This window comes from Mycetohabitans sp. B8 (genome assembly GCF_021991875.1).
Taxonomy (GTDB): domain Bacteria; phylum Pseudomonadota; class Gammaproteobacteria; order Burkholderiales; family Burkholderiaceae; genus Mycetohabitans.
The window spans coordinates 345,315-401,902 of sequence record NZ_JAHLKR010000019.1; the positions used below are offsets into that span (position 1 = coordinate 345,315).

The following is a 56,588-nucleotide window of genomic DNA, read 5'->3' on the forward strand; positions in this document are numbered from 1 at the left end:
CGCCAAAACTACCTGCGTTACCCAATGCAGTCCCCGTTATCGATGGAGTTACGCGTGTCTTCTAGACGCCTCTTGCGCCCGCTGCTGGCTGCACTTCTGGCTGCCAGCGCAGGCTTCGCCAACGCTGCCAAAGAGCAAGCGAACCTGCCACCTCTGAACTCAATGGAAGCCCGCGTCGCCGCGTGCGCCGCGTGCCACGGCGACCATGGTCAGGGCACCAACAACGATTATTTCCCGCGTCTTGCAGGCAAGCCCGCTGAATACCTGTACAACCAGTTGGTCAATTTTCGCGACGGACACCGCAAATACCCGCCGATGAACTATCTGGTCACGTACCTTTCCGACGATTATCTGCGCAAGATCGCCGAATACTACTCGAAACAACGGCCGCCGTACCCGGCGCCGTCGCAACCGACCGTATCGGCATCGACACTGGCGCGCGGCAAGCAGATCGCGCTAAACGGCGATCAGGCGAAGAATGTGCCGGCGTGCGTCGCATGCCACGGCCAGGCCCTGACCGGCATGGAGCCGGCGATCCCGGGCCTGGTCGGACTACATGCCGACTACATCAGCGCGCAGCTCGGCGCATGGCGCTCGGGCGTGCGCCGCGCGAAGGCACCGGACTGCATGCACACGGTCGCAACACGGCTCAGCGACGACGACATCGCCGCAGTCGCCAACTGGCTCTCCACGCAACCCGCGCCGGCCAATCCGGTGCCGGCGCCGGCCCGCTCGTTGAAAATGCCGCTGCAATGCGGCAGCGAGCCGCAGTCAGCGACAGGAGACACATCGAGATGAAACGCAAGACTCTTTTCGCGCTGTCGGCCGTCATCGTGGTAGCGGCCGCGGCACTGGTGCCAGTGCTGTGGTCCGGTAGCGACAATATCCATGGCGGCAGCGCGATGGCCGCGAGCCCGGCCGACCAGGCCGCGCTGATCAAAAAGGGCGAATACTTGGCACGCGCCGGCGACTGTGTCGCATGCCACACGGTACGTGGCGGCAAGCCCTTCGCTGGTGGCCTGCCGATGGCCACGCCATTCGGCACGATGTACACGCCGAACATCACACCGGACGAGCAGTACGGCATCGGTAAGTGGAGTTCGGACGACTTCTACCGCGCGATGCACACTGGTCGTGGCAAGAACGGCGAATTGCTGTATCCGGGCTTTCCGTTCACAAGCTATACGAAGGTCACGCGCGCGGACTCGGACGCAATCTACGCCTATTTGCGTTCAGTGACGCCGGTTGCGCAACCGAGTCGAGCGCACGAGCTACGCTTCCCATTCAATCAGCGCAACATGCTGATCGGTTGGCGTACGCTGTTCTTCCGCGAAGGCGAATACAAGCCGGACCCGACCAAGTCGGTCGAGTGGAACCGTGGCGCCTACTTAGTGGAAGGCCTTGGCCACTGCGGCATGTGCCACACGTCAATCAACGCGCTGGGTGGCTCAAATCAGTCGGCGGCATTTGCCGGTGGCTTGATCCCGCTGCAGAACTGGTATGCACCATCGCTCACATCGAGCAAGGAAGCGGGACTGGGTGACTGGGATCTGAAGGACATCTCGGATCTGTTGAAGACTGGCGTGTCGCAACGCGGTGCGGTGTTCGGGCCCATGTCCGAAGTTGTCCACAACAGCCTGCAATACATGACTGACGAAGATATCCGGGCAATCTCGACGTACCTGAAGACGATTCCGCAGAAGAAGGAAGCACCGGAGACGATACAGTTGGAAACATCTGTCGCGTTCGGCAAGGAACTGTTCGAGCAAGGCAAGAAGATCTACAACGATCAATGCGCGAAGTGCCACGCGGAAAATGGTCTTGGCTATCCGCCACACTTCCCGCCGCTTGCGAATAACCAGTCGGTGCAGATGCAGTCGGCCGTGAATCCGATCCGCATGGTGCTGAATGGCGGCTATCCGCCGAGCACGCACGCCAATCCTGAGCCGTACGGCATGCCGCCGTTCGCGCACTCGATGTCGGACCAGGAAGTCGCCGCAGTGGTCACGTACCTGCGCATGGCATGGGGCAACAAGGGCACGCCCGTGTCGCCGCAGCAGGTCAACGAATTGCGCTCTGCGCCGCTCGACTGACCCCACGCGGATCTCCAATCTCAGGGCGCGGCCGGAACCACGGGCCGCGCCCTTTGTCTTTATTATCACGCTGTTGTACTTACGCGGGGCACGCGACAGTCGGCCTGCCCTCGTGTCTTCAAGCTTTCACTGCACCGGTTCGCGACTGATGCGCGTTGCGCACCGGACCGGTGACGACACCATCCAACATGTCATTTGATTCTCTCGGCTTGTCCGAACCTCTGGTTCGCGCCGTCAACGAACTCGGCTACACGACGCCTACACCGATTCAGCGGCAAGCCATTCCGGCCGTGCTCGGCGGCGGCGACCTGCTGGCCGGCGCACAAACTGGCACCGGCAAGACCGCCGGTTTCACGCTGCCGATCCTGGAAAGACTATCCCGCACGCGCGTGGCATCGGGCAAAGTGCCGGTTCGCGCACTGATCCTGACGCCAACACGCGAACTGGCGGCGCAAGTCGAGCAAAGCGTGCGCGAATACGGCAAGTACCTAAAGCTGCGTTCGACGGTCATGTTTGGCGGCGTCGGCATCAACCCGCAAATCGACGCACTGCGGCGCGGCGTCGACATCGTCGTGGCCACGCCTGGACGATTGCTAGACCACATTCAGCAGCGCACGATCGACCTCAGCAGCCTGCAGATCCTGGTGCTCGACGAGGCCGACCGGATGCTAGACATGGGCTTCATCCACGACATCAAGCGAGTGCTCAAGCATCTGCCTTCGCAGCGCCAGAATCTGCTGTTCTCGGCGACGTTCTCCGACGAGATCAAGGCGCTCGCAGACAACCTGCTCGATTCGCCAGCGCTAATTGAGGTGGCCCGTCGCAATACCACTGCCGAGACGGTCACCCAGAGGATCTATCCGGTCGATCGCGACCGCAAGCGCGAGCTACTCACGCACTTGATCAACGAGCACAACTGGTTCCAGGTGCTCGTATTCACGCGCACCAAGCACGGTGCGAACCGGCTCGCCGAACAGTTGACGAAGGACGGTATCAGCGCCCTGGCTATCCACGGCAACAAAAGCCAAGCGGCCCGAACCCGGGCATTGTCGGAATTCAAGGACGGCACGCTGCAAGTGTTGGTCGCCACCGACATCGCAGCGCGCGGCATCGACATCGACCAATTGCCACACGTGGTGAATTTTGAACTGCCCAATGTTCCGGAAGACTACGTGCACCGAATCGGCCGCACCGGCCGCGCGGGCGCGACGGGCGAGGCCGTATCGCTGGTCTGCGTCGACGAACATCAATTGCTGACGGACATCGAACGCCTGATCAAGCGCACGCTGCCGCGCGAGGTCATTGCCGGTTTCGAACCCGATCCCAATGCGAAGCCGGAGCCGATCCAGCGGCGCAGCCAGCCGGCGCGCGGCGCGGGGCCACGCGAGCCCCGCCGCGCCGGCGCCAAGCCACAAGCGGGTCAAGCGGCGAAATCACCGGCGGCGCCAGCGGCCAAGCCCCGCACAGGGGCAGCGACCCAGTCAAGGGCAGCCGCCACTCAGTCACAACCGGGGGCGCCAGCCAGATCACCGGCGAGGGCAGTCGCCAACGCACGGCCCACACAGGCAGGCAAATCTCCATCGCCACACGCTGCGAAGCCGGGCGCCGCACCGGCGGGCAAGCACGGCGGCGCGGCGCCGCAGACCGCGCCGGAGCGGCATCGCGAAGCGGCCACGCCCCCGTCGCACGGTGGCCGTGACAAACGACTGGCGCAAGCACAGGCGCGCGACGCACGGCAGCCGCGCGCATCCCAATCCTCGCCACGATCGGCGCGACAGCGCAACGGCGGCCCGGGTGCGCTGCTCGGCGGTGGCACCAAGGGCTCGTCGCGCTAGTCGTGCGCGAGCATCGCCCGGATTTGCGCGTCCCAACGCGCAAGCACGGCGGCGCGCGCGGGCTCGAGCAACTCGAACGTCACGCCGGCCACGAGCTGCGCATAGTCGACGCGCTGCCATTGTGCCGCCTTCAGCACGGCGTCGAACACGGTCAGCGTCGTCGCGTCCCGCCGGCGCGGCGCGCTCACGCCCAGGCGCACCTGATACCACGCGTGCTCGAAAACAAACTCGAGCAGTGCGTTGCCGCCGGCGGCAAGCGCCCGCGCGGTGCGGGAATGCGGCCACAGCGCGAACCGCGCGCCGTGGGCATCAAGCACGACGATTTCGCCCACGCTGAGCAGTGACGTGCAAGGCCAGCCGAGCGGATCGACGGCGATCAATGAGGCCGCAAACGACGCTTTGTCATGCAGATGCGTGCCATTGAACCAAGCACGCAGCACATCGGGCCATTCATCGAATGCGCCCCGTATCAGCGCGGTCCGCCGATCGGTCATCGTCCTCTCCGAGTCATGAATGACGGCCCGCGCGCAGCGGCGCCGACCGTAATCGTCGACCGAGCGCTGCCGTACGCCGTACTAGCTAGCGAAAGAATACGTGCTGCGTGATCTTGGCCAGCGGATAATGCACGCCGGGTTGAATCTTCGCAGGCAGGTCAAGCGGCTTGAGCAGCATCTTCACGCACATGTCGGCCGACAGGTGTCTGCGCACCAGTGCGTTCACGCGCGCCGCCTTTTCTCGCATGTAGGCGCTGTTGCGAACCTGCGCAGGATATCTGACCGCGAACACATGTCGCAGCGCGATCTCCGAATCCTCGTTCTTGATTTCCATCACGCGGCGCATCAGCGCACCGAGCACCGCAAGGCGGCCATTGCCCTCGATCTGGTTGTACTTCTTGAAAAACTTGAAGAAGTACTTGTAATGCCGCACCTCGTCGCTGCGAATGTTGTCGGTGATCTCTTTGAGCACCGGCTCGTCCGAACACTCGTTGATCGCGCGGTACAATGTGGCCGTACCGGTCTCCACCACGCAGCGTGCGACCATTTCCAGCGCTCGGGTCTTTTCGAACGCTTCCAGCGAGCACGTTTTCGAATACTCGTCAAAAAAATGCCCGAATGCCAGGTCCCAATCGAACTCTGGCCAAACATAATTGATATAGGCTTTCAGCGCGCGGCCGTGCTGCAACTCCTCGTGTTCCCAATGCTGGTTCAACCATCCGGACACTTCCGGATCGCCATCAAAGAATGCACTAAGGTTACTCGTATACAAATCCGAGCCGCTTTCAATAAACGACGCCGCGCATAACAGCAGCAGCAAATCCTCGTTTACGGCGGCGCGCGAACGATCGATCCGCGACAAATCGATATCCTCGATACGCCACGGCAACACAGTTTGAGTGTCGGTTTGCATTTTTTCCTCCGAAGCCTGCGCGCCGGCACGCCCGTGCTCCTGTCCGCAGTACTTGATCCGGGTATCGGTTCGCGACTTCTGCATGACCTACGTAATATCGGGTGCAGTTTAACGTGCCGCGCCCGACTCTGCTGGTCTGGAACAGACCAGGCAGTCGCCTGGCCAGTTCCGATATCCTGTATAAAAAGGACATTCGCTGTACATCGTGGGCGGGCCTTTACAATAGACGGACCCAGACCGCTTCGCGACCATGCTAACAAGAACATGACCCGAGACCCGCGCATCACGTTGAATGCACGCCAGCAGGAATTGCTCGATTGCGTTCAGCACGAAGGCTTCGTCACTGTCGAGAATCTTGCTGCACGCTTTCATGTCACGCCGCAGACGATCCGGCGCGACGTGAACTGGCTCGCCGAGATGAATTTGCTGCGCCGCCACCATGGCGGCGTCACGTTGCCCACCAGCTCGGAAAACCTGGCGTATACCGCGCGTCAACGCATGTTCCAGGAAGAGAAGCGGCGCATCGCCGCGCTCGCCGCCAGCCATATTCCAGACCAGGCATCGCTGTTCATCAATCTGGGCACGACGACCGAGGCAGTGGCGCGTGCGCTCAATCGCCATCGCGGCCTGCACGTGATCACCAACAACCTGAACGTCGCGACGGTCATGAGCGACTATGCCGAATGTGAGGTACTCGTCACCGGTGGCATCGTCCGTCCATGGGACCAGGGTGTGGTCGGCGAGATGGCGGTCGATTTCATTCGCCAGTTCAAGGTCGATTATGCGCTGATTGGCATCTCGAGCATCGAACTGGACGGCACGCTGCGCGATTTCGATACGCGTGAGGTGAGGGTGGCAGAAGCCATTATCGAGCACGCACGCAGCGTGTTCCTGGTGGCGGACCATTCGAAGTTCGGACGCCCCGCGCTGGTGCGCCTGGGCCATTTGAACCAAGTCGACGCGCTGTTCACCGACGCGCCAGCACCTAATGAGATGGCAGAGGTGATTTTGGCGGCGGGCACCGACGTCCACGTCGCCAGTTGAATCCGGCGACGCACGCCACGAGCATTTCACGAGTGCATGAGCGCCGTCGCCCAGTCTGCTTGTCCATCACCTTCAATGTTGCACCGCAAGTTGCAACGCTGCGATGCTCGGCTAAAATGCAAGTTCCCGGAGCTCATAGTGCGCGTGGCCGCTACGTACACAGCGAGCGCCAGGAAGCCTGCCCGCTCGTGCCCATCAGCCGATTCGTCGCCTGCTGCCGAAGGGTTCGCAATGACCGCTGAGCCGGTCCTCTGGAGAACGACGATGCTGAGTCCGCATGAATTCGCCACACTTTTGCTAGTGAAGGACGCGCCGAAACAGGTGGACATGAACCGAGAAGAGTTGGGCGCCCTTCTCGACCGCCAAATGGTTGAGCTCGAGAAACTGGCGACCGGCCAGCAACGGCTCCGCGTGACCGAGACGGGCGATACCGCGCTGCGCGCGGTCAAGCACTACCCGTAAGTCCATTTGCCGCTGCAACACCGGTCAACCGATGGACGCCGCGCCCGCGGCGTCCGGCGCGCGCGCCGCCGGCATACCCTCCAATCCCCTGTCGCCGTTCGGCGCGCGATGATGGCGCTCGTGCGGCATTTTTGACCGTTGCGCTTTCCCACTCTCCCGTTTACTTCATACAGTGACCGGCGTCGTGATCGGGTACCGCAAGCGCCGCGCGCGCATGCTCCAGCACGGCACGCGCCTCACCACCATCGCTGCCGCGGGCGCGCTCGAGCGCTGAAGACCGTCATCGCCGCCCCCGGGCATCATCTCGGCGATGCCCACCTCTCCACCCTAGCGGCTCGCATCACGCGGCGGCCAATTACCGTCCCAGCGTCGGGCATCATCCGGCGGCCGGCCATCGCCCCAGGCGGGACACCACTCGGCGGCCAGGCACCGCCCCAACCCAGAACACCACCCAGCGCCCGGGCATGTGCGCTAAACGTCCCTTCCGTTGCCTGGACGCCCGTCGTTCCAGCACTTATTTGAATCCCTTGATATTTTCAAGTTTATTAGCTAAATTTTCGTTTACGAACATTTAATGTTGCTAAACGCGCATAGACAAGGGCGCAGCGCGCGAACCGCGCAGCGGCGCCGTGACATTCGGAGGGGTAAGGTGAACAAATCGGATCACTACGATCTACTGGTCGTCGGCGGTGGCATCAATGGCGCGGGCATTGCGCGAGACGCGACAGGCCGCGGATTGAAGGTGCTGCTATGCGAGCAAGACGACCTCGCGGCGCATACCTCGTCAGCTAGCACGAAGCTGATCCATGGCGGGCTGCGCTATCTCGAATATTACGAGTTTGGACTTGTCAGGAAAGCGCTGCAGGAGCGCGAAGTCCTGCTGCGCGCCGCGCCGCACATCATCCGCCCGTTGCGTTTCGTGATGCCACACATGCCACACCTGCGCCCAGCATGGCTAATTCGCGCCGGACTGTTCTTGTACGACCACCTCGCCCCGCGCGAGATGCTGCCCGGCTCAGAAGGCATCGACTTGCGCACCCATCCGAGCGGCGCGCCGTTGGTGGACTCGATCACGCGCGGCTTCGTCTATTCGGACGGCTGGGTCGACGATGCGCGACTGGTCGTGCTCAACGCGCTCGACGCGCGACTTCGCGGCGCAACGATCCTGACGCGCACGCGGCTGGTGAGCGCGCAGCGCAGCGGCTCATTATGGGACGCGCAACTACGCTCACGCGACGGACGGATGCAACAGGTCCGCGCGCGCGCCATCGCCAATGCCGCTGGCCCGTGGGTCGGCGAGTTGCTGACCGACACGTTGAAGCTGGGCGCGCAGCATCGCATCCGACTCGTTAAGGGCAGTCACATCGTCACGCACAAGTTGTTCGATCATGATTTCGCGTATATTTTCCAGAATCCCGACAAGCGCATCATATTCGCGATTCCCTATCAAAAAGACTTCACGCTGATCGGCACGACCGACGTCGAATACCATGACGACGCCTCGCGCGTACAGATCGAGGAGAGCGAAGTCGCATACCTGTGCGAATCGGTGAACCGCTATTTCAAGCGCTCGATTGCGCGTACCGATGTGGTATGGACGTACGCTGGTGTACGCCCGCTACTGGAGAACGACGAGAACGCCGCCGCATCGGCGGTCACGCGTGACTACCGCTTGGATCTAGACATGCCCCCAGGGCAGGCGCCGATCTTGTCGGTGTTCGGTGGCAAGATCACGACGTTCCGCAAACTCGCCGAAGAAGCGCTGGACCGCCTCAGCGGGCCGTTGAAGATCACGCAACCGAGCTGGACCCACGATGCGCCACTGCCCGGCGGCGATATCGCCGGCTCGAACTTTGCGGCGTTCGCCAAGCAATTTGCGGCGCGTCATCGGTGGCTGCCCGACACGCTTGCACTACGCTACGCGCATGCGTATGGCACGCGCGTCGAGCAGTTACTGGATGGCGCGAAAACGCTGTCCGACCTGGGCGCGGAGATTGCGCCGGGGTTGTACGAAGCCGAATTGCGCTACTTGCGCGATCAGGAATGGTCATGTAGCGCGGACGACGTGCTGTGGCGCCGCTCCAAGATTGGCCTGCACCTGGACGCCCAGGCGGCGGGTAATGTGCAGGCCTGGTTCGAGCGGGCCAGCGGTGATACGCATGCCACTGCCCAACCCAATTTACACCTCGCCCACGCGATTCACGTGTAACCTGGCTGGCGACCCGGCACCGCGGGTAACATAGAGAAAAGAAAGGAGACACTCATGACCGACCGCTATATTCTTGCACTCGACCAGGGCACCACAAGCTCGCGCGCGATCGTGTTCGACCATGGCGGACGGGTCGTGTCGGTGTCGCAGAAGGAATTCCGCCAAATCTATCCGCAGCCAGGCTGGGTCGAGCACGATCCGCGCGAAATTTGGTCGACCCAGGCTGGCGTCGCCGCCGAAGCCGTAGTCCGCGCTGGGATCAATACTGCGTTGATCGCCGCGATCGGCATCACGAATCAACGCGAAACCACGATCGTCTGGGACCGCGATACCGGCGAGCCGATCTACAACGCGATCGTGTGGCAGGACCGCCGCACCGCTGGCTTGTGCAACGAGTTGAAGGCGCGCGGCCTGGAAACGACAGTGCGCGAGAAGACCGGCTTGCCGATCGATGCTTATTTTTCCGCCACCAAGATCAGTTGGCTCCTGGACCACGTCGATGGCGCGCGCGCCAAGGCGGCACAAGGCAAGCTCGCCTTTGGCACTGTCGACAGCTGGCTGATGTGGAACCTAAGCGCACGCCAGTTGCACGTGACGGACGTGACCAACGCGTCACGCACGATGCTGTTCAATATCCATACGCTGCAGTGGGACGATGCGCTGCTCGCGCTATTTGACATTCCGCGCTCGATGCTGCCCGAGGTGTGCCAGTCCTCGCAAATCTACACCGACACACAGACGAGCCTGTTTAACGCAACCATTCCGCTCGCCGGTGTGGCCGGCGATCAACACGCCGCGCTGTTCGGCCAGATGTGCACGAGCGCCGGCATGGTCAAGAACACCTACGGCACCGGCTGCTTCCTGGTGATGAACACAGGCGAGCAGCCGATCGAATCGCGCAACAACCTCGTGACCACGATCGCGTGGCAGATCGGCAACCAGGTAACGTACGCGCTGGAAGGGAGCATTTTCATCGCTGGCGCGCTCGTGCAATGGCTGCGCGATGAACTGGGCATCATCCGACACGCACGCGACATTGAAGCGCTGGCGCGCTCGGTCGCGCATACAGACGGCGTGACCATCGTGCCCGCTTTCGCCGGACTGGGCCCACCGCATTGGAATGCCAACGCGCGGGGCACTGTGTTCGGCATCACGCGCGGCACACACGCCGGCCATCTTGCCCGAGCAGCCCTTGAGGCGATCGCGTACCAGTCGATCGACGTGGTTCGTGCGATGGAAGCAGACGCCGGACTGCGCATCGGCGAGCTTCGCGTGGACGGGGGCGCGGTGGAAAACGACTTACTCATGCAGATTCAAGCAGACCTGCTCGGCGTGGACGTGGTCCGGTCTCAAATCCAAGAAACGACCGCATTAGGCGCCGCCTATCTGGCCGGTCTTGCGGTCGGCTACTGGAACGATATTGCCGAGCTGCGGCAGCAATGGCAAATGGACCGGCGTTTTGTGCGCCACGCACGCACCGAGGACGTCGAACGCGGGCTGGCGGCATGGCATCGCGCGATTCGTGCCGCGAAGGCGTGGGCCGATGCCGCGCCATGAACTGCGCTGTGTCGGCAGCAATACGCCATTTTTCGCGGCCGTGACGTCCACGACGAGCGCCGAGATCGCGATTTCCGGCGGCATGCGGCACAACGCCGCGTGTTGTTGTATGCTCCCGGATGCCGTTCGTGCGTCATCGAACCGACGCGCGGCGGCATGTCAATGCGTCTTCAGGGCGGGGTGAAAGTCCCCACCGGCGGTATGCCGTGCACCGGTCCTTCGGCCGGCGCGCGATGAGCCCGCGAGCGCCGATGCGTCGTGCAAATGCCGCATCGGGTCAGCAGATCTGGTGCGATGCCAGAGCCGACGGTTATAGTCCGGATGAGAGAAGATGTGAGGACACGACGCCGACAGCGCGCCCCTAGCCGGTTTGCCGTGCGGGCAGCTGCCGGTATCTGTCTTCGGTTGTCTCTTACCAGTCGTTGCCCTGAAACGTTTTTCGCCAAACCTTGCGAGGAGCGTTTCATGTCGAAATCCACACCGTTGTTCGAGCCGCCGACAGACTCAGTTCTGTATCCCCGTTATCACGCCGATCCGCATGCGATCCCGTCGCGCATCGCCGCCGCGTTACAGGCGATGCACGACGGGCGCCCTGTCGTCCTGCAGGACGACTTCAATCGCGAGAACGAGGCCGACCTGATCGTTGCGGCCGAAAAGCTCACGATCGAGACGATGGCGCTGTTGATTCGCGAATGCAGCGGCATTGTGTGCTTGTGCCTACCGGATGCGAAGATTCGCCAGCTTGCGCTGCCGCAGATGGTGCCGGCCAACCAAAGCCGCCACGGCACCGCGTTCACCGTATCAATCGAAGCACGTGACGGTGTCAGCACCGGCGTCTCGGCGGCCGACCGGCTGACCACGATTCGCGCGGCCATCGCGGACCAAGCCAAGCCGACCGACATCGTTCGCCCGGGGCACGTGTTTCCATTGCGCGCACAACCCGGCGGCGTGCTCACACGCCGCGGCCACACCGAAGGAACGGTCGACCTATGCTGGCTCGCCGGGCTGAAGCCGGCCGGCGTGCTGTGCGAACTGATGAATCCAGACGGCACGATGACGCGCGGTGACGATGTCGGGCGTTTCGCGACACAGCATCGGCTGCCGATGCTGACAATCGAGGAGTTGGTCGATTTCCGGCGCGCACTGGCGCGGCCGGGCACCGACGCGTCGATCCCAGCGCCCGTGGCGCTCGACTTGAGCCCCTGCTAGCCGGCGCGACCGGGCGCCACGCCGGCACACGTGTCCGCGCGGCCGGTACGCGTGGCGCGGCGTTCGACTCCAGCGGCGAGCAGCGTCACCGCGAGCGCCGCCAGCGCAACGGCTGCGGCGGCCCACGGCAGCGCGGTCACCCGCCGCCGTGGGTGATCACAGCACCGTCAAGCCATGCCGCACCCGCATTGCCGATGTTGAACGCCCCGATATTGAGCGTGGAGGCAAGATTCGGCGCCACGTGCACCTTCTCGAGCACGCGCATTTGCAGCAGCGGCGCAGTGGCAAAAGCGAGGATGCCCATCAGCGACGGCATCAGTGCACGGTCCGCGAGCCGGCCGCCGAGCGTATTGCCCAGCGTCAGGCCAACGCCAAACAGCACCAGTACAAGCGTAACGCCATGCAGCGAGATGCCGGTCATTTGTTCGAACAGCGGCGCGATAGGTACACACGACGAATACGCTGCCAAAACCCAGTACGGTCATCAGCAACGCAAGCCAGACTTGCACGTCTACGAGCACACGCACCTCCCGGCCAAGGTGGGTCACGCCACAAGCGTGGCCGTTAGGCACCAGCACGCTCACCGCCGCGAATGCCAGCATGCCCAGCGCGGTAACGACCCAGAACGCGCTGCGCCCTTCTCGAGTTGCCCCATAAAAGTGCTCAGTGGCACAACGTGAGGGAAGTTACCGGCTCGGCGTATAATTCCAACTTCTCCCCCGCCCCCAGATAAACGACTGCGACGGCGACACTATGCCCAAAAAAGTCTATGTAAAGACTTTCGGCTGCCAAATGAACGAGTACGATTCCGACAAAATGGTCGACGTGCTTGGCGCGGCTGAAGGTCTTGTCAAAACCGACACCCCGGAAGACGCGGATGTCATCCTGTTCAACACCTGCTCAATTCGCGAGAAGGCGCAGGAAAAGGTCTTTTCCGACCTAGGCCGGGTGCGCGAACTCAAGCAGGCGCGCCCCGACCTGCTAATCGGCGTTGGCGGCTGCGTTGCCAGTCAGGAAGGCGCGGCGATCGTCGCGCGCGCGCCTTACGTCGATCTCGTGTTCGGCCCACAGACGCTGCATCGGCTGCCCGCGATGATCGATGCGCGGCGCGCGAGCGGCCACGCGCAAGTCGACATCTCGTTCCCGGAGATTGAGAAATTCGACAACCTACCGCCGCCGCGCGTTGAAGGCCCCACCGCGTTCGTATCGATCATGGAAGGCTGCAGCAAGTACTGTAGCTATTGCGTCGTGCCGTACACGCGCGGCGAAGAGGTATCCCGCCCGCTGGACGACGTGCTAACCGAAGTGGCTGGCCTGGCGGATCAGGGCGTGCGTGAAGTCACGCTACTCGGGCAGAACGTCAATGCATATCGGGGCGCGATCAGCGCCGGCGCCGCCGAGATCGCGGATTTCTCGACGCTGATCGAGTACGTTGCGGAGATTCCGGGGATCGAGCGGATCCGCTACACGACGTCGCACCCAAAAGAATTCTCGCAACGGCTGATTGATACGTACGAAAGCGTGCCCAAGCTGGTGGGCCACCTGCACCTGCCGGTACAGCACGGATCGGACCGGATCTTGATGGCGATGAAGCGCGGCTATACGGTGCTCGAATATAAGTCGATCGTGCGGCGGCTGCGCGCGATCCGGCCGCAGCTCTCGTTATCGACCGATTTTATCGTCGGGTTCCCCGGCGAGACCGACGACGACCATGCCAAGACGATGAAGCTAATCGACGAGGTGCAATACGACACCAGCTTCTCGTTCATTTTCAGTCCGCGCCCCGGCACGCCGGCCGCGAACCTGCATGATGACACGCCGCGCGACGTGAAGCTTGCGCGGCTTCAGCAATTGCAGGCCGCGATTGAAACGCATGCGGCAAGGATCAGCGAATCGATGGTCGGCACCGTGCAGCGCATCCTGGTCGAGCGTTCGGCCCGTAAGGATCCAAACGAGTTGGCCGGACGCACCGAAAACAACCGCGTGGTGAACTTCCCGGCGCCGCAGGCTTCGCACGCCCGCCTGCTCGGCCAGATGGTCGATGTCGAGATTGTCCACGCCTATCCGCATTCACTGCGCGGGGAACTCGCGCTAACGCCGGCAAGCACACATTGACCGGCGCCCATTGCCACGCATCTTGAAGACACCTTTGCCCACGCTCGAATTCACCGCGCCTCGCAACGACAACACACGACTGGCGAACCTGTGCGGTCCGCTCGACGAAAACCTGCGCCAGATCGAGCAGGCGCTCGACGTGACGCTGTCGCGCCGCGGCCACCGGATCACGGTTCGCGGCCGCGCCGCAAAAGTCGCGCTGGCCGCGCTGGAGAATTTCTACAATCTCGCGCGCGATCCGCTGTCCGTCGACGACATCCAACTCGCGCTGGTCGAGGCGCGCTATAGTGCCGAGCACCCGGCACGCGCCCTGGGCCGCGCCGCCAGCCGCGGCAACGCCCACGCGACGGGTGCCGAAGGCGCCGGTCCGCAACCGGCTGCGCACGCCGACACAGCGCCGTTGCGCCTGCGCGGCGATCCCGATCACCCATTTGACGGGCCGGCCGACGCCGGCCTGCCCGACGACGAACGCGGACCGACGCTGTATACGCGGCGCGCCGACCTGCGCGGACGCACACCGGCGCAGCGCGATTACCTGAAGCAAATCCTGCAGCACGATGTGACGTTCGGGGTCGGACCGGCTGGCACTGGCAAGACGTACCTGGCGGTCGCCTGCGCGGTCGATGCGCTGGAGCGAGACCAAGTCAAGCGGATCGTGTTGACACGTCCGGCAGTCGAGGCTGGCGAGCGGCTCGGTTTCCTGCCCGGCGACCTCGCGCAAAAGGTCGATCCGTACCTGCGCCCGTTGTACGACGCGCTGTATGACCTGCTCGGCTTTGATAAGACGGCCAAGATGTTTGAGCGCCAGATGATCGAGATCGCGCCGCTCGCGTATATGCGCGGGCGCACGCTGAATCACGCGTTCATCATCCTGGACGAGGCGCAGAACACCACGCCCGAGCAGATGAAGATGTTCCTCACGCGCATCGGCTTCGGGTCCAAGGCGGTGATCACCGGTGATATCACGCAAATCGACCTGCCGCGGGGCAACAAGAGCGGACTGGTGGAGGCACAACAGGTACTGCACAACGTGCGCGGCATCGCGCTAACACATTTCACGAGTGCCGACGTGGTGCGGCATCCGCTGGTCGCACGCATCGTCGAAGCCTACGATGCACACGCCAAGCGCCATCCGGACGGCGCGCATCCGGCATGAACGCGCCCCGTGCCCCGAAGCTCACGCTCAGCGTGCAGTTCCCGGCCAAGGCGTTCGCCGCCCACAAGGCGTTGCTGCCGCGCGCTAGGATCGCCGGCTGGGTCCGCGCCGCGCTCTTCGCGCACGCCGAGTTGACAATCCGTTTCGTCGACGAGCAAGAAGGCCGCGCGCTGAACCGCGGCTACCGCGGCAAGGACTACCCGACGAACGTGCTCACGTTCGCGTACGGAGAATCGGACAATGAGCCGGTCAGCGGCGACTTGGTGCTCTGTTGCCCGGTGGTCGAAAGCGAGGCACGCGAGCAGCACAAGCCGCTGGACGCGCATTACGCGCACCTGATCGTGCACGGCGTGCTGCACGCACAGGGTTATGATCACGAGGATGACGAGCAGGCGCGAGAGATGGAGTCGATTGAAACCGATATTCTGGCGCGGCTCGGCTATCCGGACCCGTACGCGCAACAGGGCTAAGCAAGCCCAAGCCTACCGAGGATGATGCAAGACGAACGTGGCGACCACGCGGAACTTGATGAACGCGGGCACGATGCGCCGGCGCCGCTGTGTCCGCGCGCGCCGGCCGGGCGCACCGGCGCCGTGCCGCCCGGGACGGTGCTGGGTTATCCGCCCACGATCGGCGACGCACGGCTGCTCACGGACATGGAACTGGCGGCATCGATCGAGCATACGCTGGTGCATTGGGACCACGCGAGCGACTTGTGGCTGTTCGGCTATGGATCGTTGATTTGGAATCCCGGTCTGCCGACAGTCGAATCATGCCGGGCACGCGTGATGGGCTATCACCGAGGCCTGTACCTGTGGTCGCGGGTGAACCGTGGCACCCCCGAACTGCCCGGCCTGGTGCTCGCGCTGGACCGCGGCGGTTGCTGCCCGGGTATGGCGTTCCGGCTCGATGGGCGCAGTGCGATGCCCCACCTGCAGGTGCTGTGGCGGCGTGAAATGTCGATGGGCTCGTACCGTCCCGCGTGGCTGCGCTGCATGCTCGATGACGGGCGCGATGTACGCGCGCTGGCATTCGTGATGCGCCGCGAAGCGGCAACCTATGCCGGCCGCGTGCCGGACGACATCATGCGTATCGTGCTCGCCCGGGCAAGCGGCCGCTACGGCACCACCCGCGACTACGTCGCGCGCACCGTCGAGGCGCTGCGGGCGAACGGCATCCCCGATGCCGCGCTCGAGAAAATGCTTGAGCGCTGCTCGGGCCAGAGCGTGCGGCCAGCAACAACCGCCATCGTACGCGGCATCACAGACGCGCATTCTGGTTAGTGTATCCTTTGATTACCTCTATCGCGCGTCCGGTCCCGCGGGACGCTTGAATATGAACGACCCGTATCCCAGTCGGAAAAGTCACTCGAAACATTCAGACAAACCGCGCTCGCTGCTGGAGCGCTTGACCGATCTCATCTCGCCCGAGCCGGAATCTCGTGTGGAGTTGCTCGAAATCCTGCAGGATGCGCACGCACGCAACCTGATCGACGCCGACTCGCTGTCGATGATCGAGGGCGTGTTCCAGGTCGCTGACCTGTGCGCACGCGACATCATGGTGCCCCGGGCACAGATGGATGCGATCAACATCGCCGACAGCCCCGATCAGTTCATTCCATTCGTGCTGGAGAAGGCGCACTCGCGCTACCCGGTATACGACGGCAACCGCGACAACGTGATCGGCATCCTACTCGCGAAGGATCTGCTGCGCTACTACGCAGAAGAGGAATTCGACGTGCGCGGCATGTTGCGCCCCGCCGTGTTCATCCCCGAATCCAAACGACTGAACGTGCTGTTGCACGACTTTCGCGCGAACCACAACCATATTGCAATCGTCGTTGACGAATACGGCGGTGTCGCCGGATTGATCACCATCGAGGACGTACTCGAGCAGATCGTCGGTGACATCGAGGACGAATATGACTTCGACGAAGAGGAAGGCAACATCATCGCGACGCCGGACGGCCACTACCGGGTACGCGCACTGACCGAGATCGAGCAGTTCAATGAGACGTTCGGCACGCACTATCGCGATGACGAGGTCGATACGATCGGCGGCTTGGTCACGCACCGCTTCGGCCGCGTGCCGCACCGTGGCGAAAAAGTACGCATCGACGATTTCGTGTTCGAGATTCTGCGCGGTGACGCGCGACAGGTCCATATGCTGCTTGCCAAGCACGTGCCAGCCGGCGCGCTCGCGGTCCGCGACCGCGATGATCATTGAACCCAGGGCAGCGCCCACGCACGTCTTTCCCATACCGACAGATGGTCGATAAGCCGATCGCCGATCCCGCGCCACGCGCTGCCTCGTCTGGTTTCCCGCCGTTGCAACACGCGTCGCGCAGCCGTCGTGCAACGGGGCTGCATTTGACGCTGGCGGGCACAATCGGCGCGCTGAATACGCTTGCGTTTGCGCCCACGCCACACGGCGGCTGGCTTGAGTTAGCGATTTTCGCCTGTGCGTTCTGGCTCGTGTCGCGCACCCGCACGCTGCGCGGCGCGTTGCTCACTGGTGGCGCATTCGGTTTTGGCCAATTCGTCAGCGGGGTATGGTGGTTATATGTGAGCATGCATTTCTATGGCTACATGCCCGCGCTCATGGCCGGTACCGCCGTCGTGCTGTTCTCGCTCTATCTGGCCCTTTATCCGGCATTTTCGGCTGGACTATGGCATTGGTGTCGCGCGCCGAGCGGGCAACACGCGACGTTCACGCCCAGTTGGCATGCAAGCGTGGCGTTCGCCTGCGCATGGGCATTGGGCGAATGGTTGCGCGGGACCGTCTTCACTGGCTTTCCGTGGCTCGCCAGCGGGTACGCGCAAGTGGACGGTCCGTTTGCCGGTTTCGCTCCGCTCGTCGGCGTTTATGGGGTCGGCTGGGTCCTCGCACTCGTTGGCGCGTTGATTATACAGACAGCCATGCGTATGGGTGAGGGGCGCGGTGTGGCCACGTGGCTCGCGCCCGCCGCCGCCGCCGCGGGGCTGCTCGTTTGCGGCATGCTGCTCTCGCGCGTGACGTGGACCCAGCCGAGCGGGCCCGCACTGTCGGTGCGCCTGCTTCAAGGCAACGTCGAGCAGAGCATGAAATTCGATCCGGTCGGCATCCATCACGCTATTGCCCTGTACCAGCAGCTCATCACGGAAAAGCCGGCCGATCTGGTCGTGACGCCCGAAATCGCCATCCCGTTGCCGCTGTATGAAACGCCGCCCGAGTTCGGCACGGCGGTACGGCGCTTCGTGGACGTCACGCACACGTCGGTCCTGTTCGGTGCTGTCGGCGCAACGATGACCGAAAACGGGCCGAAGGATGTGACCAACGCACTGTACGGGATCACGCCGGGATCATCGGTCCTGTACCGGTACGACAAGCATCATTTAGTGCCATTCGGCGAGTTCATCCCGTGGGGCTTCCGGTGGTTCGTCGACATGATGAAGATGCCATTAGGCGACTTCTCGCGCGGCGGCTCGATACAGCCACCATTTATCGTGCACGGGCAGCCAATCGCGACGAATATCTGCTACGAAGACATTTTCGGCGAAGAGATCGCCCGCACGCTGCGCGGCCAGTCGCAACCCGCCAGCGTGCTGGTCAACTCGACGAACCTCGGCTGGTTCGGCAATACGATCGCACTGGACCAGCACCTGCAGATGGCACGGATGCGCGCGCTCGAGACCGGACGGCCGATGCTGCGCGCCACCAACACGGGCGCCACCGCGATGATCGATGCGCACGGCTCGGTCAACGCCCAATTGCGCCGCTTCACAGTGGGCGCCCTTGACGTACGCGTGCAAGGCCGCAGTGGCATGACGCCCTACATCGTAGCCGGCAATATAACCGTATTGGTCATATCGCTGGTCGGGCTGGCGATCGGGTTTGGGATGGGACGCCGCGCCAGCGCTGGCCGCGCATGCGAATAGGCACGAACGTTTTCGTCTATCCGGCGATCGTTTCCGGATTGGGCGCGCCATCCTGCATGTCGCGCCTATAAAGCTAGGAGCATGAACCGAGCCAACCAGGGGTCACCGCATGCCAGATCCGTTCATGCCGGGCAGCCGAACCAGCGTTTGGCGTACGAGTCGCCTCGCCAACGCTTCGCACTTACCCGATCACGTTCTGCCTGACTCAAGCCAGCAGCCGGTGAAGGGTACCCATGTACAAGCCACTGAGCAAAGCAAATTAGGCGGCCTGTCGGTACTCAAGGCGTTGGCGTCTTCCCAAACTCGCATTACACAATTTTGTGCGGTCGAATGTGTTGGGATGCGGTCAAGTACTGCCTATGGCAAAGCGGCATGATCAATAAAAAGTCGCATAACAATTTGAACGGCTATCAACTTGTCTCGCCATTCCATCCCCGCATAGACAGTGCCGAAGCAATGGCACGTGTGCCACGCGGGCACGTACTCGGATTCTTCAAGTTCGGCGATGTGTTCAAAAGCGAAGATGAAATCCAGGACAACGACACACCACCCCGGACACACAGCCTGCCTTTCCACGTCATGATCAGCACCGGCCAAGGCCATGCCGCCGGCAATAAAAAGCTGTATAAGGATGGGGCACAAGGCTATCTGGGAGGCACTCGGTCTGCGCACGCTGACGTGGAGCTCGGATAAAACCGTCGTAGCCATCATAGGCAAAGATCCAAACGACGGCAGCCCAATGTACCATCGCCTCTTATTAACGCATCGCCCAGCCTCCGATCTCGCGAGTAGTCGGTAGTTTATCTACAGTGCGTACGGCGCCCGCGGCGTGCGCGATCAGCCGCGCTCCCGCAAGCGTGGCTGCCAAGTTGATCAACTACGTGGTCGGCTGCGGCACGCTGCTGGCGCGCATCGAATGAATGCGGGCGAGCGCAAACTTCGTTTCGCCGGCATCAACGGTGACCACGGTACGCGCGAACGCGACCGGTCCTGTGCCCTTTTCCGCTAAAATCTCTCCTTTTAGCACTTTTCTTGCCCCGGGGCGGCGACGTGTGCCAGTGCGCACGTCCAGACGCTTCGCCTGAAAGGCATTTCATGCTCACGTTCCAGCAAATCATCCTGACCCTGCAATCCTACTGGGACAGACAGGGCTGCGCGCTCCTGCAACCCTACGACATGGAAGTCGGCGCGGGCACGTCACACACTGCGACGTTTCTGCGCGCAATCGGTCCCGAGCCGTGGCGCGCTGCCTATGTACAGCCGTCGCGGCGTCCCAAAGACGGCCGCTACGGCGAGAATCCCAATCGAATGCAGCACTACTACCAGTACCAGGTGGTCCTCAAGCCGGCGCCGGAGAACATCCTGGACCTGTACCTGGGCTCGCTGCAAGCGCTCGGACTGGACCTGAAGCAGAACGATGTGCGCTTTGTCGAAGATGACTGGGAGAACCCGACGCTGGGCGCTTGGGGCCTGGGGTGGGAAGTGTGGCTCAACGGCATGGAGGTCACGCAGTTCACGTACTTCCAGCAAGTCGGCGGGCTCGATTGCAAGCCGGTGCTCGGCGAAATCACATACGGCATCGAGCGCCTGGCCATGTATCTACAGCAGGTCGAGAACGTATTCGATCTGGTATGGACCGAATGGGAAGAGGACGGCCCAGCCGGCAAGGTGCTGCGCCGGCTGACCTACGGCGACGTGTTTCACCAGAACGAGGTCGAGCAGTCGACATACAACTTCGAGCAAGCGAACGCCGAGTTGCTATTCACGTTCTTCAATGCGTATGAGAGCGAGGCCCGGCGCATCATCGAGCAACGGCTCGCGCTGCCGGCCTACGAGTTGATCCTGAAAGCCGCGCATACGTTCAACCTGCTCGATGCCCGCGGGGCGATCTCCGTGACGGAGCGCGCCGCGTACATTGGCCGCATTCGCGCGCTATCGCGGCTGGTCGCGCAGGCGTACTACGATTCGCGGGAGGCACTCGGCTTCCCGATGCTGGGCGAGGCGGCCGGCGCGCACGCGCGCGGCACCATCACCGCTGAACAAGAAGCCGCCCGCCCCGATTGGGTGCCGCCGCTGAAGGTCGAGCGCAAGCTCGAGGACGACGCCTGAGACGACAGAAGAGAAGCCATTCCAATGAGTCAACCATCCACCCTGCTCGTCGAACTGCTGACCGAAGAGTTGCCACCGAAGGCGCTTGCCCGCTTGTCCAATGCCTTTGCCAACGGCCTGGTCGAACGGCTCGCCGCGCGCGACCTGATCGACGTCACTGACGGCGGCTCGCCTTCGTTCGAGCCGTTCGGCACGCCGCGTCGGTTGGCGGTCGCGATCCGCAACGTGCGCGAGGTGGCGCCGCAGCGCCAGGTGCGCGAAAAAGTCCTGCCCGTTTCCGTGGCGTTCGACGCCAACGGACAGCCAAGCGCGCCGCTAGCCAAAAAACTCGCCGCCCTGGGCTTTCCGGATATGCCGCTCACGCGCTTAGAGCGCGCGATGGACGGCAAGACCGAGGCGTTCTTCCTAAATTACGCTGCACCGGGCGTGACGTTAGAAGACGGTCTGCAGGCCGCACTGGGCGAAACCCTCGCCAAGCTGCCGATCCCGAAGGTCATGACGTACCAGCGGCCGGACGGCACGAGCGTGCAGTTCGTGCGCCCGGCGCACCGGCTCGTTGCGCTGCACGCAAACCGTATCGTGCCGGTCACGGCGCTCGGATTGGATGCGGACGCGGTCACGCTCGGCCACCGGTTTCTGTCCGAGGGCCACATCGCGATCTTGCATGCAGACGACTATGCGCGCACGCTCGAGCAGCGCGGCAAGGTCATCGCCAGCATGCGGGCACGCAAGGAAGCGATCCGCGTGCAATTGCTCGAGCGGGCGGGCGCGGACCATGTACTGATGCCCGAGGCGCTGCTTGACGAAGTGAATGCGCTGGTCGAATGGCCGATCGTCTACGAATGCCGTTTCGATGACGCGTTCCTGCAGGTGCCGCAAGAATGCCTGATCCTGACGATGCAGACAAACCAGAAGTATTTCGCGTTGACCGACGCCGGCGGCAAGTTGCGGTCACGTTTCCTGATCGTGTCGAACTTGCAGACCGACACGCCGCAGCAGATCGTGCTGGGCAACGAGCGCGTCGTGCGCCCACGGCTGGCCGACGCAAAGTTCTTCTTCGAGCAGGACCAGAAAAAGACGCTCGAGCAGCGCGTGCCGCTGCTGGCCAATGTCGTGTACCACAACAAGCTGGGCTCCCAATTGCAGCGCGTCGAGCGGCTCGAAGCGCTAGCGGCGGTGATTGCGCCCGGCGTGGGCGTTGACGCGCAGCGGGCAGCGCGCGCCGCGCGGCTGGCCAAGGCGGACCTGCTCACCGACATGGTGGGCGAGTTCCCGGAATTGCAAGGCACGATGGGCGCCTACTACGCGCGCCACGACGGCGAGCCCGACGATATTGCGCTGGCGTGCTCGGAGCACTACCGACCGCGCTTTGCCGGCGACGCGCTACCGCCCACCGCGATGAGTACCGTGGTCGCGCTCGCCGATAAGCTCGAGACGCTGGTGGGCATCTGGGGCATCGGCCTGCAGCCGACCGGGGAAAAGGACCCGTTCGCGCTACGCCGACACGCGCTCGGCGTGCTACGCATCGTGCTCGAAAAGCGGCTGCCGCTGGACCTGATCGACTTGTTGCGGCATACGTACGCCCAATTTGCAGCCCAGCCGCAAGTTGCCGATCCCACTAGCGCGTTGCACGGCTTCTTCATCGACCGGCTACGCGGTCTGTTGCGCGAGCGCGGCTACGACGCGAATGAGGTGGACGCGGTACTGAGCCAGAATCCGACCCGCATCGACGACATCACCGGCCGACTCGACGCGGTACGCGAATTTGCCGCGTTGCCCGAGGCAGCATCGCTGGCGTCGGCCAACAAGCGGATCACGAACATCTTGAAGAAATCCGACGGCGCGGCCCAGCATGTCGAGACAAAGCTGTTGGTAGAGCCGGCGGAACGGGCGCTGTTCGAGCAGTTGTGCAACGTCACGCCAACCGTGCAGGGCCGGCTGGGCTCACGCGACTACACAGGCGCACTGTCGGCGCTCGCGTCGTTGCGCGACGCGGTTGATACATTCTTCAACGACGTGATGGTCAATGCCGACGATGCCGCATTGCGGGCGAACCGGCTGGGCTTGTTGGCGCAGCTGCACGAGCAGATGAACTGCGTGGCCGATATCTCGAAGCTCGCGGCATGAGTGACGGCCGATTCTCTTTCCCGGCAAACGGCGTAAATTGACGATGCAAAAGAAACTCGTGATCCTCGATCGTGACGGCGTCGTCAACCACGACTCCGACGCGTTCATCAAGTCACCCGACGAATGGATCCCAATCCCGGGAAGCCTCGAGGCAATCGCGCGGCTGAACCAGGCGGGCTACCGCGTCGTGATCGCGAGCAACCAGTCGGGCATCGGTCGCGGTCTGTTCGACATGGCCACGCTCAACGAGATACACGAGAAGATGCACCGCAAGCTGGCAGCGCTGGGCGGGCGGGTCGATGCCATCTTCTTCTGTCCGCATACGCCCACCGACCATTGCGATTGCCGCAAACCGAAACCCGGTCTGCTCGCGCAGATCATCCGGCGCTTCGAGATCGATGCCGCCAGCACGCCCGTGGTCGGCGATTCGCTGCGCGACCTGCAAGCCGGCGCGGCGCTGGGATTCAGTTGTCACCTAGTGCTGACCGGCAAAGGCCAGAAAACGCTGGATGCCGGCCATCTGCCGGCAGGCACGACAGTCTATGCGGACTTGTATGCGTTTGCGCTCGACTTCCTTGCCGCCGAAGCCCACTGAGCCGACGCGCCCCGCACCGCCCAAGGCCTTGTATTGCAACATCATGCACATGATTCGCTCGACGCTGTTCTTCATTTACCTGGTCGTCTACACGATCCCGTATGCATGCGCCTGCTTCATTGCGTTCCCGTTTCTGAACGCAAACCGGCGCTATAAGATGGCCGTCGGCTGGTGCCGCTCGACGCTGTGGACGCTACGGCACCTGGTCGGCGTGAGCTGGCGCATCGAAGGTCTGGACAACCTGCCTAACGGCCCGGCCGTGCTGCTGCCCAAACACCAGTCCGCGTGGGAAACGCTGGCCTTTCCGGCGATCATGCCGCGTCCGTTGTGCTATGTCTTCAAGCGCGAGTTGCTGTACGTGCCATTTTTTGGCTGGGCCCTTGGGATGCTGAAGATGGTGCACGTCAACCGCAACAAGGGGCACCGAGCGTTCACGTCGCTCATTCGGCAGGGCAAGGAACGGATGGCCGAGGGCTCATGGGTGATCATGTTCCCGGAAGGCACACGGGTGCCGGTGGGCAAACGTGGCAAGTACAAGACTGGCGGCACGCGCTTCGCGGTCGCTGCCGGGGTGCCCGTGGTGCCGATCGCGCACAACGCCGGACACGTGTGGCCGCGCAACGCTTTTCTAAAATTTCCGGGTATAGTCACAGTGTCGATCGGCAAGCCCATCGACACCCGCAACCTGAACGCTGACGAAGTCATGGCGCGCGTCGAGGAATGGATTGAAACCGAGATGCGCCGCATCGATCCGCATGCGTATCCTGCGCAGGACGAAACGCCGGTGTATGCCAAACGCGCGTCGTCGTCCGAGGCGCTCTGAGCACGCTCCGATACGATAGCCAGCGACCCGCGCAGCGACACTTCGTCGAACCCGATAACTATGGCTCACGCGCCCTTGCCGCGACACGCGGCGCTCGATTCGCGTCAACTCGACCTGCCACTGTTCGACAGCGGCAACGCGTTGCCGGGCCTATCCGTCGAAGTCCCGGCCGGGCCGCGGCCCGCCTGCGCGGGGGCGCCCGCCGGCGGCACCTGTTCGCCCCGGCCCGGCGCCGAATCGACACAACCACCGTCGACGCCGTTGTCCTCGTTGCCGCCGGTGGAGCCGCTTGCCGCGCTGTTGCCGCCGTTGCGTCCGTCTTCTGGCCCGACGAACGCGACGCCAGCGCCATCACTGCCGGCGGGCGCCACGCCGCGCAACGAGGCTCGGTTGCAGGACAGTAGCCGGCTGCGCTGCGTGTACCTCGGCTCGCACCGGCTCAATTATCGGCTCAAGCGTTCCGCGCGACGCACCATCGGATTCTCGATCGACGGCAACGGACTAGCCGTCACCGCACCACGCTGGGCCACACTGGCCGATATCGAGTCGGCGCTCGCCGACAAGCAGCGCTGGATTTTCGCCAAGCTGGCCGAGTGGCAAACGCGCACGGAACAACGCGCGCTGCCGCGCATCGTCTGGACCGATGGAGCGAGCTTGCCCTACCTGGGCAAGCCGTTGACTGTCGCCGTCACGTCGTCAAGCGGCACGTTGTGGCATGACCCCGAACGGGCCGTGCTCGAGCTGGGCTTGCCACTGGATGCGCACGCGCAGCAGATCAAGGATCGCGTACAGGGCTGGCTGCAGCAGGAAGCCCGACGCCTGTTCGGCGAGCGACTCGACCTCTATGCACAACGCCTCGGCGTGCGACATAGCGCGTACGCGCTGTCATCGGCGACCACCCGTTGGGGGAGTTGCTCGAGCGACGGCAAGATCCGGCTGAACTGGCGCTTGATCCATTTTCCGCTGTCGATCGTCGATTATGTCGTCGCACACGAACTCGCGCATTTGCGCGAAATGAACCACAGTTCGCGTTTCTGGGATACAGTCGCGTCGATCTTTCCGGAATTCCGCGAGGCGCGCAGTTCGCTGAAGAATCATCCACTGGAGTGGCTCCCCACACTGTAACGCTCACCAGTGCGTTTGGACGCATCGCGCAAAGCCGTGCCGTACAGGTTAAAATCCCCGCCGTATCGCGCCGTGCCAGCCGTAGGGCGCTGTTATTGCGCCTCCCGCAACGCTATCGACATTTCAAGGATCTCGTCATGCGCCTTCTTCATACGATGCTTCGAGTCGGCAACCTGGAGCGATCGCTGGACTTTTACACGAATGTGCTAGGCATGCAGTTGCTGCGCAAGCGTGATTATCCGGAAGGCCGCTTTACGCTTGCGTTCGTCGGCTACGGTAACGAGGACGACCATACGGTCATCGAGTTGACCCATAATTGGGACATCTCGGCCTATGAGCCGGGCACGGGCTTCGGCCATCTCGCGATTGCCGTGGATAACGCACGCGAAGCGTGCGACGCGGTGCGCGCCAAGGGCGGAAAAGTCACGCGCGAGGCAGGCCCGATGAAGCATGGCACCACGGTGATTGCCTTCGTCGAGGATCCTGACGGCTACAAGATCGAGTTCATCGAGAAAACCCGTTCATAATCCAGATGGCCATGACCGCCGCGTCAGTCCGCAAGCCGCTCGATGCCTTTGTCTTTTTGCCTTCGCCATCGCATTGCTGGCGCTGGCTGGCCTGACCGGCACCGCCCATGTGACCGAGTGAACGCCCGTGGCCGTCGTTGGCATCGCGTATCGTTGACGTCCCCCGACCTCAAGTCCTGAGCTTTGCCCACAACGATGTATGCGAATCCCCCTCATTCTGACTTTCGTTAGGCTTGCAGCATGAGCGTCGGGTGATAGCGCCACATTTTCGGGTCGGCGCTTAATAGTGCGATCCCCTCGTGGAGGGCTTGCGCTACCATAAGACGATCGAACGGATCGTCGTGATCCTCATGCGTTGGCAGTAATGCGACCATCTGCGCATGGTCATTGATGATCGGTAGCTGCGTAAAGCCTGCTAGACGAAACGCCAAGCGAGCTTCACGCGGATGAATGCACAGGTTGCCCTTCGCGTGTTTGATTGCAATTTCCCAAACGGCCGCCGCACTGACCAGCAGCGTATTGGCCGGATTCTCGATGATTTCGACGGCTTGGGCAGACAGCTGCGGAGCACCTTCTGCCGCCCACAGCGCAATATGCGTATCAAGTAGCACTTTCACGGCAAAAGCCCTTGCCCTGCACTCGCCTCAAAGTCAGCCGCGATCACATCGTCGTTCGCATTAAATGCCTCAACGGTAGTGGGCACGCCCAATCCGGCGAGTAAATGCCGTGCCGCGCCAATCCGTTTGGGGGCGGTAAAGGGCACCAACCGTGCGACGGGCGTGCCATGCCGGGCAATGATAACCTCGCTTTCTTGCCCCACTTCAAGTTGTTCGACCAAGCTCGACAGCCGCGATTTAGCGTCGTGCATATTCACGGTCAACATATCGGCCCTCCCGCCCAAGTTAGCTAATCAATATTAGCTAACAGTGTAAATCCCCATTCCAGACAAGGCAACGCGCTGCGGCACAATTTCCCCTCTGACGCCGGCCGCGAGCCTCTGCATGCTGAACGTGTGCGCACGTTTACCCGCATAACGCACCGCCCACGCCCGCGCTGCCCGTCGGGCCTGCGCCGGCGTCGAGCTGCTGTGCCAGCGCGACGTACTCGAGCACTGGCACATCCTCGGCACGGCGCGCAAGATCAAAGCCGAGCGCGTCGAAATCGACTTGACTACGATAGGCTGCCAGCGTGTTGCGCAACATCTTGCGGCGCTGCGAAAACGCGGCCGTCACGACTTCGCCCAGGCGGACAATATCGACCGGTGGCACGTCGCCGGCGGCGTGCGGAACCATCCGCACCACCGCCGAGGTCACCTTCGGCGCCGGCTCGAACGATTCAGGCGGCACCTCGATCAGCTTATCGATCGCATACCGATACTGCAGCATCACGCTCAGGCGGCTGTAGTCCTTGCTACCTGGCTCGGCGACCATCCGCTCGACCACTTCGTCCTGCAGCATGAAGTGCTGGTCAATCACGTTATCGGCAAACGACGCGAGGTGGAACAGCAGCGGACTCGAGATGTTATATGGCAGGTTCCCGACCACACGGAGCGACGCGCCGATATGCGCCGAATCAGCGAGTGACGCGAAGTTGAACGCCAGCGCGTCGCCTGCATGCAGCACGAGACGACTACCAAAACGCTGCTGCAACCGCGCGATCAGGTCACGATCGAGTTCGACCGCGTGCAATGTTTGCACGCGCTCGAGCAGCGGCGCGGTCAATGCACCCAGGCCCGGGCCGATCTCCACGAGTCGGTCTGCGGGTTGCGGGCGAATCGCCTCTACGATTGCGTCAATCACACCCGTGTCAACAAGGAAATTCTGGCCGAAGCGCTTACGCGCGAAGTGGCCTTGATACTGACGATGACTCATGAAGCAGCTCGTTTTGAATCGGATGCATGGCGACGGCCAGCGCGATGCCTGACGCGCCGCCGCTTTCAGCGGGCAATGCGCGGCGCTAGCGGCCTGCCGCCGCGTGCCGTCGATGGCGGGCCATCGACACAGCGGTATCAATCGCCGCGATCAAACTGCCGCAATCGGCGCGGCCGGTGCCCGCCAGGTCGAGCGCCGTGCCATGATCAACGGAGGTGCGCACGATCGGCAGTCCCAGCGTGACGTTGATGCCCCCACCGAACGTGGCAAACTTGAGCACCGGCAAGCCTTGATCATGGTACATCGCCAATACGCAATCAGCATCACGCAGGTGGCGCGGCTGGAACAGCGTATCGGCCGGATAGGGCCCGCGTACGTCGATGCCAGATGCGTGCGCGCGCTGCAATGCCGGTGCAATCACGTCAATTTCCTCGCGGCCCAGATAGCCATGCTCGCCCGCATGCGGATTGAGGCCCGTAACGAGGATACGCGGCGACGCGATGCCGAAACGCGCGCGCAAGTCATGATCGACGATTGCCAACGTGTCAACCAGCCCGTCGATGCTCAACGCGTCGGGCACGTCGCGAAGCGCCAGATGCGTGGTGGCAAGGGCCACGCGCAGCGGCCGCTCGCCGGTGCCGCACAGCATCATCACGACGCGTGGCGTACCGGTGCGCTCGGCCAGGTATTCGGTATGGCCGGTGAACGGCACGCCGGCGTCGTTGATTGTGCTTTTTTGCAGCGGCGCGGTGACGATGGCATCGAACGTGCCGTCCAGTGCGCCGTCAATCGCCGCATCCAACAACGCGAGCACATAGCGGCCGTTTGCTGCGTCCAGCACGCCGGCCACGCTCGGCGCGCCAAGCGGCACGTCGCGCAGCACGACAGGAGCGTTCGTCGGGGCGCCCGCCGCGGCCGACCACGCGGCAAAGTCCACGCCCACCTGCTTCGCGCGCTCGGTCAGCAGCCGGCGATCGCCGAACACCGTGAAGTGCGCGTCCCGGCGCCAGCGCCCGGCCTCGCGCGCAAGCGCCTGCGCGGTCAACTCCGGACCGACGCCGGCGGGCTCGCCGGTGGTGATCGCAATGCGAACGGGTATCGTCACGTTCCGCTCCGCGAGGCTCAAGCCGGTCCGTCCAACTTGTACTGCACATACGAACTGTCACGCAGTTGTCGCAGCCAGTCTGCATAGGCCTGCTCGGCTTTGCGCTGGCCGATCGCCTGCCGCGCGATCTCCTGTTGCTGCATAACAGAGCCTTGTGCTTCACGGCGACCCATCACCTGGATCAGGTGATAACCGTACTCGGTCCGGATTGGCTGGCTCATTTCACCATCCTTCAGGTTGTTCATCGCGCGCTCGAATTCCGGCACGGTCTCGCCCGGGCTGATCCATCCCAACTCGCCTCCCTGCGAGGCGGAACCGTCCTGCGAGTAGGTGTGCGCAAAATTCGCGAAGTCGCCACCCGCCTCGATTTGCGCGCGCAACTCGGCCAGCTTCTGCCGTGCCGCCGGCTCCGGTTGCCCTTCGCCGACCCGGATCAGGATGTGCCGCGCATGCGTCTGCACGAGCCTCGGCGTTTCGCTGCCCGTGCCGCTAGACACCCGGCGATCGACGAGTCGCACGATCTCGAAGCCTTCCGGCGTGCGCAGCACTTCTGGGTTGACCTGCCCCGGACGCAGTTGTGAGGCCGCCTGCGTCATCGCTTCGGGCAACGCCGAGGCCGAACGGAATCCGAGGTCGCCGCCCTTGGACGCATCGGGCGCCTGCGAGTTGCCTTTCGCGAGCCGCGCGAAGTCCTCGTTCGCCAGTGCGCGCTTGAGTAGATCCGATGCCTTTTGCCGCGCGGCCTCGATCTCAGTCTGCGGCGCGTTCAACGCGGCCTTGATCAGGATATGTTCAAAGCGCAGGTCCTGCTGCACGCGCTGCGTCGGCCCACGCTGGCTGGCGATATAGTTGGCCACCTCCGCATCCGACACGGTGATCCGGCTGTCCACTTCCTTCTCGCGCAGCTTCGAAAGCAGCAATTCGTTGCGCGCGTCGGCGCTGAACACGGACCAGGGCACGCCCTCAGCCTCCAGCCGCGCGCGGTACATGTCGAGCGACATGTTGTTCGCCTGCGCGAGCCGGGTCAGCGTGCGTTGCAGCGTCGCGTCGTCAATCACGATGCCGTCTTCCTTGGCGCGCTGCAGCTGGATGCGCTCGAGGACCATCTGATTGAGCACCTGCAACTGCAACTGGTCCGGCGGAGGCAACGGCGCGTTCTGCTGCTGCAGGCGGCGCGTGATCAGCCCCATGCGCAAGTCGAGCTCACGGCGCGTGATCACGTCGTTGTTGACGACTGTGACGATGCGGTCTACCTCCTGTCCGCTCTGATGCGACGGCAACGCTTGCGCGTGCGCACCGTTGAGCGGCGCCAGCGCGCCGAGCGCGGATAGCGCAAGCACGCACTGCAACAGTGCCGAGCGTATCGTCTTCATCATTCCCACAATTACTCCGTTCAGGTAAAAACCGACGCGGGTCGGACATCGTCCGCCACCCACCGACATTGTCTCATTGATAGTGGGTGAACCGGGCCTGCGGCGCGGGCAGCGGCGGCACCGGCTGGTAACCCGGCACGCTCGCCCGGAATTGCGGCCCCAGCCCATTGTCGATCGTCGCAAAGCCCTTGAGTTGCAGTTGCGCGAGCACCCGTGTCCCGGTGGATGGCTGGTTCGAACTGTTGACGCCGTTTGCGTATTTCTGGAATCCGATGCCGAACGACCAGCAGTACGCATCGTACTCGAAGCCCGCCAACGCGTCGACCAGGCGGTGCCGAACGAGATCGTAATTCACCCGGCCCACGCCGTACAGGCGTCGCGCAAGCGGCCACTGCGCTGAGATCACCCACTGGTTGATCGGCTCGTAGGATAGCGTCGTGTTCGAGCGCGTATACCGGTACGCTGCGTTCAGCACGCGACGCTCGGCCGGACTCCACGAAACCCCGAGGTTTGTGCGCACCAACTGATTGTTATTCTGGTTGTACTGGAACGCCTGCTCGGTCGCAAAGCCATCGCCGAGCTTGAACGACGAACCGATGATCACGTCCGAGTGCGCGGCCTGCCACGCCGGTTGCGATGGCGTGAACGTCACGCGCTGGTTGCGGAAATAATACTGCTGCGCGATCACGAAGCGCGCCCGCTCGTCGCCGGACGCCGCGTCGATGAAGCGCGACGTGAGCGCCGCAGTCAGCCGGTTGGCATCGGCGACGCGGTCATTGCCAACGAAGCTGTTCGCCGTGAAGATCTCAGCCAGGCCAAAGTCCGCCTCGGCGGTATCGAACAAGGGCGCAAACTGCTGGTTCCGGTACGGCGTATACACGTAGTACAGGCGCGGTTCCAGCGTCTGGATGTAGTCTTGGCCGAACAGGCGAAGGCTGCGGTCAAACACCAGGCCGGCGTCCAGGCTCAGCGTCGGCACGCTGACGTTAAAACGCTTGGGCTGGCCGCCGGGTGCGTCCGCGCCGATCGTGGACAGGTCATACGACGCGAAATGCCACTGCACCTTCGGCGTGAAGAAGTAGCCAGGGCGCAGGATCGGATACATGACGTACGGGTTGAACACGAAGCGCGCGCCCTCGGTTGCATCGGCCGTGGTGATCGAAAAGCGGGTCGCGTCAACCTCGGCGCCAAAGTCCAGGCCGCCGACGTTATAGCGGCTGTATTTCACGTTCAACTGGGGTTCGCGGCCATACGGCGCCGTCGACGGCGGCAACGTCTGCCAATGCTGCTCGCGCAGCAGTGCGGCCCATGGGCCGCTGTTGTAAGTCAAGCCGACTTCCTGCTGGTACAGCATCTGCGTGCCCAGCAGGAACGCGTTGCCTGACGCAAGATCCTCCGGATAGGTCTTGTCCGACACTCGGTTGTAGTAGAGATACCCGCCGAAGCCGTTGCCAAAGTTCTGACTGTGGTTGAAGAACACCGCATAGCGCTTGGTATGCGTGGTGCGGTCATACGGCAGGTACTCGACGGTGAGGTTGCCCGAGTACGTCGGCGACAAGTAGCGAAAACTGGGCGCAATTAGCACGCCACGCCGCGACATGATCCGGGGCGTGAGCGTCAGATCGTAGTTTGGCGCGAGATTGAAATAATACGGCAGCGACATCTCGAAGCCCGTGGTCGAACTCATCGTGACAGTCGGCGGCAGCAAGCCGCTCTGGCGCCCACCGGAGAGCGGAAACGACAGCCACGGGCTGGCAAAGATCGGCACACCTTGGAAGAACACCACGCCATTGCGTGCAACGCCTAGATTCGCGTCGGTATCCATGTCGAACTGCGTGGCCCTCACGTACCACGCCGGATCGCGCTCGCACGGGCATCCGGTGTACGTGCCGCGGTGCACGACCGAGCGCGCATCGTCGATGATGTCGATCCGCTCGGCGGCACCGGAGCCACCGGTTAGGTTGAAGTGGTACTTCGGCCGCGTGATGTAGCCCTCAGACGCGCCAATCTTCAAGTGCGCGTCCGGTCCCGCAAACGCATTGCCGTTGTGGACGATATGCACATTGCCAAACGCATCGGCCAGGTCGGTGTCCACGTCGTAGTGGATCGAATCGGCCTTGATCACGGACGTGTAGCGGCGCAACTCGGCACGGCCCTCGAGCGACGCGTCGCGATCCGCGGTGCCGCTGGCCACCTCGCTCAGCCCGAACACGGCTGGCGGCGCGCCTGAGGGCAGCGCATGCTCGTCGAGCTGCGGCGCAACGCGGAGTCCCCACGGCGCATCCAGCCGGGTCGGCTGCGCGGCTGCACCGGTCAATTGCGCGTGCGAAAGCGCTGGCAGGAATCCCGGTACCGCAAGCAATGTGGCGGCGACGTGCGTCAGGCGAGGCACGCGTCGCGAATTGGGCGCGGATGGCAAATTCGTTCGATCGAGCTGTGTTGGCGGCATGAATGCAGTAGACGAAGCGACGCCGCCCCGGCATGAGCGGCCGCCCGGGCAACGTCGCGGCGGAGTTGCCCGCCCCGGCCTCGGGGCCCGCGCCGGTGCCGGTCGCATCAAAAAAGTCGTGGGGTATTATATGGCAAGACGTTTTCGTATCCCCGCAACTTTCATGACGCAGACCTGCGCACGCCCCGCTTTCGTCGTTGCCGATCCCCGGCTGGACTTGCTGCATGATTGGCTCGGCTCGCTGCCCGCAGCACTGGGGCTCGCGCCCGCCACGCTAACGCCCGCCTCCTCGGACGCGGGATTTCGCCGCTATTTCCGGGTCGCGGCAAGCTCGGCCGGCGAACGCGGCACGTTGATCGCGATGGACGCGCCACCGCCAGAGAAGTGTCGCGAGTTTGCCGCGATCGCCGCGCTGCTGCACGGCACAGGACTGCACGCGCCCCACGTGTTGGCGCAGGACTTTGAGCGCGGCTTCATGCTGCTGACCGATCTGGGCACGAGCGCCTACATCGACGTGCTGAACGACGCCAATGCGCGCGCGCTGATGCGCGACGCACTGGACGCGTTGATCCGGTGGCAATCAGTGTCGCGCCCCGGCGTGCTGCCGGTGTTTGATGAAACGTTCATGCGCCGCGAGATGGAGCTGATGCCGCAATGGTACGTCGAGCGGCATCTGGGCTTGGCGCTGACCGACAGGCAACGCGCGACGCTCGACACAACGTTCGCCGCGCTCGTGCGCAGCGCGCTCGCGCAACCACAGGTATTTATGCTGCGTGACTTCATGCCCCGCAACCTGATGGTGGCCGAGCCGAACCCCGGCATTCTGGACTTTCAGGATGCGGTGCACGGCCCCCTCACCTATGACGTCGCATCGCTGCTACGCGATGCGTTCATCAGTTGGGACGAGTCGTTCGAGTTGGACTGCTTCGCCTGGTACTGGGAACAGGCGCGCAAGGCCGGCCTGCCGGTGGACGCGGATTTCGGCGAGTTCTACCGACAGCTCGAATGGATGGGCCTGCAGCGGCACATCAAGATCATCGGGCTGTTCGCCCGCCTCCACTATCGTGACGGCAAGCCGCGCTACCTGACCGATGTGCCGCGCTTTATCGGCTACGCGCGCAAGGTGGCCCGACGCTACCGGGAATTGACACCGTTCGCCGTACTGCTGGACGAACTCGAAGGGTGTGCGGTGCAAGTCGGCTACACGTTCTGAGTGAGGCGGATGATGTTCGAATGCGCGGCCCGCACGTAGCCGGCGCTACAATCGCGCCATGGATACCCCAGAGACGAGTCCGATCGCGCAGCGCGACATGCCCACGGATACGCGCGCCCCTACCGCTGCCGACGGCCCTCCCCTTAAGGCGGACAACACACGGCCTGGCCCGCCCCTCAAGGCGGACGACGCATTGCCCGGGCCGCCCGCCGGCCCGGCGCTGTATCGCGCCCGCCGCGAGCGGGTGATCGATGCGCTGCGCGCCCACGGCGGCGGCGTGGCGATCGTGCGGACCGCACCGATCGCGATCCGCAACCGCGACACCGAGTATCCGTATCGGCATGACAGCACGTTCTTCTACCTGAGCGGGTTCGCCGAGCCGCACGCCTGGCTGGTCATCCGTGCCGACGCAACGCAGTCGCTCACGACGCTGTTCTGCCTACCGCGCGATGTCGAGCGCGAAACCTGGGAGGGGGTGCGGTACGGACCGCAACGCGCGCAGCAGGCATTCGGCGTGGATGCCGCTTACTCAGTCGATGAACTCGATGCCCGGATGCCGGCGCTGCTGGCCAATGCAAACACATTGCATTACGCACGCAACGCATCGCCGGGGTTAGACGAGGCCGTGCAGCGATGGCTGGAGGCAAGCAGACGCGGCGGCGGCCGTACTTTGCCGGCGCATCAAGTCGATCTGTCGATCCTGGTCGATGAAATGCGTCTGATTAAGGACACGCATGAGCTGTACACGATGCGCCGGGCCGCCTCGATTTCGGCGCGCGCGCATCTACAAGCCATGCAGGCGTGCAAGCCAGGCGTGCGCGAATACGAACTTGAAGCGCAACTGCTGTACGCGTTTCGCCGCCACGGTGCGCAGGCGCCGGCATACGGCTCGATTGTCGCAGCGGGCGCTAACGCTTGCGTGCTGCACTATCCTGCCGGCAACGCGCTCGTGCGGGACGGCGATCTGGTCTTGATCGACGCGGGTTGTGAACTGGACGGCTATGCGTCCGATATCACCCGCACGTTTCCGGCCAACGGTCGCTTCACGTCGGCGCAGCGTGATCTGTATGACGTCGTGCTGGCGGCGCAACAGGCCGCGATCGACGCGACACGCGCCGGCGTGCCGTTCGACGTGCCGCACGAAGCGGCGGTGCGTGTGCTGGCGCAGGGCATGCTTGACTTGAAGCTGCTCGATGCAGCCGTGCATGGCACGCTCGACGATGTGATGGCCAGCCGCGCCTATACGCGTTTCTACATGCATCGCACCGGTCACTGGATCGGCATGGACGTGCACGACTGCGGCGACTATCAGGAGCCCGATCCCGCCCCGGACGGCCAGAACTTGAATACCGCCCGCCCGCACGCCTGCTGCGCGCACGCCGCCTGCCCGGATGCCACATCCCTGGATACCCAGCGCGCTGGAAGCTTGGCGCGAGATACGGCCGAGCGCGACGTGCCGCGTGCGTGGCGCCGTTTGCGCGCGAATATGACGCTGACGATCGAACCCGGCCTGTACGTGCGTGCCGCGCCGGATGTGCCGCACGCGTACTGGAACACCGGAATCCGCATCGAGGATGACGCCATCGTCACACCGCACGGCTGCGAGTTGATGACTCGAGAAGTGCCGGTGCACGCCGACGATATTGAAGCCTGGATGCGCGATGCGCCGGTGCGCGCGTGACGCGCGACACCCTCTCACGAATATCTGCCCCATGACCGAATCGAATCTTGCCCAACCCGCGCACGATGCCGCGCCGGATGCACACGCCGACGCAGTGCGATACGACTATGACGTAGCGATCGTCGGCGCCGGGCCGGTGGGGCTGGCACTCGCCGGCTGGCTCGCACGCCGCAGCGGTACCCGCGCATTGCGTGTTGCGTTGATTGATGCGCGTGAACCGGATGCATCGCTGGGCGACCCGCGGGCGCTCGCCTTGTCGCACGGCAGCCGCATGCTGCTCGAGCCGCTTGGCTGGCCGCTCGACACAACACCGATTGAGCGCATCCACGTGTCGCAGCGCGGTTACTTCGGTCGCACCGTGATCGAGCGCGATGAGCACGGCGTGCCGGCGCTCGGCTACGTGGTGCGCTATGGCGCGCTGGTGCATGCGCTAGCTACGGCAGTACGCTCCACCGGCTGCGACTGGATCGGCTCGAGCGTGGCTCGTGCGCCGCGGCAGGACGAACACGGCGTCTGGCTACCGATCGAGCCGCTGCGTGCACCCTCGATGACCGATGGCAACGCGGGCGCCGCGGCGACGCAACGCGTCGTGCACGCGCGACTGGTCGTCAACGCGGAGGGCGGGGTGTACCACGAAGCCGCAGCGACGCGACTGGTCGCCGGCCCGCACGCCCGGCGCGACTATCGACAGACGGCGCTGGTGTCCGTAGTCAGCGTGAGCGCGCCACAACCGCGCGTCGCATGGGAGCGCTTCACGCGCGAAGGACCCCTTGCGCTGCTGCCGCTCGGCGGCTCACGGCAGGCGGACTATGCGCTGGTCTGGTGCTGTGATCCGGCGCAGGCCGCGCGGCGCATGTCGCTGTCCGACGCACAGTGGCTGGCCGAGTTGCAATGGGCATTCGGCGACAGGATGGGCCGCTTCGACAAGGTTGGCGCGCGCGCAGCCTTCCCACTTGGGCTCAATGCACTGACCGCGTTGACCGATCGCCGCATTGCATCGATCGGCAACGCAGCGCAGACGCTGCATCCGGTCGCCGGACAAGGGCTGAACCTAGGCCTGCGCGACGCGCACGCACTGGTTGACGCACTCGCGCATCACGGACCCGGGCCGGCCGCACTCCATGCGTTCGCTGCACGCCGTGCGCTGGACCGGCGCCTGACCATCAGTGCGACCGACGCGCTGGCGCGCGCCTTCACCGTCGACTTCACACCGCTGGCGGCGCTGCGCGGCCTAGCACTCGGCGCGCTGGACCTGGTGCCGCCGCTCAAGACAGCGCTCGCGCGGCAGATGATGTTCGGGCAACGGCGCTAAGCGGGGCCAAGCCTATGACGGCAGTGGCACGCATTGAACTTTCAAAGCGCTCTGGGTTCGCCGCCGGTTAACGCTAAAATACGCCCCTTTCCAACGTCTTTCGGATCGCGCCGCGCCCAACCGGGTGGCGGCGCGTCGCCCTTTCCGATGCCTGTAATCGGCAAACATGTGTTGCGCAACAATTTGTTCGTCGCCCCGATGGCCGGCGTGACGGACCGCCCGTTCCGCCAGTTGTGCAAGCGAATGGGGGCCGGTTACGCGGTGTCGGAGATGGTCGCGTCCAACGCGCAACTGTGGAAAAGTGAAAAGACGATGCGCCGCGCCAATCACGACGGCGAGGTCGAGCCCATCGCCGTGCAGATCGCCGGCGCCGATCCGGCAATGCTGGCACAGGCCGCGCAATACAACGTCGCGCATGGCGCGCAAATCATCGACATCAACATGGGCTGCCCTGCCAAGAAGGTCTGCAATGTCGCGGCAGGCTCCGCGCTGCTGCAGAACGAGGGACTGGTGGCCCGCATTCTGGAGGCAGTCGTGCGTGCGGTCGGCACCGGGCCGGATGCTGTTCCCGTTACACTGAAAATCCGCACCGGCTGGGATCGCGAACACCGCAATGCGCTGACGATCGCGCGGCTCGCCGAGCAGGCCGGCATCTCGATGCTCACCGTGCACGGGCGCACGCGCGCAGACTTGTATCATGGTCAGGCCGAGTACGACACGATCGCCGCGGTCAAGGCATCGGTGCGTATCCCGGTAGTTGCCAACGGCGATATCACGACGCCGCACAAGGCGCGTGAAGTGCTGTCGATCACCGGCGCGGACGCAATCATGATCGGACGCGCGGCGCAAGGCCGGCCCTGGCTGTTTCGCGAAATCGAGCACTTCCTGGTGACCGGTGAGGTGCTGCCGCCGCCACGGATCGACGAGATCCAGCAGTGGATGAACGAGCACCTACAAGACCATTATGCATTTTATGGCGAATTTACTGGTGTGCGCACCGCACGCAAGCACATCGGCTGGTACACTCGCGGCCTTTCCGGCGCTAACGCATTCCGGCATCGAATGAATACGCTGGATTCCACCCGGGAACAACTGGCGGTGGTCAACGCGTTCTTCGACGCCCAAAAGGCGCAATCGGAGCGCCTCGTCTACGTCGACGACGAATCCGGCACGCACGACACGCCACCCGACACCGACCGATTAGCAGCATGAGCAAGCACAACATCGAACAATGCGTCCGCGACAGTCTCGGCATGTATTTCCGCGATCTGGACGGATCCCGCCCACATGACGTCTATGAAATGGTGATGTCCTGCGTCGAGAAACCGATGCTGGAAATCGTCCTCGAACAGGCGCGGGGCAACCAGTCTCTGGCAGCCGAATATCTCGGCATCAACCGCAACACGCTGCGCAAGAAACTGCAGGAGCATGGCCTGCTGTAGCGCGGCACCTGTGCCTGGCGCACATTTTTTATTCGCGCGCAAGCGCGGCTTCGGGTTCTTTTTCATCATGATCAAGCAAGCGCTTATTTCCGTTTCCGACAAGACAGGCATTGTCGATTTCGCCAAAAGCCTGCATGAGCTCGGCGTCACCCTGCTGTCCACGGGCGGCACGGCTAGGCTGCTCGCCGACGCGGGCCTGCCGGTCACCGAGGTGGCCGACTACACTGGCTTTCCGGAAATGCTCGACGGCCGCGTGAAGACGCTGCATCCGAAGGTCCATGGCGGCATACTCGCGCGGCGCGACGTGCCCGCGCACATGGCGGCACTCGAGCAGCATGGAATCCCGACAATCGACATGCTCATTGTCAATCTGTATCCGTTCGTGCAAACCGTCGCGAAGGAAAAATGCCCGCTCGACGAAGCCATTGAGAACATCGACATCGGCGGCCCGACGATGCTGCGCTCGGCGGCGAAGAACCACCGCGACGTGACGGTGGTCGTCGATCCGGCTGACTATGCGGCGGTGCTCGACGAAATGCGAGCGAACCGCAACACGGTCAGCTACGCGACTCACTTCCGGCTCGCGACTAAGGTGTTTGCGCACACCGCGCAATATGACGGCGCGATCACGAACTATCTGACTAGCCTCGGCGAGGACCTGCAGCATGCGACACGCAGCGCGTACCCGGCCACGCTCAATCTGGCCTTCACGAAGGTGCAGGACCTGCGCTACGGTGAGAACCCGCACCAGGGCGCAGCGTTCTATCGCGACCTGCAATCTGCCGAAGGCTCGCTGGCCAACTACCGGCAACTGCAGGGCAAGGCACTGTCGTACAACAACATCGCTGATGCCGACGCGGCATGGGAATGCGTGAAGACATTCGATGCGCCGGCATGCGTGATCATCAAGCATGCGAACCCGTGTGGCGTGGCCGTGGCGACGACGCCGGCCGACGCGTACGCCAAGGCGTTGCAGACCGACCCGACTTCCGCATTCGGCGGCATCATCGCGTTCAATCGCGAAGTCGACGAAACGGCAGCGCAAGCGGTCGCCAAGCAATTCGTCGAAGTGCTGCTCGCGCCGTCGTTGACCGACGCTGCACGACAGGTGTTCGCCGCGAAGCAGAACGTACGCGTGCTGCAGGTGCCGCTGGGCAACCCAGCCAACGCGTACGACCTGAAGCGCGTCGGCGGCGGCTTGCTGGTGCAATCGCCGGACACGAAGAACGTGCAGCCGCACGAGTTGCGCGTGGTCACGAAACGGCATCCGACACCCAAAGAAATGGACGACCTGTTGTTCGCTTGGCGCGTCGCGAAGTTCGTCAAGTCCAATGCAATCGTGTTTTGCGCGAACGGCATGACGTTAGGTGTCGGCGCGGGTCAGATGAGCCGCGTCGATTCAGCGCGCATCGCCGGCATCAAGGCGCAAAACGCGAAGCTGTCGTTAACCGGCTCAGCGGTCGCCTCCGACGCGTTCTTCCCGTTCCGCGATGGGCTCGACGTGGTCGTCGCAGCCGGTGCGACCTGTGTGATCCAGCCCGGCGGCTCGATGCGCGACGACGAAGTGATCGCGGCGGCCGACGAGCACAATGTCGCGATGGTCGTCACCGGCACGCGGCATTTCCGTCATTGACGCCCGTGTGCGCCGCCGCGCCGGCCGCATTGGGACAACGCCAGTCGGTTATAGTGGCGCGATGAGAATACTTGGCATCGATCCGGGCTTGCGCGTCACCGGCTTTGGCGTCATCGACAAGCACGGACATGCGCTCACCTACGTGACCAGCGGCGTGATTCGTACCGCGGACGCCGATCTGCCGAGCCGCCTGGGCACGATCTTCGATGGCGTGGCGACGCTGATCCGCGAGCACCGCCCGGATCAGGCCGCGATCGAGAAAGTATTCGTCAACGTCAATCCGCAATCGACGCTGCTACTCGGGCAGGCGCGCGGCGCGGCGATTTGCGGACTCGTATCGGGCCGCGTACCGGTGGCCGAATACACCGCGCTGCAACTCAAGCAAGCGGTGGTCGGCTACGGGCGCGCGACCAAGGACCAGATGCAGCAGATGGTGGTCCGGTTGCTAAACTTGAGCGGCTTGCCCGGCACCGACGCCGCCGACGCGCTCGGCATGGCGATCTGCCACGCGAACAGCGGCGCGGCGATCAACGCGCTCGGCACGCTCGCGCCGGCATTGACGAAGAAAGGCTATCGTGTGCGACGCGGCCGGCTGATCGGCTAACCCGGCGCAGTGTCCACGCCGCGATACGCTACACTCGCGCATCCCCCCTACATTCATTCGCCATGATCGGTCGCATTGCGGGCATCCTGCTCGAGAAAAACCCGCCTCATCTGCTGGTCGACTGCAACGGCGTCGGCTACGAAGTCGACGTGCCGATGAGCACGTTCTACAACCTTCCAGGCACGGGCGACAAAGTCACGTTGCTGACTCAACTGATCGTGCGCGAGGACGCGCACCTGCTGTATGGTTTTCTCACGCAGCAAGAGCGGCAGACGTTTCGCGAACTGCTGAAGATCAGCGGCATCGGAGCGCGCATGGCGCTCGCGGTGCTCTCCGGGATGAGCGTGAGCGATCTTGCGCAAACAGTGACGCTGCAGGATACCGCCCGCCTGACGCGGGTGCCGGGCATCGGCAAGAAAACCGCCGAGCGACTGTTGCTTGAGTTAAAAGGCAAACTGGGCGCCGACATCGGCGCGGCCGCCTCGGCCGCCTCATCGTCTGACCATGCGCCAGACATCCTGCACGCCCTGCTCTCGCTCGGCTATTCCGAGAAGGAGGCGCTTGCCGCGATCAAGAACGTGCCGGCCGGCACCGGTGTGTCGGACGGCATCAAGCTTGCTCTGAAGGCATTGTCGAAGGCATGAGTCTCACCGGACACAGCACGGCTTGGCAACTGGCATGCCGGCGGCATCGCGGTACAATCAGCCTATGATCGAAACGGACAAACTCGGCTCGGAGCGCGTCATTGCGGCGACCCCCACTTCGCCCAATGAGGAGGCGCTCGAGCGGGCGCTGCGCCCGCGGCTGCTGGACGAATATGTGGGGCAAGAAAAGGTTCGCGGGCAACTCGAGATCTTTATTGAAGCGGCAAAGCGCCGCGCGGAAGCGCTCGACCACGTGCTGCTGTTTGGCCCCCCGGGGCTGGGCAAGACCACGCTCGCACACATCGTTGCCCGGGAAATGGGCGTCAACCTGCGCCAGACGTCTGGGCCGGTGCTCGAACGGGCCGGCGACCTGGCTGCGCTGCTGACCCATCTCGAGGCGAACGACGTGCTGTTCATCGACGAGATCCACCGGTTGTCGCCGGTCGTCGAGGAAATCCTGTACCCAGCGCTCGAAGACTATCAGATCGACATCATGATCGGCGAGGGGCCGGCCGCGCGCAGCGTCAAGCTAGACCTGCACCCGTTCACGCTGGTGGGGGCCACGACCCGCGCCGGCATGCTGACCAACCCGTTGCGAGACCGCTTTGGTATCGTCGCCCGACTCGAATTCTATACCGCGGGCGAACTGGCGCGGATCGTCGAGCGTTCGGCCCACCTGCTTGGCGCGCAGATCGAGTCCGAAGGCGCGCTGGAGATTGCGCGGCGCTCGCGCGGCACGCCACGGATCGCGAACCGGTTGCTGCGTCGCGTGCGAGACTATGCCGAGGTCAAGTCCGACGGCCGCATCACGGCGACGACGGCCGATGCGGCGCTGGCGATGCTCGATGTCGACCCGGTCGGCTTCGATTTAATGGATCGCAAGCTGCTGGAGGCCATCCTGCACAAGTTCGATGGCGGCCCGGTGGGCCTGGACAACCTGGCCGCCGCGATCGGCGAGGAGCGCGACACCATCGAGGACGTGATTGAGCCTTATCTGATCCAGCAGGGCTATCTACAACGCACGCCGCGCGGACGCGTCGCGACGCTGCTCGCCTATCGCCACTTCGGCCTTGCGGCGCCGGATGCGGGACCGATCCGCGACCTGTGGAACACCAGCAGCGAATAGCCGATCTGCGCAATACGCCTCTGCGGGCTAGCCGACGACATACTGAATCGACTGCGCCGGCGCATGGCAACCGGCGTCACTTAGCTCACGAGCGGCAAAGGCCCTGTGCTCAGCTATTCGTCGCCGCCGGGCGATCCGGGGCTATTCGGCCCGCAGGCAGTGTGCTGCTGGACAGTGCATGCCGACTTCATGTCGATGATGATTGGCGGCATCAGCGCATTGTTGCTACAGGCATTGCATCCGCTGGTGTGCTTAATCACTCGAGTCATACGGCCGGCACGCGCAGCCAGAAGGTCACCGGACCCTCATTGACCAACGATACCTGCATCGCGGCGCCAAATTCACCAGTCTGGACGATAGGATGCTGCTGCCGCGCACGGGCGACGAAATAGTCGTACAACCGCCTGCCTTCGTCCGGTGGCGCGGCGGGGGTGAAGCTAGGACGCAAGCCGCTATTCGTATCAGCTGCCAGCGTGAACTGCGACACGATCAACAAGCCGCCCGCGCCGCCGGCACCATCGATGTTCTGCACGGACAGGTTCATCCGGCCCTGGGTATCGCTGAATACGCGATAGCCAAGCAACTTGTTGAGCAGCTTGTCCGCCGTGGCCTCGCAGTCGCCGCGTTCCGCGCAGACCAGCGCGAGCAGCCCGGGGCCGATCGCGCCGATCACCCGCGCATCGACTTGCACGCTGGCTCGCGCGACCCGCTGGATCAATGCGATCAATGCAAGTCCTCGCTATGGTTCGGTTGTCGTCAGGTTGCCGCTGCACTAAGCGTGCAGTGTCACGCGCGCAAAGCGCCGCTTGCCGACCTGCACGACATACACGCCTGCCTCGAGCTTCAGCCCTTTGTCGGTGATCGTCGTACCGTCGATCTTCACGCCGGACTGTTCGATGTTGCGCAATGCCTCGCTGGTGGACGGCACCAGGCCAGCTTGCTTAAGCAATTGCCCGATCGGCAGCGGCGCGCCACGCAACGCAATCTCCGGAATATTGTCAGGCACTCCGCCCCTCGCACGATGATTGAAATCCTCCAGCGCGCGCTGCGCGTCGGCCTGCGAGTGGAAACGAGCGACGATTTCCTGTGCGAGCAGCACCTTCAACTCGCGCGGGTTGCGGCCAGCCTGCGTCTGCCGCTTGAAGTCTGCAATCTCCTCGAGACTGCGGAACGAGAGCAACTCAAAGTAACGCCACATCAGCGTGTCCGAGATGCTCATTAGCTTGCCGAACATGTCGGACGGCTTCTCGCTGATGCCGACATAGTTATTCTTGGACTTGGACATCTTATCGACGCCATCCAACCCTTCGAGCAGCGGCATCGTCAGGATGCACTGCGGCTCCTGGCCATACTGCTTCTGCAACTCACGGCCCACGAGCAAATTGAACTTTTGATCGGTGCCGCCCAACTCGAGATCCGATTGCAGCGCGACCGAGTCATATCCCTGCATCAGCGGATACAGGAACTCATGAATCGAGATTGGCACGCCGCCCTGGAACCGTTTGGTAAAGTCGTCGCGCTCGAGCATCCGCGCCACGGTGTAGCGTGACGCGAGCTTGATCATGCCGTCAGCGCCCAGCGGCATTGACCATTCGCTGTTGTAGCGGATCTCTGTCTTTTCACGATCAAGCACCAGCGCGGCCTGTTCAAAATAAGTCTTCGCATTGGCCTCGATTTGCTCGCGCGTGAGCGGCGGACGCGTCTGGTTGCGCCCGGACGGATCACCGATCAACGACGTGAAGTCGCCGATCAAGAAAATAACGGTATGGCCCAGGTCCTGCAACTGGCGCATCTTGTTGAGCACCACGGTGTGCCCGATGTGGATGTCCGGCGCGGTCGGGTCGAGCCCGAGCTTGATGCGCAATGGCTTACCGGTTTGCGCGCTCCTTGCCAGTTTCTGCGCAAACTCATCCTCGATCAGCAACTCGTCGCAACCACGACGTGCTATCGTCAGCGCGGCACGGACTTCATCGGTAATGGGCAGGGACGGCACGGCAACGCTGGACTCGGTACTCATCAGGGGGGAACTTTTCACGAAACTGTCATCGAATCACGAGCGGCACGGCGATGCTCGTCACGCGCCGCACCTCGCAACCCTGCCTCGAACCACCCTCAAGGCCGTCGCTTTTCTCGTGCAAGAACTGGATTTTACGTGATGTGGTACTGCTTCCGGCAGGTTTTTGCACTCGCGCGCAGCAACATCGTATCGCTGCGTCACTTCGTCGTACGACGCCATCAGACGATCATTCACCCGATCGCCACCGCGTCCGTGAACTTGAGCGTGACGATCGCACGCACGATCCCGTACGCTCCCGCCGTGGTATCTGCGCTCGCAATACCAGCACATTCGGCATACACGTCGGCGCGCTCAGCAGCCACGCAAGCCCAAGTCAACAGCAGCATGTTGCGCGCCATCAGTTGGCGCAGCACGGCGCTGGGCCCGTATGGCGATTACGTGGCCGCCGCGCTAGCCGCTTCCGCGCCGTCAGCCAGCGCCGCCACCGGAACATCCGCCGCGGGACATCCGCCCCAAGCAGCCGGCGCGCTGTCAGGTGCCAGCCCACTACGGCTGGACGAGCCAGACCGTACTGCCGCCCCATACGAGCGCGTGCTCTGCGGCGCGCTCGACAGCCGGTTCGCCAGCGCGATGCGGCAAGCAGGCGTACTGAGCAGCTCGATCGACGCAGCACTCGACGCGCTGCCGGCCATGCGCGCGTTGGCCGGCCCGTTGCGCGGACAGCGCTACCGCGCGCTGCTGGGCGCAGCGGGGGGCGAATCATCCCGTACTCGACGTATCCTCGTCCTCGAGGTCCATGCCGTCGGCACCGCGCCCATTCGCGCCATTTGGTACCGTCCGCCGGGCAAGCTCGGCGGCGGCTTCTATGCCGCCAACGGGCACTCCCTGCAGCGCGGGCTTGATCCGCGTCCCGTTGCCAGCGCTCGACTGTCGTCGCGCTTCGGCGACCGCGTGCATCCCATTACCGGACGCCGCGCGTTTCACGGTGGCGTGGATTGGGCCGCGCCGCGCGGCACGCCAGTGCGGGCAAGCGGAGCCGGCACTGTCGCATTCGCGGGGTGGCGACACGGGTATGGCAAGACGGTCGTGGTACGCCATGCTCAACACTATGAGACCGTGTATGCCCACCTGTCGCGAACCCCACCGAAACTGAAAGCGGGTGCGAAAATCGCGCGCGGCGACGTGATCGGCTACGTTGGCAGCACCGGCTGGGCGACCGGCCCGCACCTGCACTATGAGGTACGGCACCAGGGCCGCCATGTGAATCCACTCGCAGCCTCAGTCGGGAAGCCCACGTCGTTGCATGGCGCCACGCTACACGCGTTCGAGCGGTATTCGGCCAATTTTTCAATCGACGGCGGGGTCCTGCCGCCGCGCGTCGCATCACAATGACAGACGTCCTGCCGCTGCACGCCACATCACCATGGCGGCAATGCGGCCGTGCCGTGCCGCGTCGATCATGCGCGCTAGCCATCGGGCCGACGCATCACTCAAAGCTATCGGAAGCTTTGGGTGATACAACCTTGCGCCGAACACAACGACGGCCACACGCCTTCACAACGGGCGCACGATGCCGACGGGCTGTATATCGGCCTGATGTCCGGCACGAGCATGGGCGGTGTCGCCGGCGTGATCGTCGACTTTACGCAAGGCCGGCCCCAGGTCCGTGCCGAGGCCTTCGTCAGCTTGCCGCCCGAGTTGCGCGACACGTTGTTCGCGTTGCAGAGCCCGGAGGATAACGAAGTACACCGCGAGGCTCATGCCGCCAACGCGTTGGCGGCACGCTATGCGGCGTACTGCCACGCGCTGCAGACCCGCGCACGGGTATCGGCCGGGGACGTGCGCGCCATCGGCGTGCACGGACAGACGATTAGGCACCGCCCCGAACTCGGCTATACGCGGCAGATCAACAATCCGGCGTTGCTAGCGGAGCTGACCGGTATCGACGTCGTCGCCGATTTCCGCTCTCGCGACGTGGCAGTGGGCGGCCATGCCGCCCCGCTCGTGCCAGCGTTTCATGCGGCAATGTTCGTGCACGAGCACGAGACCCGCGTGGTGTGCAATCTCGGGGGTATTGCCTCCCATCAAGTCGAGGCGCTGGCGTTCGCATGGCTGGCGATGCGCCACGTTGCACGCCTGCCCGGCAACTTGCCAACTGTCACCGGTGTCGCTGGCGAGCGCGTACTCGGCGCGTTGTATCCACGCTAAGCCGTGCCGCTCGCGCGCGGCCCTCGACGGCATGCGTCAGCGACGGTGTGCAAACAACAACGGGGGCTGATCCGCCCCCGCAGTGAGCCGGCTCATGAACGGTCACCCGACTGATTTCGGTAAAATGCGCTTACATTTCGATCAATGTACGCTTACACCGAGAACGACGAGCCGCAGCCACAAGTGGTGGTCGCGTTCGGGTTTTTGATCACGAATTGCGCGCCGTTCAAATCGTCCTTGTAGTCGATTTCCGCGCCCAACAGGTACTGATAGCTCATTGAGTCGATCAACAACTGGACGCCATTTTTATCCATCACCGTGTCGTCCTCGTTGACTTCCTCGTCAAACGTAAAGCCGTATTGAAATCCCGAGCAGCCGCCACCTTGTACAAACACGCGCAGCTTCAGTTCCGGATTACCTTCTTCATCGATCAGCTGTTTGACCTTGTCAGCGGCGGCGTCCGTGAAAACGAGCGGGGCCGGCATCTCGGTCACAACGGTGTCAGTCACAGCGTTCATCGAGTTCTCCAAAAATGCCTTCAATATTATTTTAGGACTGTTCTGAATATTGTGCCGAAGGCCCTGAAACCAACAGGGACTTGCACCCGCAGGCGTGCCCTCATGCTGGGCGCACCAAGAAAAAACCGCGGATCGGCCGATCCGCGGTTTTTTGCACGATGCCGGACCCGCAGGTGAACCTGCGTGCCACTCCATCGCGATGCACGCGCTTCGCTTAACGCTTGGAGAACTGCTTGCGACGACGCGCCTTGTGCAAACCTACCTTCTTACGCTCGACTTCACGCGCATCGCGCGTCACGAAGCCAGCGTTCGACAGCGTCGGCTTCAGCGTCGCATCGTAGTCGATCAACGCACGGGTGATACCGTGACGTACGGCGCCAGCCTGGCCGGTTTCGCCGCCACCAGTCACGTTGACCTTGATGTCGAACGTGTTCGCGTGGTTCACCAGATCCAGCGGCTGACGCACGATCATCAGCGACGTCTCACGCGAGAAGTAGTCGGCGATGGGCTTACCGTTGACGATGATGTCGCCCTTGCCAGCCTTGATAAACACGCGAGCCACTGCGCTCTTGCGGCGGCCAGTACCGTAGTTCCAATTTCCGATCATCTGACTGATTCCTTAGAGCTCGAGCGCCTTCGGTTGTTGCGCGGTGTGCGGGTGCGTCGCGTCCGCGTAGACCTTCAGCTTCTTGATCATCGCGTAGCCGAGCGGGCCCTTAGGCAGCATGCCCTTGACGGCCTTCTCGAGTGCACGGCCCGGAAAACGCTCCTGCATCTTGCCAAAAGTCGTTTCATAGATGCCGCCCGGATAGCCCGAGTGACGGTAGTACTTCTTGTCGGTCGTCTTGTTGCCGGTAACCTTCAGCTTGCCGGCATTGACGACGATGATGAAATCGCCGGTATCGACGTGCGGCGTGAACTCCGGCTTGTGCTTGCCGCGAAGGCGGCGTGCCACTTCGCTGGCGACACGGCCGAGGACCTTGTCCGTCGCGTCAATCACGTACCATTCGCGCTTCACCTCGTGGGCTTTGGCGGAAAACGTCTTCATGATCGATCCAAATGAGATGCTCTGCCCTTCTGTGGTCCTGCTTGTGGATGCGCGTCATGGCGCGGTGCAGGCTCTCCCTGATTCTTCTTCCGCGGGCATTTTCGGAAAAGCTTTTAATTGTAAATGGTTTTTAGGCCTGGCGCTACTCTAGCCCTAGCCTAAATAACGACGAAAAAAAACCCGAACCAATGTTCGGGTTCAATCCACCAAAGGAGGCAGGTGGAGGAGACAAGCAAAGGTTGAGCAAGCGTGCATCAACCAATGGGGAGCATTATAGGGCTTACGCTGATAAGCTGCAACGAAAACCACATTGCGAAACGCTCCACCACAGTACGACATGTTGCAGTAGCACCACAAAGAGCCCGCTTCCTTCCGCCTCCATGGGTTAATGATCTCTCGCCACCACTGCGGCCCCACACCAGCGAACGCTTCACCTAACGATGCCGAACAACCATGGCGATTTCGCTGCCGCCTGCGGCCGGCCCGGGCCACAGCGGCAAAATCCCGTTGCCTCGTGTCGGCCGATGCGACGCTCACGCGGCAGCAGCGCTGCGGCAGTGCTCGGACGCGTTCGTTACAATGTACGAAAATTCAGGCCTGGAAACGCGTGATGGAATGCAAGGTCAGCTGGTTGAGCAAAGACGGAATGGCTTTCGTGGCCGAGACAGGCAGTGGCCACATGGTAGCGATGGATGGCGCGCCGGAAGGCGGTGGCCGCAACCTGGCCCCGAGACCGATGGAAATGGTACTGCTGGGCACCGGAGGCTGCACCACGTACGACGTCGTAATGATTCTGAAGAAAAGCCGCCAGGACATTGTCGACTGCCACGTCACGCTGAAGGCAGAACGGGCAAGCCAGGACCCGAAGGTATTCACGAAGATCCATTTCCATTTCACGGTGAGCGGCCGAAACTTAAACCCGGCGACCGTGGAGCGCGCGATCAACCTGTCACACGACAAGTATTGCTCCGCGTCGATCATGTTGGCCAAGAGCGCGGAACTCACGCACTCGTTCGAGATCGTCGACACATAGCGCGTGTCGCGAAAAGAAGGGACAAAGCAGGCCGGTAAGCCGGATTCTGTGCGTGCGCCGGTTACCCGGCACGCGTGACAGCCATTCCTCTAGGCGCGCCATTGCTGACGTGCTCAAGCTTCCTACCCGCAGGTCAGGACGGGGCCCGTCCTTGCGCCTTGCTGCCGGCGCGCGCCTGCCTACTTGGAATTGCTCCGGGTGGAGGTTGCCTTGCCGGACTGCGTCGCCGCAGCCGCGGTGCGCTCTTACCGCACCGTTTCACCCTTACCTGATCCCAGCTTGCGCCAGGCCATCGGCGGTTTACTTTCTGTTGCCCTGTTCCGCGTGTCGCCACGGATGGCCGTTAGCCATCACCCTGCCCTGTGGAGTCCGGACTTTCCTCGCCCCCCGCGCGATGCGCGGCAGCCGCGGCTGTCTGGCCTACTTTGTAAGCTCTCATCTTAGCATGGGTGGCGCGGCCCGCGCCGGCCGCCGCGGAATACCGACGTGTCCGCGTAGAAGCGCGGATCAGCGTTGGCCGCCCACCAGCCCGGCACGCCAAGCACAGGCAACGGCGAAAACCGCGCGATCGTCAGCGCTCCGCCCTTTGGCGCACGCTCACGCGGCGCCTGCCGCGGCGGGCCGTCGCCGATGTTGTCATCGACGAGTGCCGCGGCGACACGGACATCCGCGTCGGCCTGGCGCTGCGCCGCGGGCGCATCGAACCAGTCCGGCTCGACTTGACAGATCCATGCGTGCGCGGTGCATGCGCGATACGGCGCGAGCAGCTTCTCCAGCAGCGCATGGCCGTACACATACACGGCACAACGCGCAGGCCACGCCTGGCGATGCTCGACAAACAGACGGCGCCAGTCAAAAGCGCGCAGCGCTTCGGCCAGCGAACCATCGGAAGTCACAAAGATCGCGCCGTTTTCGTCAAAGTGGGTTAGTGCATTGCGTACCGGCCCCCTGCCGTTGCCGGGCGCGGGCGCACCTGCCTGCCGCCGCGCCTCGGCCAGGCCGCAGGCGGTCGTGGCGAGCTTGGTCCGCGGAAAGGCAAACCAACTCGCCGCGTTGAAGAAATCGTGCAGATTTTCGCGCGTGGGCACGCAACCTGTCGCGGCAATGTGCGCTTCATAACGCGTGCCGGGCGGCAACAGAGACTGCGCCACGAAGGTCAGCGGCAGGCCAGCGCCAATGCATAGCGACGCCGCTTGGGCATCCTGCGTCATTGTGCTCAACCATGCGTCGGCCCCATGAGTATCGAGCACCCGTTGCCAACGCATCCCATGGGCCCGGAACGGCTCGAACCACGGTCGCGACCAGTCGATCCGCGCCACGGCCTCGCGCAGCGGTGGCAGGGCCGCCATGCGCATGTCAGCGCAGCTTCCAGCCGAGCGCTTCGCCGGCCTTGAGGGGTACCACGCTGATGCCGCCTGCATCGATGGCCTCGGGCAACGTCCAACTCGCGCGCTCGAGCGTCACCGTGTCGGTGGCGCGCGGCAATCCATAGAAGTCGGCACCATGAAAGCTCGCAAAGCCTTCCAACCGGCCCAGGGCGCCGGCCTCGTCAAAGGCCTGCGCGTATAGCTCCAGCGCATGCAGCGCCGTGTAGCAACCGGCACAGCCGCACGCGTGCTCCTTCAGGCCCTTCGGGTGCGGCGCGCTATCGGTGCCGAGAAAAAAGCGCGGATGACCCGAGGTGGCCGCCTCCACAAGTGCCACGCGGTGCGCCTCGCGCTTGAGCACCGGCAGGCAGTAATAATGCGGGCGGATGCCGCCGACCAGCATCGCGTTGCGATTGAGCAGCAAGTGGTGGGCGGTGATCGTTGCGCCCAGCGTGCCCGGCGCCGCCTCCGCGTCACGCACATATTGCGCCGCGTCACGCGTCGTGATGTGCTCAAACACCACCTTGAGCGCAGGGAAATCGCGCCGCAACGGCTCGAGCACCCGGTCGATGAACACCTTTTCGCGATCGAACACGTCGATCGACGGGTCTGTTACCTCGCCGTGCACCAGCAGCGGCAGGCCGCTCTGCTGCATCGCCTCCAGCGTAGCCGTGCAGTGGCGCAGATCTGTGACACCGGCATCCGAATTGGTCGTCGCGCCGGCCGGATACAGCTTCACGCCATGCACGAAGCCGCTTTCATGAGCCCGCCGGACTTCGTCCGGCGACGTGTTGTCGGTCAGGTACAGCGTCATCAGCGGCTCGAACGTGGCGCCAGGGCCGTGCGCGGGACGCGCGGCAAGAATCCGCTGCCGATAAGCGCCGGCCTGCGCGGTCGTGGTGACCGGCGGCTTCAGATTCGGCATGATGATCGCACGGCCGAACTGCCGGGCAGTGTGTGGCAGCACTGCTTCGAGCAGCGCGCCGTCACGCACGTGCAAATGCCAATCATCGGGACGGGCGAGAGTCAGCGCAGCGGTGCCCGACGAGCCGGCGCCGGCTGCGGTGGAATGGGACTGGGACGGGTTCATGTCAATCGGCAGTTGAGCATGCGCATCACGCATGCGAAGGCTCGCCCGTGGCCACCCATTGGATGCGAAGCAGCGACGCATACGTCGCTGTTTCGGTTTGGGTGGCCCCCGGACTCGGTGATATTCTTCAAAAACATCATTGTAGCGGGCGCTCAGCGCGCTCGCGAAGCATTGCGTGTTCGCATCATGTGCCAACTGCTCGGAATGAATTGCGCGGCGCCCACGGACGTGACCTTTTCGTTCACGGGTTTCGCGGCGCGCGGCGGCGTCACCGACCATCATGCCGATGGCTTCGGCATCGCATTCTTCGAGGACAAAGCCTGCCGGCTGTTCATCGACCACCAGGCGTCGGCGACCTCGCCGATCGCCGAACTGGTCAAGAAATACCCGATCAAGTCGAAAAACACGATCGCACACATTCGCAAGGCCACGCAGGGTCGCATCGTGCTGGAGAACTGTCATCCGTTCCAGCGCGAGCTATGGGGCCGGCATTGGATCTTCGCGCACAACGGCGATCTGCGCGACTATGCGCCAACACTGGGCGGCGTGTACCTACCGGTCGGCACGACGGACAGCGAGCTCGCGTTCTGCGCGATCATGCAGCACCTACGCGCGTGTTTCCCCAGCACCCATCCACCGCTAAACGAGCTGTTCGACGCATTGGCGCAGGCCACACGCGAGATCACTCGGCACGGTGTGTTCAACTTTTTGATGTCCAACGGGCAGGCATTGTTCGTTCACTGCTCGACCCATTTGTATTACCTCGTGCGCAGTTGGCCGTTCTCGACCGCGCACTTGATCGACGCGGACGTCACAATCGACTTTGCGCAATACACGACGCCAGAAGATCGCGTCGCGGTGATTGCGACGCAGCCGCTCACCGACGATGAAACGTGGACGCGCTTTGCCCCGGGGGATCTGGCGATGTTCCAGGCGGGCCAATTGTTGTGCAGCGTCAACGTGCCGGTGCCTGCCGACGTGGCGGCCAAGGCGCGAGAGCCGCTATGCAAGGCCGCCGTCGAGTCAGTGTTGAGCACCAACGAGGACGGCGAGTTCACCCTCGAATCCGCGGACGACGCCGCAGCAGTGCAATCGTAAAGTTGCCCGTTCCGTCCGCCGCCTGCCGCCTGCCGCCTCATTTGAACCGAATTGACCGGTTCGGTACGATGTTGCCCGTTTCGCACTTAGCGGTGCCGCGCACCACCTGCAAGATACCCTTCATCGGATATCGACGGCGCCGGTACTATCGCGCCGGCAAAGCCGGCTGACTTTGCGTCTATGCTTCCATGTGCGCCACGAAGGATATCCCGCACCATGCTGAAATGCTTCCCTGTCCTCGGGCGCGGTTCGGCGCCGTCCACTTCATCGACGAGCGACCCCACCCAAGCCAATGGTTCCAAACCGGACCACATCGGCGATCGCGCAGCAACAAATCAGCGATCGACGGGCTTACCGATGCCTGCCGATTCGCCACTTGCAAAGTTCCGCGAAGCGGTCCGTAAGGTTAGTCGAAGTCATCGGCCTGTCAGTGTGCGCGCCATACCGGGCACGGGCATCGTCCACGTGAAGATCCAGGGCGACTCCAAAGTATTCGACAGTGTCGGCATGGAAAGGATCGATACATCGAACGGCCCCAAACGGCTTGAGTACCTCTCAATCCCCGCAGACAGCTATGTGCCCCATCTGGCGGGCGGCGGTAAACAGCCGTATGTCGTCAGCGCCATGTCAGATAAAGAAATCCGGCAATTGATGTCCCCAAACCAGTCTTTGAAAAGCAAGCTGCTGTCTCGCGACCCGCCCGGCCCTATCGCGTACATTAATGGGGGGTTCTACGGACACACCGGCATCCGGGAAGACGAGATCGGTATTAAATCGTACGCAGCAAACGCCCCGATTGGCGGCGCCAAAGTTAAAGGAATCAAGCAAATCGAAGGTGTGCGACCCCAAGACGCCTATGAGGATGACTATCATAGGGTGACTTTTCCGAACGGATCCTACGTGACCCTCGCGCCATTGCTGGCGCAGGTCAACGAAGCCACGGGTCAATACGAAAACAAGTTTCACGAGCAAAAGGCGGCCAATCCGAAATATGCGTTCGAGAATACGCCCCTGAACCGCCCTGGAGAACTCGGCCACGCGTCGCACCCGAATGCACGCAGCGCAATCGATTTTCCCTCGTCGTCTCGGCCCGCGGCCTCGCCCACTGCGCTGAAAACGAATCGGTACAGAATGGTTATCGCCGGAGATGATAGCGGCGTACGCGGCGTCAGGTCGACAGGCATGCGGATGGCCGAGATAGCCATCACGGTCACTCGGATTGGGGCATTCAACCGCGATCCGGGTTATGCCGTCGCATGCGATGGCGGATCGTCAACGACAATGGGCGTCATCGACGGCCAGGGCAAATCGCTGCTGAGCGTCCAGGGACTGCTCAACGAATCGTCGTCCGTCAATTTCGTCGCGCTCACCTCATCGAACCCGCCCAAACAGACTGAAGACGCAAAGGTCAAGCTGACCCCATACGTGACGAAACCGTAGCGTGCGACCCGCCGGTGGCAGCAGGCCGCTCCCCGGACAACAGTCACCGCCGGGGACGCAACGATCAATGCAGGATCTTGGCCAGAAAATCCTTCGCGCGATCCGATTTCGGATTCGCGAAGAAGTCTTCCTTGCGATCATCCTCAACGATCGCCCCCCGGTCCATGAAGATGACCCGGTGTGCGACCTTTTTTGCAAAGCCCATTTCGTGCGTCACGCACATCATCGTCATGCCTTCTTGCGCTAGCTCGACCATCACGTCCAGCACTTCATTGATCATCTCCGGATCGAGCGCTGAGGTCGGCTCGTCGAACAGCATCGCGATCGGGTCCATCGACAAGGCGCGTGCAATCGCCACGCGCTGTTGCTGACCGCCGGACAACTGCCCAGGGTACTTGTCGGCGTGCGCCTTCAGACCGACACGATCGAGCAACTTCAGTCCCTTGGCACTCGCCTCGTCCTTTGAACGCCCGAGCACCTTGATTTGCGCAAGCGTCAGGTTCTCGGTGATCGACAGATGCGGAAACAGTTCAAAATGCTGGAACACCATCCCAACTTTCGCGCGCAGCTTTGACAAGTTTGTCTTAGGATCACTGACCGATTGCCCATTAATCATGATCTCCCCTGTCTGAAACGGCTCTAGTCCGTTGACCGTCTTAATCAGCGTCGACTTACCCGAGCCCGACGGGCCGCACACGACCACCACCTCGCCTTTCTTGACCTCGGTCGAGCAATCCGTCAACACCTGGAAGGACCCGTACCACTTCGAAACATTCTTGATCGAAATCATCTTGCGACCTTTTTTTGAAGACCCTTGACGAGGCTTGACGCCACCACGCAAATCACGAAATACACAGCGCCCGCGAACAGCACCATCTCGACAATCGTGCCGTCCCGGTCACCGACGTTTGCCGCGGTCTGGAAGAAATCCGCGACGCTGATCACATAGACCAGCGACGTGTCCTGGAACAGCACGATGGCCTGCGTCAGCAACAGCGGCACCATCGCGCGCAGCGCCTGCGGTAGCACGACCAACCGCATGCCCTGGCCGTAGGTCATGCCGAGCGCGGACGCAGCGCTGAGTTGCCCGCGCGGCACGGCCTGGATGCCGGCCCGGATGATCTCCGAGTAATACGCGGCCTCGAACAACGAGAACGCGACCATCGCCGACACGAGCCGGATATCCACATCGGGCGACACGTCCAGCAACCGCTGTAGCAGCTGGGGCACCAGCAGGAAGAACCATAACAGCACCATCACCAGCGGAATCGAGCGGAACAGGGTCACATAGCCGCGCGCGAACCATTCGAGTGGCTTGAGTCCCGACAGCCGCATGAGCGCGAGTAGCGTGCCCCACACGATGCCCACAACGATCGCCAGCACGGTGATCTGCAATGTCATCACCGCGCCGGTCCACAGCGTCGGCAGCGCATCCGGGATGCCGGACCAGTTGAACTGATGCATCATTTGCCTCCGATGTAGCCCGGCAGACGGGTCTTTTTCTCGACCCAGCGCATGAAGCCCATCACGACCAGATTGATCAACACGTAAGCGAGCGTCACCGCAATGAACGACTCATACGCCTGCGCAGTGTAATCGACCAGTTGTCGTGCTTGTGCCGACAGGTCCAGCAGGCCGATGGTCGACGCCACGGCAGAGTTCTTAAAAATATTAAGACACTCGGAGGTCAACGGCGGCACGATGATCCGGAACGCCACTGGCAACATCACATAGCGATAAGTCTGCGGCAACGTGAAGCCCAGCGCCAAGCCCGCAGCGCGCTGCCCGCGCGGCAGCGCAGTGATGCCTGCGCGCACCTGCTCGCAGACGCGGGCCGCCGTGAACAGCCCCAGACACAGAATCGAGGCTGAGAAGAACTGCGCATTGGGCGGCAGCTGCTTGAACCACGTGCCGAGCGATGGCGGCAAGATCTCCGGCAGCACGAAGTACCAGATAAAGAACTGTACGATCAGCGGGATGTTGCGGAATACCGCGACGTAGACCGT

At 63.2% G+C, this 56,588-nt stretch carries 54 protein-coding genes, 1 other RNA gene, 3 pseudogenes and 1 riboswitch (1 of these 59 only partly in view); of the genes and pseudogenes, 37 read left to right on the forward strand and 21 right to left on the reverse strand.

The genetic code is table 11. The features are described 5' to 3' along the window. Positions 1-42 precede the first annotated feature (42 nt). The 3 genes from KQH60_RS12315 to KQH60_RS12325 all read left to right on the forward strand — a co-directional run bounded on the left by KQH60_RS12315 (position 43) and on the right by KQH60_RS12325 (position 3,928). Positions 43-798, forward strand: a complete 756-nt coding sequence (locus KQH60_RS12315) for a cytochrome c (RefSeq protein WP_237576788.1) — start codon at positions 43-45, stop codon at positions 796-798. After that, positions 795-2,093 (forward strand): cytochrome c, encoded by a 1,299-nt coding sequence (locus KQH60_RS12320; RefSeq protein ID WP_237576702.1) that lies wholly within the window; start codon positions 795-797, stop codon positions 2,091-2,093. Before KQH60_RS12315 ends, KQH60_RS12320 begins: the two co-directional genes overlap by 4 nt. 188 nt (positions 2,094-2,281) lie before the next feature. Next, the gene (locus tag KQH60_RS12325) at positions 2,282-3,928 is read left to right on the forward strand and encodes a DEAD/DEAH box helicase (RefSeq protein ID WP_237576703.1); all 1,647 of its coding nucleotides are present in this window, start codon (positions 2,282-2,284) and stop codon (positions 3,926-3,928) included. Here KQH60_RS12325 and KQH60_RS12330 read toward each other — a convergent pair. Then, the gene (locus KQH60_RS12330; protein ID WP_237576704.1) at positions 3,925-4,422 is read right to left on the reverse strand and encodes a hypothetical protein; all 498 of its coding nucleotides are present in this window, start codon (positions 4,420-4,422) and stop codon (positions 3,925-3,927) included. The genes KQH60_RS12325 and KQH60_RS12330 overlap by 4 nt on opposite strands. A gap of 85 nt (positions 4,423-4,507) precedes the next feature. After that, positions 4,508-5,335 carry a ferritin-like domain-containing protein gene (locus KQH60_RS12335; RefSeq protein ID WP_237576789.1) on the reverse strand — a complete coding sequence of 276 codons (828 nt, stop codon included), beginning with the start codon at positions 5,333-5,335 and terminating at the stop codon, positions 4,508-4,510. A gap of 264 nt (positions 5,336-5,599) precedes the next feature. On the opposite strand from KQH60_RS12335, the gene KQH60_RS12340 reads away from it, so the two are divergent. From KQH60_RS12340 to ribB, 5 genes and pseudogenes are all read left to right on the forward strand, one after another. Then, positions 5,600-6,379, forward strand: coding sequence for a DeoR/GlpR family DNA-binding transcription regulator (locus KQH60_RS12340; RefSeq protein ID WP_237576705.1), 780 nt, complete (start codon positions 5,600-5,602; stop codon positions 6,377-6,379). A 264-nt stretch (positions 6,380-6,643) separates the two neighbouring features. After that, on the forward strand, positions 6,644-6,841 hold the full coding sequence (locus tag KQH60_RS12345; RefSeq protein ID WP_237576706.1) for a hypothetical protein: 198 nt from the start codon (positions 6,644-6,646) through the stop codon (positions 6,839-6,841). Positions 6,842-7,490: 649 nt separating this feature from the next. Next, on the forward strand, positions 7,491-9,050 hold the full coding sequence (glpD, locus tag KQH60_RS12350) for a glycerol-3-phosphate dehydrogenase (RefSeq protein WP_237576707.1): 1,560 nt from the start codon (positions 7,491-7,493) through the stop codon (positions 9,048-9,050). A 54-nt stretch (positions 9,051-9,104) separates the two neighbouring features. Beyond that, a complete protein-coding gene (gene glpK, locus KQH60_RS12355; protein WP_237576708.1) occupies positions 9,105-10,607 on the forward strand; it encodes a glycerol kinase GlpK in 1,503 nt (500 codons plus the stop codon). A gap of 162 nt (positions 10,608-10,769) precedes the next feature. Then, positions 10,770-10,944: riboswitch (FMN riboswitch) on the forward strand. Between the two features lie 191 nt (positions 10,945-11,135). After that, positions 11,136-11,816, forward strand: a pseudogene (ribB, locus tag KQH60_RS12360) (3,4-dihydroxy-2-butanone-4-phosphate synthase); the annotation flags it as partial. On the opposite strand, the pseudogene KQH60_RS12365 reads toward ribB, so the two are convergent. Next, positions 11,813-12,451, reverse strand: a pseudogene (locus KQH60_RS12365) (MFS transporter); the annotation flags it as partial. The pseudogenes ribB and KQH60_RS12365 sit on opposite strands and share 4 nt — an antisense overlap. A 118-nt stretch (positions 12,452-12,569) precedes the next feature. Here KQH60_RS12365 and miaB point away from each other — a divergent pair. The 7 genes from miaB (at position 12,570) to KQH60_RS12400 (ending at position 19,697) form a co-directional block, all read left to right on the forward strand. Continuing rightward, entirely contained in the window at positions 12,570-13,931 is a 1,362-nt protein-coding gene (gene miaB, locus KQH60_RS12370; RefSeq protein WP_237576710.1) for a tRNA (N6-isopentenyl adenosine(37)-C2)-methylthiotransferase MiaB, read from the forward strand. Positions 13,932-13,953: 22 nt separating this feature from the next. Further along, positions 13,954-15,087, forward strand: coding sequence for a PhoH family protein (locus tag KQH60_RS12375; RefSeq protein ID WP_237576711.1), 1,134 nt, complete (start codon positions 13,954-13,956; stop codon positions 15,085-15,087). Continuing rightward, positions 15,084-15,557, forward strand: coding sequence for an rRNA maturation RNase YbeY (gene ybeY, locus KQH60_RS12380; protein WP_237576712.1), 474 nt, complete (start codon positions 15,084-15,086; stop codon positions 15,555-15,557). The genes KQH60_RS12375 and ybeY overlap by 4 nt, the downstream gene beginning before the upstream one ends. 186 nt (positions 15,558-15,743) lie before the next feature. After that, entirely contained in the window at positions 15,744-16,370 is a 627-nt protein-coding gene (locus tag KQH60_RS12385) for a gamma-glutamylcyclotransferase (RefSeq protein WP_237576790.1), read from the forward strand. A gap of 52 nt (positions 16,371-16,422) precedes the next feature. Next, positions 16,423-17,313, forward strand: a complete 891-nt coding sequence (locus KQH60_RS12390) for an HlyC/CorC family transporter (RefSeq protein ID WP_237576713.1) — start codon at positions 16,423-16,425, stop codon at positions 17,311-17,313. Between the two features lie 41 nt (positions 17,314-17,354). Continuing rightward, a complete protein-coding gene (lnt, locus tag KQH60_RS12395; RefSeq protein WP_237576714.1) occupies positions 17,355-19,004 on the forward strand; it encodes an apolipoprotein N-acyltransferase in 1,650 nt (549 codons plus the stop codon). Positions 19,005-19,376: 372 nt separating this feature from the next. Continuing rightward, the gene (locus KQH60_RS12400) at positions 19,377-19,697 is read left to right on the forward strand and encodes a hypothetical protein (protein WP_237576715.1); all 321 of its coding nucleotides are present in this window, start codon (positions 19,377-19,379) and stop codon (positions 19,695-19,697) included. Between the two features lie 184 nt (positions 19,698-19,881). On the opposite strand, the gene KQH60_RS12405 is transcribed toward KQH60_RS12400, so the two are convergent. Then, positions 19,882-20,031 (reverse strand): hypothetical protein, encoded by a 150-nt coding sequence (locus tag KQH60_RS12405; RefSeq protein ID WP_237576716.1) that lies wholly within the window; start codon positions 20,029-20,031, stop codon positions 19,882-19,884. Positions 20,032-20,099: 68 nt separating this feature from the next. On the opposite strand from KQH60_RS12405, the gene glyQ reads away from it, so the two are divergent. The 6 genes from glyQ (at position 20,100) to gloA (ending at position 26,310) form a co-directional block, all read left to right on the forward strand. Then, positions 20,100-21,113: a glycine--tRNA ligase subunit alpha gene (glyQ, locus tag KQH60_RS12410; protein WP_237576717.1), complete on the forward strand. Its 1,014-nt coding sequence runs from the start codon at positions 20,100-20,102 to the stop codon at positions 21,111-21,113. 24 nt (positions 21,114-21,137) lie between these two features. After that, positions 21,138-23,240, forward strand: a complete 2,103-nt coding sequence (glyS, locus tag KQH60_RS12415; RefSeq protein WP_237576718.1) for a glycine--tRNA ligase subunit beta — start codon at positions 21,138-21,140, stop codon at positions 23,238-23,240. Positions 23,241-23,283: 43 nt separating this feature from the next. After that, entirely contained in the window at positions 23,284-23,835 is a 552-nt protein-coding gene (gene gmhB / locus KQH60_RS12420) for a D-glycero-beta-D-manno-heptose 1,7-bisphosphate 7-phosphatase (protein WP_237576719.1), read from the forward strand. A 43-nt stretch (positions 23,836-23,878) separates the two neighbouring features. Then, positions 23,879-24,658 carry a 1-acyl-sn-glycerol-3-phosphate acyltransferase gene (locus KQH60_RS12425; RefSeq protein ID WP_237576720.1) on the forward strand — a complete coding sequence of 260 codons (780 nt, stop codon included), beginning with the start codon at positions 23,879-23,881 and terminating at the stop codon, positions 24,656-24,658. Positions 24,659-24,718: 60 nt separating this feature from the next. Continuing rightward, complete coding sequence (locus KQH60_RS12430; protein WP_237576721.1) at positions 24,719-25,783, forward strand: M48 family metallopeptidase; 1,065 nt, start codon at positions 24,719-24,721, stop codon at positions 25,781-25,783. A gap of 137 nt (positions 25,784-25,920) precedes the next feature. Next, positions 25,921-26,310: a lactoylglutathione lyase gene (gene gloA, locus KQH60_RS12435; RefSeq protein WP_237576722.1), complete on the forward strand. Its 390-nt coding sequence runs from the start codon at positions 25,921-25,923 to the stop codon at positions 26,308-26,310. Between the two features lie 227 nt (positions 26,311-26,537). On the opposite strand, the gene KQH60_RS12440 is transcribed toward gloA, so the two are convergent. From KQH60_RS12440 to KQH60_RS12465, 6 genes are all read right to left on the reverse strand, one after another. After that, a complete protein-coding gene (locus KQH60_RS12440; protein ID WP_237576723.1) occupies positions 26,538-26,927 on the reverse strand; it encodes a type II toxin-antitoxin system VapC family toxin in 390 nt (129 codons plus the stop codon). Further along, entirely contained in the window at positions 26,924-27,193 is a 270-nt protein-coding gene (locus KQH60_RS12445; protein ID WP_076786107.1) for a type II toxin-antitoxin system Phd/YefM family antitoxin, read from the reverse strand. Before KQH60_RS12445 ends, KQH60_RS12440 begins: the two co-directional genes overlap by 4 nt. A gap of 139 nt (positions 27,194-27,332) precedes the next feature. Next, a complete protein-coding gene (gene rsmA / locus KQH60_RS12450; protein ID WP_237576724.1) occupies positions 27,333-28,181 on the reverse strand; it encodes a 16S rRNA (adenine(1518)-N(6)/adenine(1519)-N(6))-dimethyltransferase RsmA in 849 nt (282 codons plus the stop codon). An 85-nt stretch (positions 28,182-28,266) separates the two neighbouring features. Continuing rightward, complete coding sequence (pdxA, locus tag KQH60_RS12455) at positions 28,267-29,307, reverse strand: 4-hydroxythreonine-4-phosphate dehydrogenase PdxA (protein WP_237576725.1); 1,041 nt, start codon at positions 29,305-29,307, stop codon at positions 28,267-28,269. Further along, a complete protein-coding gene (locus KQH60_RS12460) occupies positions 29,304-30,662 on the reverse strand; it encodes a peptidylprolyl isomerase (RefSeq protein ID WP_237576726.1) in 1,359 nt (452 codons plus the stop codon). The genes pdxA and KQH60_RS12460 overlap by 4 nt, the downstream gene beginning before the upstream one ends. A gap of 70 nt (positions 30,663-30,732) precedes the next feature. Continuing rightward, entirely contained in the window at positions 30,733-33,108 is a 2,376-nt protein-coding gene (locus KQH60_RS12465; protein WP_237576727.1) for an LPS-assembly protein LptD, read from the reverse strand. A 163-nt stretch (positions 33,109-33,271) separates the two neighbouring features. Between KQH60_RS12465 and KQH60_RS12470 the strand changes: the two genes are divergently transcribed. The 10 genes and pseudogenes from KQH60_RS12470 to KQH60_RS12515 all read left to right on the forward strand — a co-directional run. Beyond that, positions 33,272-34,321: an aminoglycoside phosphotransferase family protein gene (locus KQH60_RS12470; RefSeq protein WP_237576728.1), complete on the forward strand. Its 1,050-nt coding sequence runs from the start codon at positions 33,272-33,274 to the stop codon at positions 34,319-34,321. A 58-nt stretch (positions 34,322-34,379) separates the two neighbouring features. After that, positions 34,380-36,002: an aminopeptidase P N-terminal domain-containing protein gene (locus KQH60_RS12475; protein ID WP_237576729.1), complete on the forward strand. Its 1,623-nt coding sequence runs from the start codon at positions 34,380-34,382 to the stop codon at positions 36,000-36,002. A gap of 31 nt (positions 36,003-36,033) precedes the next feature. Beyond that, positions 36,034-37,314: a UbiH/UbiF/VisC/COQ6 family ubiquinone biosynthesis hydroxylase gene (locus KQH60_RS12480; RefSeq protein WP_237576730.1), complete on the forward strand. Its 1,281-nt coding sequence runs from the start codon at positions 36,034-36,036 to the stop codon at positions 37,312-37,314. Positions 37,315-37,461: 147 nt separating this feature from the next. Further along, positions 37,462-38,526: a tRNA dihydrouridine synthase DusB gene (gene dusB, locus KQH60_RS12485; protein ID WP_237576731.1), complete on the forward strand. Its 1,065-nt coding sequence runs from the start codon at positions 37,462-37,464 to the stop codon at positions 38,524-38,526. Beyond that, positions 38,523-38,756, forward strand: coding sequence for a Fis family transcriptional regulator (locus KQH60_RS12490; protein ID WP_013436270.1), 234 nt, complete (start codon positions 38,523-38,525; stop codon positions 38,754-38,756). Before dusB ends, KQH60_RS12490 begins: the two co-directional genes overlap by 4 nt. A gap of 67 nt (positions 38,757-38,823) precedes the next feature. Continuing rightward, a complete protein-coding gene (purH, locus tag KQH60_RS12495; RefSeq protein WP_237576791.1) occupies positions 38,824-40,389 on the forward strand; it encodes a bifunctional phosphoribosylaminoimidazolecarboxamide formyltransferase/IMP cyclohydrolase in 1,566 nt (521 codons plus the stop codon). 61 nt (positions 40,390-40,450) lie between these two features. Continuing rightward, complete coding sequence (gene ruvC, locus KQH60_RS12500) at positions 40,451-40,993, forward strand: crossover junction endodeoxyribonuclease RuvC (protein WP_237576732.1); 543 nt, start codon at positions 40,451-40,453, stop codon at positions 40,991-40,993. A gap of 62 nt (positions 40,994-41,055) precedes the next feature. Further along, positions 41,056-41,637, forward strand: a complete 582-nt coding sequence (gene ruvA, locus KQH60_RS12505; protein ID WP_237576733.1) for a Holliday junction branch migration protein RuvA — start codon at positions 41,056-41,058, stop codon at positions 41,635-41,637. A 64-nt stretch (positions 41,638-41,701) separates the two neighbouring features. Further along, on the forward strand, positions 41,702-42,763 hold the full coding sequence (gene ruvB, locus KQH60_RS12510; protein ID WP_237576734.1) for a Holliday junction branch migration DNA helicase RuvB: 1,062 nt from the start codon (positions 41,702-41,704) through the stop codon (positions 42,761-42,763). Positions 42,764-42,826: 63 nt separating this feature from the next. Beyond that, a pseudogene (locus KQH60_RS12515) lies at positions 42,827-43,009 on the forward strand (histidine kinase); the annotation flags it as partial. A 19-nt stretch (positions 43,010-43,028) separates the two neighbouring features. Here KQH60_RS12515 and dtd read toward each other — a convergent pair. Both dtd and tyrS read right to left on the reverse strand, forming a co-directional pair. Continuing rightward, a complete protein-coding gene (dtd, locus tag KQH60_RS12520) occupies positions 43,029-43,490 on the reverse strand; it encodes a D-aminoacyl-tRNA deacylase (protein WP_237576735.1) in 462 nt (153 codons plus the stop codon). 45 nt (positions 43,491-43,535) lie between these two features. Continuing rightward, positions 43,536-44,780, reverse strand: coding sequence for a tyrosine--tRNA ligase (tyrS, locus tag KQH60_RS12525; protein ID WP_237576792.1), 1,245 nt, complete (start codon positions 44,778-44,780; stop codon positions 43,536-43,538). 138 nt (positions 44,781-44,918) lie between these two features. Between tyrS and KQH60_RS12530 the strand changes: the two genes are divergently transcribed. Both KQH60_RS12530 and KQH60_RS12535 read left to right on the forward strand, forming a co-directional pair. Continuing rightward, a complete protein-coding gene (locus KQH60_RS12530) occupies positions 44,919-46,172 on the forward strand; it encodes a M23 family metallopeptidase (RefSeq protein WP_237576736.1) in 1,254 nt (417 codons plus the stop codon). A gap of 123 nt (positions 46,173-46,295) precedes the next feature. Beyond that, complete coding sequence (locus KQH60_RS12535; RefSeq protein WP_368669351.1) at positions 46,296-46,988, forward strand: anhydro-N-acetylmuramic acid kinase; 693 nt, start codon at positions 46,296-46,298, stop codon at positions 46,986-46,988. Between the two features lie 152 nt (positions 46,989-47,140). Here the strand turns inward: KQH60_RS12535 and erpA are convergent, their stop codons facing one another. The 3 genes from erpA to rplM all read right to left on the reverse strand — a co-directional run bounded on the left by erpA (position 47,141) and on the right by rplM (position 48,554). Then, a complete protein-coding gene (gene erpA / locus KQH60_RS12540) occupies positions 47,141-47,506 on the reverse strand; it encodes an iron-sulfur cluster insertion protein ErpA (protein WP_237576737.1) in 366 nt (121 codons plus the stop codon). Between the two features lie 214 nt (positions 47,507-47,720). Continuing rightward, a complete protein-coding gene (gene rpsI, locus KQH60_RS12545) occupies positions 47,721-48,113 on the reverse strand; it encodes a 30S ribosomal protein S9 (protein ID WP_237576738.1) in 393 nt (130 codons plus the stop codon). Between the two features lie 12 nt (positions 48,114-48,125). Then, positions 48,126-48,554, reverse strand: coding sequence for a 50S ribosomal protein L13 (rplM, locus tag KQH60_RS12550; RefSeq protein WP_237576739.1), 429 nt, complete (start codon positions 48,552-48,554; stop codon positions 48,126-48,128). Between rplM and KQH60_RS12555 the strand changes: the two genes are divergently transcribed. Both KQH60_RS12555 and KQH60_RS12560 read left to right on the forward strand, forming a co-directional pair. Next, positions 48,553-48,705, forward strand: coding sequence for a hypothetical protein (locus KQH60_RS12555; RefSeq protein WP_237576740.1), 153 nt, complete (start codon positions 48,553-48,555; stop codon positions 48,703-48,705). The genes rplM and KQH60_RS12555 overlap by 2 nt on opposite strands. 459 nt (positions 48,706-49,164) lie before the next feature. Continuing rightward, positions 49,165-49,587, forward strand: coding sequence for an OsmC family protein (locus KQH60_RS12560; protein WP_237576741.1), 423 nt, complete (start codon positions 49,165-49,167; stop codon positions 49,585-49,587). A gap of 19 nt (positions 49,588-49,606) precedes the next feature. Here KQH60_RS12560 and rnpB read toward each other — a convergent pair. The 3 genes from rnpB to pyrC all read right to left on the reverse strand — a co-directional run bounded on the left by rnpB (position 49,607) and on the right by pyrC (position 52,044). Next, an RNA gene (gene rnpB / locus KQH60_RS12565) (RNase P RNA component class A) lies at positions 49,607-50,014 on the reverse strand. Positions 50,015-50,027: 13 nt separating this feature from the next. Beyond that, complete coding sequence (locus tag KQH60_RS12570; RefSeq protein ID WP_237576742.1) at positions 50,028-50,942, reverse strand: DUF3025 domain-containing protein; 915 nt, start codon at positions 50,940-50,942, stop codon at positions 50,028-50,030. A 1-nt stretch (position 50,943) separates the two neighbouring features. Further along, positions 50,944-52,044 carry a dihydroorotase gene (gene pyrC / locus KQH60_RS12575; RefSeq protein WP_237576743.1) on the reverse strand — a complete coding sequence of 367 codons (1,101 nt, stop codon included), beginning with the start codon at positions 52,042-52,044 and terminating at the stop codon, positions 50,944-50,946. Positions 52,045-52,230: 186 nt separating this feature from the next. Here pyrC and KQH60_RS12580 point away from each other — a divergent pair, with 186 nt between their 5' ends. Both KQH60_RS12580 and KQH60_RS12585 read left to right on the forward strand, forming a co-directional pair. Beyond that, complete coding sequence (locus KQH60_RS12580; RefSeq protein WP_237576744.1) at positions 52,231-53,142, forward strand: class II glutamine amidotransferase; 912 nt, start codon at positions 52,231-52,233, stop codon at positions 53,140-53,142. 216 nt (positions 53,143-53,358) lie between these two features. Further along, positions 53,359-54,582 (forward strand): hypothetical protein, encoded by a 1,224-nt coding sequence (locus KQH60_RS12585; protein ID WP_237576745.1) that lies wholly within the window; start codon positions 53,359-53,361, stop codon positions 54,580-54,582. Positions 54,583-54,646: 64 nt separating this feature from the next. Here KQH60_RS12585 and KQH60_RS12590 read toward each other — a convergent pair whose 3' ends face one another. The 3 genes in view from KQH60_RS12590 to KQH60_RS12600 are tightly spaced (each overlapping or abutting the next) and all read right to left on the reverse strand, a layout consistent with a single transcriptional unit that may run on beyond the window. After that, positions 54,647-55,372: an amino acid ABC transporter ATP-binding protein gene (locus tag KQH60_RS12590; RefSeq protein WP_237576746.1), complete on the reverse strand. Its 726-nt coding sequence runs from the start codon at positions 55,370-55,372 to the stop codon at positions 54,647-54,649. Beyond that, positions 55,369-56,046: a glutamate/aspartate ABC transporter permease GltK gene (gene gltK / locus KQH60_RS12595; protein WP_237576747.1), complete on the reverse strand. Its 678-nt coding sequence runs from the start codon at positions 56,044-56,046 to the stop codon at positions 55,369-55,371. The genes KQH60_RS12590 and gltK overlap by 4 nt, the downstream gene beginning before the upstream one ends. Then, positions 56,046-56,588, reverse strand: partial view of an amino acid ABC transporter permease gene (locus KQH60_RS12600; protein ID WP_237576748.1) — the 3' portion only. It continues 198 nt past the right edge of the window; 543 of the gene's 741 nt are visible here — the last part of the coding sequence; its start codon lies off the right edge, out of view; the stop codon is at positions 56,046-56,048. The genes gltK and KQH60_RS12600 overlap by 1 nt, the downstream gene beginning before the upstream one ends.

Bases quoted from the DNA above. Each gene is read 5' to 3' on its own strand.
- KQH60_RS12315 (WP_237576788.1), top strand. From the start codon at position 43: ATGGAGTTACGCGTGTCTTCTAGACGCCTCTTGCGCCCGCTGCTGGCT.
- KQH60_RS12320 (WP_237576702.1), top strand. From the start codon at position 795: ATGAAACGCAAGACTCTTTTCGCGCTGTCGGCCGTCATCGTGGTAGCG.
- KQH60_RS12325 (WP_237576703.1), top strand. From the start codon at position 2,282: ATGTCATTTGATTCTCTCGGCTTGTCCGAACCTCTGGTTCGCGCCGTC.
- KQH60_RS12330 (WP_237576704.1), bottom strand. From the start codon at position 4,422: ATGACCGATCGGCGGACCGCGCTGATACGGGGCGCATTCGATGAATGG.
- KQH60_RS12335 (WP_237576789.1), bottom strand. From the start codon at position 5,335: ATGCAAACCGACACTCAAACTGTGTTGCCGTGGCGTATCGAGGATATC.
- KQH60_RS12340 (WP_237576705.1), top strand. From the start codon at position 5,600: ATGACCCGAGACCCGCGCATCACGTTGAATGCACGCCAGCAGGAATTG.
- KQH60_RS12345 (WP_237576706.1), top strand. From the start codon at position 6,644: ATGCTGAGTCCGCATGAATTCGCCACACTTTTGCTAGTGAAGGACGCG.
- glpK (WP_237576708.1), top strand. From the start codon at position 9,105: ATGACCGACCGCTATATTCTTGCACTCGACCAGGGCACCACAAGCTCG.
- miaB (WP_237576710.1), top strand. From the start codon at position 12,570: ATGCCCAAAAAAGTCTATGTAAAGACTTTCGGCTGCCAAATGAACGAG.
- ybeY (WP_237576712.1), top strand. From the start codon at position 15,084: ATGAACGCGCCCCGTGCCCCGAAGCTCACGCTCAGCGTGCAGTTCCCG.
- KQH60_RS12385 (WP_237576790.1), top strand. From the start codon at position 15,744: ATGGAACTGGCGGCATCGATCGAGCATACGCTGGTGCATTGGGACCAC.
- KQH60_RS12390 (WP_237576713.1), top strand. From the start codon at position 16,423: ATGAACGACCCGTATCCCAGTCGGAAAAGTCACTCGAAACATTCAGAC.
- lnt (WP_237576714.1), top strand. From the start codon at position 17,355: ATGGTCGATAAGCCGATCGCCGATCCCGCGCCACGCGCTGCCTCGTCT.
- KQH60_RS12400 (WP_237576715.1), top strand. From the start codon at position 19,377: ATGATCAATAAAAAGTCGCATAACAATTTGAACGGCTATCAACTTGTC.
- glyQ (WP_237576717.1), top strand. From the start codon at position 20,100: ATGCTCACGTTCCAGCAAATCATCCTGACCCTGCAATCCTACTGGGAC.
- glyS (WP_237576718.1), top strand. From the start codon at position 21,138: ATGAGTCAACCATCCACCCTGCTCGTCGAACTGCTGACCGAAGAGTTG.
- gmhB (WP_237576719.1), top strand. From the start codon at position 23,284: ATGCAAAAGAAACTCGTGATCCTCGATCGTGACGGCGTCGTCAACCAC.
- KQH60_RS12425 (WP_237576720.1), top strand. From the start codon at position 23,879: ATGCACATGATTCGCTCGACGCTGTTCTTCATTTACCTGGTCGTCTAC.
- KQH60_RS12430 (WP_237576721.1), top strand. From the start codon at position 24,719: ATGGCTCACGCGCCCTTGCCGCGACACGCGGCGCTCGATTCGCGTCAA.
- gloA (WP_237576722.1), top strand. From the start codon at position 25,921: ATGCGCCTTCTTCATACGATGCTTCGAGTCGGCAACCTGGAGCGATCG.
- KQH60_RS12445 (WP_076786107.1), bottom strand. From the start codon at position 27,193: ATGTTGACCGTGAATATGCACGACGCTAAATCGCGGCTGTCGAGCTTG.
- rsmA (WP_237576724.1), bottom strand. From the start codon at position 28,181: ATGAGTCATCGTCAGTATCAAGGCCACTTCGCGCGTAAGCGCTTCGGC.
- KQH60_RS12460 (WP_237576726.1), bottom strand. From the start codon at position 30,662: ATGATGAAGACGATACGCTCGGCACTGTTGCAGTGCGTGCTTGCGCTA.
- KQH60_RS12465 (WP_237576727.1), bottom strand. From the start codon at position 33,108: ATGCCGCCAACACAGCTCGATCGAACGAATTTGCCATCCGCGCCCAAT.
- KQH60_RS12470 (WP_237576728.1), top strand. From the start codon at position 33,272: ATGACGCAGACCTGCGCACGCCCCGCTTTCGTCGTTGCCGATCCCCGG.
- KQH60_RS12475 (WP_237576729.1), top strand. From the start codon at position 34,380: ATGGATACCCCAGAGACGAGTCCGATCGCGCAGCGCGACATGCCCACG.
- KQH60_RS12480 (WP_237576730.1), top strand. From the start codon at position 36,034: ATGACCGAATCGAATCTTGCCCAACCCGCGCACGATGCCGCGCCGGAT.
- dusB (WP_237576731.1), top strand. From the start codon at position 37,462: ATGCCTGTAATCGGCAAACATGTGTTGCGCAACAATTTGTTCGTCGCC.
- KQH60_RS12490 (WP_013436270.1), top strand. From the start codon at position 38,523: ATGAGCAAGCACAACATCGAACAATGCGTCCGCGACAGTCTCGGCATG.
- purH (WP_237576791.1), top strand. From the start codon at position 38,824: ATGATCAAGCAAGCGCTTATTTCCGTTTCCGACAAGACAGGCATTGTC.
- ruvC (WP_237576732.1), top strand. From the start codon at position 40,451: ATGAGAATACTTGGCATCGATCCGGGCTTGCGCGTCACCGGCTTTGGC.
- ruvA (WP_237576733.1), top strand. From the start codon at position 41,056: ATGATCGGTCGCATTGCGGGCATCCTGCTCGAGAAAAACCCGCCTCAT.
- ruvB (WP_237576734.1), top strand. From the start codon at position 41,702: ATGATCGAAACGGACAAACTCGGCTCGGAGCGCGTCATTGCGGCGACC.
- tyrS (WP_237576792.1), bottom strand. From the start codon at position 44,780: ATGAGTACCGAGTCCAGCGTTGCCGTGCCGTCCCTGCCCATTACCGAT.
- KQH60_RS12530 (WP_237576736.1), top strand. From the start codon at position 44,919: ATGTGGTACTGCTTCCGGCAGGTTTTTGCACTCGCGCGCAGCAACATC.
- erpA (WP_237576737.1), bottom strand. From the start codon at position 47,506: ATGAACGCTGTGACTGACACCGTTGTGACCGAGATGCCGGCCCCGCTC.
- rpsI (WP_237576738.1), bottom strand. From the start codon at position 48,113: ATGATCGGAAATTGGAACTACGGTACTGGCCGCCGCAAGAGCGCAGTG.
- KQH60_RS12555 (WP_237576740.1), top strand. From the start codon at position 48,553: ATGATCGATCCAAATGAGATGCTCTGCCCTTCTGTGGTCCTGCTTGTG.
- rplM (WP_237576739.1), bottom strand. From the start codon at position 48,554: ATGAAGACGTTTTCCGCCAAAGCCCACGAGGTGAAGCGCGAATGGTAC.
- KQH60_RS12560 (WP_237576741.1), top strand. From the start codon at position 49,165: ATGGAATGCAAGGTCAGCTGGTTGAGCAAAGACGGAATGGCTTTCGTG.
- KQH60_RS12570 (WP_237576742.1), bottom strand. From the start codon at position 50,942: ATGCGCATGGCGGCCCTGCCACCGCTGCGCGAGGCCGTGGCGCGGATC.
- pyrC (WP_237576743.1), bottom strand. From the start codon at position 52,044: ATGAACCCGTCCCAGTCCCATTCCACCGCAGCCGGCGCCGGCTCGTCG.
- KQH60_RS12580 (WP_237576744.1), top strand. From the start codon at position 52,231: ATGTGCCAACTGCTCGGAATGAATTGCGCGGCGCCCACGGACGTGACC.
- KQH60_RS12585 (WP_237576745.1), top strand. From the start codon at position 53,359: ATGCTGAAATGCTTCCCTGTCCTCGGGCGCGGTTCGGCGCCGTCCACT.
- KQH60_RS12590 (WP_237576746.1), bottom strand. From the start codon at position 55,372: ATGATTTCGATCAAGAATGTTTCGAAGTGGTACGGGTCCTTCCAGGTG.
- gltK (WP_237576747.1), bottom strand. From the start codon at position 56,046: ATGCATCAGTTCAACTGGTCCGGCATCCCGGATGCGCTGCCGACGCTG.